Source organism: Streptomyces sp. NPDC002698 (assembly GCF_042888945.1).
GTDB lineage: Bacteria > Actinomycetota > Actinomycetes > Streptomycetales > Streptomycetaceae > Streptomyces.
Map to the genome: position 1 here is coordinate 56,594 of NZ_JBIAQM010000001.1, position 56,097 is coordinate 112,690.

54 protein-coding genes (1 of these 54 running past the window's edge) are annotated in these 56,097 nt (G+C 71.2%); 37 read left to right on the forward strand and 17 right to left on the reverse strand.

Features of this window, described 5'->3' with window-relative positions:
• From ACFYW9_RS00240 to ACFYW9_RS00270, 7 genes are all read left to right on the forward strand, one after another.
• On the forward strand, positions 1-133 hold the 3' portion of the coding sequence (locus ACFYW9_RS00240) for a phosphoenolpyruvate carboxykinase (GTP) (RefSeq protein WP_389142656.1). The gene continues 1,694 nt to the left of window position 1, outside the view; the window shows 133 of its 1,827 coding nt (coding positions 1,695-1,827); its start codon lies beyond the left edge, outside the window; the stop codon is at positions 131-133.
• A gap of 244 nt (positions 134-377) precedes the next feature.
• Positions 378-1,340 carry a serine/threonine-protein kinase gene (locus tag ACFYW9_RS00245; protein WP_389142659.1) on the forward strand — a complete coding sequence of 321 codons (963 nt, stop codon included), beginning with the start codon at positions 378-380 and terminating at the stop codon, positions 1,338-1,340.
• Positions 1,327-1,791 carry a hypothetical protein gene (locus ACFYW9_RS00250; RefSeq protein WP_355772095.1) on the forward strand — a complete coding sequence of 155 codons (465 nt, stop codon included), beginning with the start codon at positions 1,327-1,329 and terminating at the stop codon, positions 1,789-1,791. Before ACFYW9_RS00245 ends, ACFYW9_RS00250 begins: the two co-directional genes overlap by 14 nt.
• A gap of 118 nt (positions 1,792-1,909) precedes the next feature.
• Positions 1,910-3,148: a hypothetical protein gene (locus tag ACFYW9_RS00255; protein WP_389142662.1), complete on the forward strand. Its 1,239-nt coding sequence runs from the start codon at positions 1,910-1,912 to the stop codon at positions 3,146-3,148.
• A 17-nt stretch (positions 3,149-3,165) separates the two neighbouring features.
• A complete protein-coding gene (locus ACFYW9_RS00260) occupies positions 3,166-3,927 on the forward strand; it encodes a hypothetical protein (protein WP_351858883.1) in 762 nt (253 codons plus the stop codon).
• Positions 3,928-3,954: 27 nt separating this feature from the next.
• The gene (locus tag ACFYW9_RS00265) at positions 3,955-4,761 is read left to right on the forward strand and encodes a PP2C family serine/threonine-protein phosphatase (RefSeq protein ID WP_389142666.1); all 807 of its coding nucleotides are present in this window, start codon (positions 3,955-3,957) and stop codon (positions 4,759-4,761) included.
• On the forward strand, positions 4,758-5,924 hold the full coding sequence (locus ACFYW9_RS00270) for a hypothetical protein (protein ID WP_389142669.1): 1,167 nt from the start codon (positions 4,758-4,760) through the stop codon (positions 5,922-5,924). The genes ACFYW9_RS00265 and ACFYW9_RS00270 overlap by 4 nt, the downstream gene beginning before the upstream one ends.
• A gap of 83 nt (positions 5,925-6,007) precedes the next feature.
• On the opposite strand, the gene ACFYW9_RS00275 is transcribed toward ACFYW9_RS00270, so the two are convergent.
• From ACFYW9_RS00275 to ACFYW9_RS00300, 6 genes are all read right to left on the reverse strand, one after another.
• Positions 6,008-6,616 carry a hypothetical protein gene (locus tag ACFYW9_RS00275; protein ID WP_389142672.1) on the reverse strand — a complete coding sequence of 203 codons (609 nt, stop codon included), beginning with the start codon at positions 6,614-6,616 and terminating at the stop codon, positions 6,008-6,010.
• On the reverse strand, positions 6,603-8,147 hold the full coding sequence (locus tag ACFYW9_RS00280; protein ID WP_389142675.1) for a substrate-binding domain-containing protein: 1,545 nt from the start codon (positions 8,145-8,147) through the stop codon (positions 6,603-6,605). The genes ACFYW9_RS00275 and ACFYW9_RS00280 overlap by 14 nt, the downstream gene beginning before the upstream one ends.
• The gene (locus ACFYW9_RS00285) at positions 8,144-9,316 is read right to left on the reverse strand and encodes a toxic anion resistance protein (RefSeq protein ID WP_351858893.1); all 1,173 of its coding nucleotides are present in this window, start codon (positions 9,314-9,316) and stop codon (positions 8,144-8,146) included. Before ACFYW9_RS00285 ends, ACFYW9_RS00280 begins: the two co-directional genes overlap by 4 nt.
• 12 nt (positions 9,317-9,328) lie before the next feature.
• Positions 9,329-10,402, reverse strand: coding sequence for a hypothetical protein (locus ACFYW9_RS00290; RefSeq protein WP_389142678.1), 1,074 nt, complete (start codon positions 10,400-10,402; stop codon positions 9,329-9,331).
• A 222-nt stretch (positions 10,403-10,624) separates the two neighbouring features.
• Positions 10,625-11,044, reverse strand: a complete 420-nt coding sequence (locus ACFYW9_RS00295; RefSeq protein ID WP_389142681.1) for a hypothetical protein — start codon at positions 11,042-11,044, stop codon at positions 10,625-10,627.
• A 123-nt stretch (positions 11,045-11,167) separates the two neighbouring features.
• On the reverse strand, positions 11,168-12,379 hold the full coding sequence (locus ACFYW9_RS00300; RefSeq protein ID WP_328448764.1) for a pyridoxal phosphate-dependent aminotransferase: 1,212 nt from the start codon (positions 12,377-12,379) through the stop codon (positions 11,168-11,170).
• 126 nt (positions 12,380-12,505) lie between these two features.
• On the opposite strand from ACFYW9_RS00300, the gene ACFYW9_RS00305 reads away from it, so the two are divergent.
• Entirely contained in the window at positions 12,506-13,177 is a 672-nt protein-coding gene (locus ACFYW9_RS00305; protein WP_389142685.1) for a hypothetical protein, read from the forward strand.
• Between the two features lie 569 nt (positions 13,178-13,746).
• The gene (locus tag ACFYW9_RS00310) at positions 13,747-14,649 is read left to right on the forward strand and encodes a serine protease (RefSeq protein ID WP_351858905.1); all 903 of its coding nucleotides are present in this window, start codon (positions 13,747-13,749) and stop codon (positions 14,647-14,649) included.
• Between the two features lie 20 nt (positions 14,650-14,669).
• On the opposite strand, the gene ACFYW9_RS00315 is transcribed toward ACFYW9_RS00310, so the two are convergent.
• A complete protein-coding gene (locus tag ACFYW9_RS00315; protein ID WP_389142689.1) occupies positions 14,670-16,298 on the reverse strand; it encodes an amidohydrolase family protein in 1,629 nt (542 codons plus the stop codon).
• Between the two features lie 78 nt (positions 16,299-16,376).
• Positions 16,377-17,654, reverse strand: coding sequence for an alanine racemase (locus ACFYW9_RS00320; RefSeq protein ID WP_389142692.1), 1,278 nt, complete (start codon positions 17,652-17,654; stop codon positions 16,377-16,379).
• A gap of 266 nt (positions 17,655-17,920) precedes the next feature.
• Between ACFYW9_RS00320 and ACFYW9_RS00325 the strand changes: the two genes are divergently transcribed.
• The 5 genes from ACFYW9_RS00325 (at position 17,921) to ACFYW9_RS00345 (ending at position 22,812) form a co-directional block, all read left to right on the forward strand.
• Positions 17,921-19,006 carry a sugar kinase gene (locus tag ACFYW9_RS00325; RefSeq protein WP_389143540.1) on the forward strand — a complete coding sequence of 362 codons (1,086 nt, stop codon included), beginning with the start codon at positions 17,921-17,923 and terminating at the stop codon, positions 19,004-19,006.
• Positions 19,003-19,770, forward strand: coding sequence for an IclR family transcriptional regulator (locus ACFYW9_RS00330; protein WP_351858911.1), 768 nt, complete (start codon positions 19,003-19,005; stop codon positions 19,768-19,770). Before ACFYW9_RS00325 ends, ACFYW9_RS00330 begins: the two co-directional genes overlap by 4 nt.
• A gap of 7 nt (positions 19,771-19,777) precedes the next feature.
• Positions 19,778-20,188, forward strand: a complete 411-nt coding sequence (locus tag ACFYW9_RS00335; RefSeq protein WP_389142696.1) for a RidA family protein — start codon at positions 19,778-19,780, stop codon at positions 20,186-20,188.
• A gap of 224 nt (positions 20,189-20,412) precedes the next feature.
• Positions 20,413-21,936, forward strand: coding sequence for a GntP family permease (locus ACFYW9_RS00340; protein WP_389142699.1), 1,524 nt, complete (start codon positions 20,413-20,415; stop codon positions 21,934-21,936).
• A gap of 156 nt (positions 21,937-22,092) precedes the next feature.
• Positions 22,093-22,812 (forward strand): hypothetical protein, encoded by a 720-nt coding sequence (locus ACFYW9_RS00345; RefSeq protein ID WP_389142702.1) that lies wholly within the window; start codon positions 22,093-22,095, stop codon positions 22,810-22,812.
• A gap of 78 nt (positions 22,813-22,890) precedes the next feature.
• On the opposite strand, the gene ACFYW9_RS00350 is transcribed toward ACFYW9_RS00345, so the two are convergent.
• Together ACFYW9_RS00350 and ACFYW9_RS00355 are read right to left on the reverse strand one after the other, a co-directional pair.
• Entirely contained in the window at positions 22,891-24,255 is a 1,365-nt protein-coding gene (locus tag ACFYW9_RS00350; protein WP_389142705.1) for a M14 family metallopeptidase, read from the reverse strand.
• Positions 24,256-24,515: 260 nt separating this feature from the next.
• Positions 24,516-26,198: a chitinase gene (locus ACFYW9_RS00355; RefSeq protein ID WP_389143543.1), complete on the reverse strand. Its 1,683-nt coding sequence runs from the start codon at positions 26,196-26,198 to the stop codon at positions 24,516-24,518.
• Between the two features lie 383 nt (positions 26,199-26,581).
• Between ACFYW9_RS00355 and ACFYW9_RS00360 the strand changes: the two genes are divergently transcribed.
• The 15 genes from ACFYW9_RS00360 (at position 26,582) to ACFYW9_RS00430 (ending at position 40,042) form a co-directional block, all read left to right on the forward strand.
• Entirely contained in the window at positions 26,582-27,463 is an 882-nt protein-coding gene (locus ACFYW9_RS00360) for a hypothetical protein (RefSeq protein ID WP_351858921.1), read from the forward strand.
• 371 nt (positions 27,464-27,834) lie between these two features.
• Positions 27,835-28,548, forward strand: a complete 714-nt coding sequence (gene cpaB, locus ACFYW9_RS00365; protein WP_389142709.1) for a Flp pilus assembly protein CpaB — start codon at positions 27,835-27,837, stop codon at positions 28,546-28,548.
• A 192-nt stretch (positions 28,549-28,740) separates the two neighbouring features.
• Positions 28,741-30,360 carry a CpaE family protein gene (locus ACFYW9_RS00370; RefSeq protein ID WP_389142712.1) on the forward strand — a complete coding sequence of 540 codons (1,620 nt, stop codon included), beginning with the start codon at positions 28,741-28,743 and terminating at the stop codon, positions 30,358-30,360.
• Positions 30,357-30,767 (forward strand): TadE/TadG family type IV pilus assembly protein, encoded by a 411-nt coding sequence (locus ACFYW9_RS00375; RefSeq protein WP_389142715.1) that lies wholly within the window; start codon positions 30,357-30,359, stop codon positions 30,765-30,767. The genes ACFYW9_RS00370 and ACFYW9_RS00375 overlap by 4 nt, the downstream gene beginning before the upstream one ends.
• Before the next feature lie 18 nt (positions 30,768-30,785).
• On the forward strand, positions 30,786-32,129 hold the full coding sequence (locus ACFYW9_RS00380; protein ID WP_389142718.1) for a CpaF family protein: 1,344 nt from the start codon (positions 30,786-30,788) through the stop codon (positions 32,127-32,129).
• Between the two features lie 133 nt (positions 32,130-32,262).
• Positions 32,263-33,204 carry a type II secretion system F family protein gene (locus ACFYW9_RS00385; RefSeq protein WP_389142721.1) on the forward strand — a complete coding sequence of 314 codons (942 nt, stop codon included), beginning with the start codon at positions 32,263-32,265 and terminating at the stop codon, positions 33,202-33,204.
• A gap of 13 nt (positions 33,205-33,217) precedes the next feature.
• Entirely contained in the window at positions 33,218-34,108 is an 891-nt protein-coding gene (locus ACFYW9_RS00390; protein ID WP_389142724.1) for a DUF5936 domain-containing protein, read from the forward strand.
• Positions 34,108-35,520 (forward strand): sensor histidine kinase, encoded by a 1,413-nt coding sequence (locus ACFYW9_RS00395; protein WP_389142727.1) that lies wholly within the window; start codon positions 34,108-34,110, stop codon positions 35,518-35,520. Before ACFYW9_RS00390 ends, ACFYW9_RS00395 begins: the two co-directional genes overlap by 1 nt.
• Positions 35,513-36,244 (forward strand): response regulator, encoded by a 732-nt coding sequence (locus ACFYW9_RS00400; protein WP_389142730.1) that lies wholly within the window; start codon positions 35,513-35,515, stop codon positions 36,242-36,244. The genes ACFYW9_RS00395 and ACFYW9_RS00400 overlap by 8 nt, the downstream gene beginning before the upstream one ends.
• Positions 36,245-36,358: 114 nt before the next feature.
• Positions 36,359-36,562: a hypothetical protein gene (locus tag ACFYW9_RS00405; protein ID WP_389142733.1), complete on the forward strand. Its 204-nt coding sequence runs from the start codon at positions 36,359-36,361 to the stop codon at positions 36,560-36,562.
• On the forward strand, positions 36,559-37,167 hold the full coding sequence (locus tag ACFYW9_RS00410) for a pilus assembly protein TadG-related protein (RefSeq protein WP_389143546.1): 609 nt from the start codon (positions 36,559-36,561) through the stop codon (positions 37,165-37,167). Before ACFYW9_RS00405 ends, ACFYW9_RS00410 begins: the two co-directional genes overlap by 4 nt.
• A 33-nt stretch (positions 37,168-37,200) precedes the next feature.
• Positions 37,201-37,770: a hypothetical protein gene (locus ACFYW9_RS00415; protein ID WP_389142736.1), complete on the forward strand. Its 570-nt coding sequence runs from the start codon at positions 37,201-37,203 to the stop codon at positions 37,768-37,770.
• A 3-nt stretch (positions 37,771-37,773) separates the two neighbouring features.
• Entirely contained in the window at positions 37,774-38,421 is a 648-nt protein-coding gene (locus tag ACFYW9_RS00420) for an OmpA family protein (protein ID WP_351858943.1), read from the forward strand.
• Positions 38,422-38,506: 85 nt separating this feature from the next.
• Positions 38,507-39,118 (forward strand): dihydrofolate reductase family protein, encoded by a 612-nt coding sequence (locus tag ACFYW9_RS00425; protein WP_351858945.1) that lies wholly within the window; start codon positions 38,507-38,509, stop codon positions 39,116-39,118.
• Between the two features lie 48 nt (positions 39,119-39,166).
• A complete protein-coding gene (locus ACFYW9_RS00430; protein ID WP_389142740.1) occupies positions 39,167-40,042 on the forward strand; it encodes an LLM class flavin-dependent oxidoreductase in 876 nt (291 codons plus the stop codon).
• 302 nt (positions 40,043-40,344) lie between these two features.
• Here ACFYW9_RS00430 and ACFYW9_RS00435 read toward each other — a convergent pair whose 3' ends face one another.
• Both ACFYW9_RS00435 and mgrA read right to left on the reverse strand, forming a co-directional pair.
• On the reverse strand, positions 40,345-40,680 hold the full coding sequence (locus ACFYW9_RS00435) for a DUF192 domain-containing protein (protein WP_351858949.1): 336 nt from the start codon (positions 40,678-40,680) through the stop codon (positions 40,345-40,347).
• Between the two features lie 409 nt (positions 40,681-41,089).
• Positions 41,090-42,127, reverse strand: coding sequence for an L-glyceraldehyde 3-phosphate reductase (gene mgrA / locus ACFYW9_RS00440; protein WP_389142744.1), 1,038 nt, complete (start codon positions 42,125-42,127; stop codon positions 41,090-41,092).
• Positions 42,128-42,271: 144 nt separating this feature from the next.
• Between mgrA and ACFYW9_RS00445 the strand changes: the two genes are divergently transcribed.
• The 4 genes from ACFYW9_RS00445 to ACFYW9_RS00460 all read left to right on the forward strand — a co-directional run bounded on the left by ACFYW9_RS00445 (position 42,272) and on the right by ACFYW9_RS00460 (position 47,368).
• Positions 42,272-43,045, forward strand: a complete 774-nt coding sequence (locus tag ACFYW9_RS00445; RefSeq protein WP_326785763.1) for an isoprenyl transferase — start codon at positions 42,272-42,274, stop codon at positions 43,043-43,045.
• Positions 43,046-43,365: 320 nt separating this feature from the next.
• On the forward strand, positions 43,366-44,691 hold the full coding sequence (locus ACFYW9_RS00450; protein WP_328671181.1) for a PhoH family protein: 1,326 nt from the start codon (positions 43,366-43,368) through the stop codon (positions 44,689-44,691).
• A 427-nt stretch (positions 44,692-45,118) separates the two neighbouring features.
• Entirely contained in the window at positions 45,119-45,817 is a 699-nt protein-coding gene (locus ACFYW9_RS00455) for a lytic transglycosylase domain-containing protein (RefSeq protein ID WP_389142749.1), read from the forward strand.
• A gap of 135 nt (positions 45,818-45,952) precedes the next feature.
• Positions 45,953-47,368, forward strand: coding sequence for an AI-2E family transporter (locus ACFYW9_RS00460; RefSeq protein WP_389142752.1), 1,416 nt, complete (start codon positions 45,953-45,955; stop codon positions 47,366-47,368).
• A 208-nt stretch (positions 47,369-47,576) separates the two neighbouring features.
• On the opposite strand, the gene ACFYW9_RS00465 is transcribed toward ACFYW9_RS00460, so the two are convergent.
• A complete protein-coding gene (locus tag ACFYW9_RS00465; RefSeq protein ID WP_326785759.1) occupies positions 47,577-48,110 on the reverse strand; it encodes an alkyl hydroperoxide reductase in 534 nt (177 codons plus the stop codon).
• Between the two features lie 6 nt (positions 48,111-48,116).
• On the reverse strand, positions 48,117-48,671 hold the full coding sequence (locus ACFYW9_RS00470; RefSeq protein ID WP_328448706.1) for a peroxiredoxin: 555 nt from the start codon (positions 48,669-48,671) through the stop codon (positions 48,117-48,119).
• Between the two features lie 174 nt (positions 48,672-48,845).
• Here ACFYW9_RS00470 and ACFYW9_RS00475 point away from each other — a divergent pair, with 174 nt between their 5' ends.
• The 4 genes from ACFYW9_RS00475 to ACFYW9_RS00490 all read left to right on the forward strand — a co-directional run bounded on the left by ACFYW9_RS00475 (position 48,846) and on the right by ACFYW9_RS00490 (position 51,997).
• Positions 48,846-49,820, forward strand: a complete 975-nt coding sequence (locus tag ACFYW9_RS00475; RefSeq protein ID WP_389142757.1) for a LysR substrate-binding domain-containing protein — start codon at positions 48,846-48,848, stop codon at positions 49,818-49,820.
• A gap of 277 nt (positions 49,821-50,097) precedes the next feature.
• Positions 50,098-51,057, forward strand: coding sequence for a MarR family transcriptional regulator (locus tag ACFYW9_RS00480; protein WP_351858961.1), 960 nt, complete (start codon positions 50,098-50,100; stop codon positions 51,055-51,057).
• 54 nt (positions 51,058-51,111) lie between these two features.
• Positions 51,112-51,564 (forward strand): roadblock/LC7 domain-containing protein, encoded by a 453-nt coding sequence (locus tag ACFYW9_RS00485; protein WP_328448700.1) that lies wholly within the window; start codon positions 51,112-51,114, stop codon positions 51,562-51,564.
• Between the two features lie 4 nt (positions 51,565-51,568).
• Positions 51,569-51,997, forward strand: a complete 429-nt coding sequence (locus tag ACFYW9_RS00490; protein ID WP_326785754.1) for a hypothetical protein — start codon at positions 51,569-51,571, stop codon at positions 51,995-51,997.
• Positions 51,998-52,114: 117 nt separating this feature from the next.
• Here the strand turns inward: ACFYW9_RS00490 and ACFYW9_RS00495 are convergent, their stop codons facing one another.
• From ACFYW9_RS00495 to ACFYW9_RS00505, 3 genes are read right to left on the reverse strand one after another with little or no spacing between them, the layout of a single operon-like run.
• The gene (locus ACFYW9_RS00495) at positions 52,115-54,448 is read right to left on the reverse strand and encodes an ABC transporter permease (RefSeq protein WP_389142763.1); all 2,334 of its coding nucleotides are present in this window, start codon (positions 54,446-54,448) and stop codon (positions 52,115-52,117) included.
• Positions 54,445-55,143 (reverse strand): ABC transporter ATP-binding protein, encoded by a 699-nt coding sequence (locus ACFYW9_RS00500; protein WP_389142766.1) that lies wholly within the window; start codon positions 55,141-55,143, stop codon positions 54,445-54,447. Before ACFYW9_RS00500 ends, ACFYW9_RS00495 begins: the two co-directional genes overlap by 4 nt.
• Positions 55,140-55,667 (reverse strand): PadR family transcriptional regulator, encoded by a 528-nt coding sequence (locus ACFYW9_RS00505; RefSeq protein ID WP_328448692.1) that lies wholly within the window; start codon positions 55,665-55,667, stop codon positions 55,140-55,142. Before ACFYW9_RS00505 ends, ACFYW9_RS00500 begins: the two co-directional genes overlap by 4 nt.
• Positions 55,668-56,097 lie beyond the last annotated feature (430 nt).

Here is a 56,097-nt window from a genome sequence, read left to right on the forward strand (position 1 = left end):
CCTGCTCACGGTCGACAAGGAGGTCTGGCGCGAGGAGGCCGCCCTGGTCCCCGAGCACCTCAACACCTTCGGCGAGCACACGCCGACGGAGCTGTGGGACGAGTACCGCGCACTGGTGCAGCGCCTGGGCTGACGCCCCCAACCACTCCGCGGCCGACCCGAGTTGCCCTGACCTGCGACCGTTGCGGCGGTCGGCCGCGGTGACCGCACCCGCCGGGGTTCCGCGCGCATCCGCGCGGGACCCCGGCTTTTTCGTCCCCCGCGCCCCGCCCGTGCCGGAACGGCTGAAAAAGCGCGGATTTCGAGGGACACTCCTGACATCCTGCATTGAACCCCGAAATGAGGTGGGCGGGGTGCGTACGCCTGTCAGTGACCCCATGAAGATCGGTCCGTACCGCATCGTGGGCCGGCTCGGCTCCGGTGGCATGGGATGGGTGTATCTCGGCCGTTCGCCCGCCGGGCGCGAGGTCGCGGTCAAGGTGGTGCGGCCCGAACTGGCCGCGGAGCGCGAGTTCCGGGAGCGCTTCGCGCGCGAGGTGGCCGCGGCGCGCGTGGTCAGCGGCGCCTACACCGCGGCCGTGGTCGACGCCGACCCCGAGGCCGAACTGCCCTGGCTGGCCACGCTGTACGTGCCCGGTCCCTCGCTCGCCGAGGCGGTCCAGACCGACGGACCACTGCCCGAGCCGCAGGTACGACGGCTCGGCGCGGGCCTGGTCGAGGCGCTCCAGGCCATCCACGCCGCACGCGTGGTGCACCGGGACCTCAAACCGGCCAACGTGCTCCTCGCCTCGGACGGACCGCGCGTCATCGACTTCGGGATCTCCCGCGTGGACGGCGCCCCCGGCCTCACCCAGGTCGGCGTCGTCGTCGGCACCCCGCCCTACATGTCCCCCGAGCAGATCAGGGGCGCCAAGGTGGGCCCGGAGAGTGACGTCTTCTCCCTCGGCGGGGTCCTGGTGTACGCGCTCACCGGGCGGCCGCCGCACGGCAGCGGAGAGGCCGTGCGCCACCGCGTCGTCTTCGCCGAACCCGAACTCGACGGCGTCGTGGGGCCGCTGCGGGATCTGGTCGCGCGCTGTCTGGCCAAGAATCCCGGGGACCGGCCCCGACTGGACCTGCTCCTGGCCGGGTTGCTGGAGCGGGAGCCCCGGCAGGCGCAGTGGCCACCGCCCACGGTCGCCCTCAGCATCAAGGTGCGCACCCAGGACCTGATCAAGCGCCGCAAGGAGAGCGCCAGCGTGTCCGTACCCTCCTGTCTGCTGTCGCACGCCCAGGCGCTGCTCGACGCCGGACTGACCGACGCGATGGTCGCCGAGGCGGTGGTCCGTGGCGACGCCTGACTCCTTTTCCGGACGGAACCGGGAGATCCTCGAAATCGGAACGCACTGGCGACAGTTGGTGCAGACCTGGGTGGCGAGACGGAATTTCCACACGGTGACCGACACCGTTTCCGTCTCCATGCGATTCGACCTCGAGGAAACGGGCCGGATGGTCACCGTCCGATTCATGACGACGAAGAGACTGCTGGTCGCATTCGCCACCGACGGGCATTTCCTGCGCAAGGATCAACTGGCCCTCGCCGCCGCCGCGTCGAACGCGTGGAACACCGAACAACTCCATCCCATGCTGTCCGTGTGGGACGTTCGGGGGCCGCGCCCCTGTCTCGCAGGTGTGTGCGACCTTCCCCTGACCTGTCGAATGACGCAAACAGATTTCGATGCTTTGGCCAGTGATTGGGTGGAGCGGGCGAGACAGATGTTCACCCGATGCCATCAGGTGTTCGAGTTGTAGAAGTGATGCCCGCCGCGTTTCCCAAACCCTTCCGGACACCCTCCGGTTTCCGCCACTATGGGCGAGTGCCTTTCAGGGCCACGGGGGTGTTGTGTCAGGGCCACGGGGGGTCTTTTTCATGCGGCGTTCGCTTTCCCTCATCATGCTCTCCGGGCTTCTGACCGCGTTGGCTCCGGGGACGCCGGCCACCGCGGCCGAGCCGTGCGGCGGCACGTTCGAGCAGCGCCTCGACTGCTGGGCCCGCTCGGCCGACGAGGGCACGGTCCGCGTCACCGTCGACCGGAGCCTGCCGTTCGACGGCAGGGCCGCGAACCGCAAGGGCTTCGAGCAGGCGCTGGCGGACCGGAGCCGCAATCTCCTGGTCGAGGTGCCGTCGGGCGCCCACACCGGCGAGGGCGGATCGGCACTCCTCGTCCTGGCGGACCACGAGCGCAGGCTCGTCGCGGACGACGCCTTCGTCGACCCGCTGAAGCCCTCGACCGTGGAGGAACTGGCCGCCCGCGGTGCCTGCATCCCCGAGAAGAAGGGGGACCTGTGCGCCCGGCTCGGCAAGGGCCGACTGACCGGAGCGGACCTGGTCCGTTTCGGCCTGGCCACCGGACTCTCCCGCACGGACACCGTCAGCGGCTCCGGAGCCGGCTCGTCCGCGAACCCCGGCGGTGACGAGACCGCCACCGGGCAACAGGGACAGGGCCAGGAGCAGAGCCAGACGCAGGGGCAGGGGCAGGACACCGGGAAGGTCGGCAACACCGGCCGGGACCCCGGAACCCCCACCGACCAGGGCGACGACGCCGGCTGGGACACCGCCACCGCGGTGCTCACCGTCCTGTGCGCCGTGCTCGTCCTGCTGCTCGGCATCCTGCTCTTCCTGATCCGCCGCTCCGCCAGGTCCGTCGCCGTCGGCACCCTGTCCAGGCGCTCGCTCGCCGTGCCGGGCGTCGGTGCCGTACCGGCCGGGACGGCGCCCCGGCCCCGCACCCGTCCCCGCACGCCCGCGCCCGACGAGGCCACCACCCGTACCCGTGTGTCCGACGAGGCCGGTGCCCGTCCCCGTACACAGATGCCCGACGAGGCCACCACCCGCCTCCGGGCCACGCCGGCGCCCCGCGGCCACGGACGGCACGTCGGCAACGTACCGGGCCCCGCCCGGCCCGCCGTCGTCCGCACCGAACTGCACCCGCAGGGCTACGTCGAGGTGGAGCACGTGCTGTACCGGGCGGTGTGGGCCGAACCCGGCCGCCCGCCGCCCGCGCCCGGCGGACTCGTCGATGTCACCGAGGCGGGGGAGCGGGACTCCGACGTCCTCTACGCGTTCCCGCCCGCAGCCGGACGGCACGCCAAAGCCACCAGGCCCTGAGACCAGGAGAGATCCCCATGCACAGCGACTACCCGCCCACGCTGCCGGCGGAGTACGCCGACATCGAGTTCGAGAACAACGCGCAGCGGCTGCCGCTCGTCCTGTGCCTCGACATCTCCAGCTCCATGGCGGGCCAGCCCATCCAGACGCTCAACAACGCGCTCGCCGAGTGGACCCGGGAGCTGCACGACGACGTCAGCCTCAGCTACAGCGTCGAGGTCGCCGTGGTCACCTTCGGCGGCCCGGGTGTCACCGCCTGGCGCGGACCCCACCTGCTGCCCCCGCACGCGCCGGTGAGCCCCTTCGTGCCGGCGCACATGTTCCACCCGCCGCAGCTCGCCGCCGCCGGGGTCACCCTGATGACCGAGGCCCTCGAACTGTCGATGAACATCATCGCGGCCCGCAAGGCCGAGCTGCGGGCCTCCGGGCTCCAGTACTACCGGCCGCAGATCTGTCTCGTCACCGACGGACTGCCCACCGACGCCACGGGTCATCTCACCGACTCCTGGCACCGGTTGATCCCGGTCCTCGCCGACGAGCAGCAGGCTCGCCGCTTCCGGCTGTACGCGATCGGCGTCGGCGGCATCACGGACCGGGGCGAGCAGGTGCTCCGGTCCTTCGCGCCGAAGTTCAACGCCCGGCTCCAGGGATTCCCGTTCCGCGAGCTGCTCCAGATGATGTCCGCGAGCGCCAACGCCGAGCAGAAGGGCGCGGGTGACGAGGTGTTCGAGAAGATCTTCAGCCAGTTCAAGACGCAGCGCCCGGCCTGGGAATCCTGACCGATGACCCGATGGGAATCCTGACTGATGACCGCAGCCGACGAGAGGGACACGCCGTGGCGGATCCACGGAATGAGCGTCGAGGGATACCGGCACCGCCGTCAGGGGCAGCCCTGCCAGGACGCCTGCGCGCACACGGAGACGGCGTCCGTCGCGGTCCTCGCCGTCGCCGACGGCGCGGGCAGCCGGCCGCGTTCGGAGGAGGGCGCCCGGCTCGCGGTGGAGCTGGCCACCGAGCACTTCGCGCGCCGGGCCGCCAGCGCGGCGGACCGGCGTCCCGGCACGGCGGTGCGCGAGCTTCTGCGGGACGCCTTCCACGACGTCTCCAAGGTGTTCCTGGACCGCACGGGCGCCGACGCGGCGGACTTCGCGACCACGCTCACCGTGGTCGTGCTCGCGCGCGGCTGGCTCGGTCATCTGTCCGTGGGGGACGGCTTCGTCGTCCTGCGGGCCGGCACGGAGGACGGTGAGCGGCAGTTCCATCTGCTGCCGCAGCCGGCCGCGGCCAGCGAGTACAGCAACGAGACGGTCTTCCTCACCTCGCCGGACGCGGCCCGCTGGGTGCACACCGACTGCGTGTCCGACAACGGGATCGACGGGGTGCTGCTGTCCACCGACGGACTGGCGCAGGCCGCGCTCAACCGGTCCGCGGGCGGCGCGCTGTCCCCGAACACGTCCTTCGCCGAGGCCGTGTTCCGCTCGCTCGACGCCCCCGGTCCGGTGACCGCGAGCGCCCACGAGGGCCTCGGGACCCTGCTCCGCTCGGACCGGCTCACCGCCCTCAACGCCGACGACAAGACCCTGCTGCGGGCCGTGCTCAAGGCGCGGCCATGAGCGGCCGCACCGTGTTCCTGGACGGCAAGCCGGTCACCCTCACCGAGCTGCCCCTGAAGGGCGGCGGTCAGGCGGCCGTCTTCCCGGTCGTCGGCGACGACGGCATCGTCGTCAAGCTGTACCGCGAGACGCCAGGGCCCAAGGAGGAACAGCGGCTGAAGCGGATGCTGACCATGTCCCCGCTCGTGACCCGTCCCACCGACGCCTCCCAGCCGCCCGAACTGGCCTGGCCGACCGCCCTCGCCCGCGGCCCGCAGGGCGAGTTCCTCGGCTACGCCATGCGCCGCTTCGGCGAGCCCCAGCACGTCCAGCTCATCGGCCTGTTCACCCGCGCCCAGCGCCTCAAGCTGTTCGCCGACCGGGCCGACTGGCGCTTCCTGCTCGGCGTCGCCTGGAACCTCGCCTTCATGACCGCGCGCATGCACTACGACGATCTGGTCATCGGCGACTTCTCCAGCAGCAATGTCGTCGTCGACGCCAACGGCTTCGTCACCTTCCTCGACTGCGACTCCATCGCCTTCAGCGACCCGGTGACCGGGGAGCTGTTCCCGTGCCTGATGCACACCACCGACTACTCGTCCCCCGAGCGGCAGGCAGGCGGCCCCGCCACCCGCGCCACCGACGAATTCGCCCTCGCGGTCCTCGTCTACCAGCTCCTGACGGCAGGGAACCACCCCTTCGGCGGCGTCCCGCACGACAGCGCGTCCGAGTCGACCGTCAAGGACAACATCGCCGCCAGCATCTCCTACGTCGTGCGCCCCGAACGGGTCGTCATGCCGCGCGGCACCATCGACCCCTCCGTGCTCCCGCCCGAACTCCTCGCGCTGGCCCGCACCGCCTTCGGCCCGGGGGTGCACGACCCCGCCACGCGGCCCTCCGCGGAGGCGTGGCTGCGCGCCCTGGACAAGGAGCGCGCGCTGGTACGGGTCTGCCCGGCCCGCCCGCTGCACGCGTTCGGCTCGCATCTGACCTCGTGCCCCTGGTGCTCCCGGGCGGCGCTCACCGGGCACGACGTGTTCAACGTCCCGGTGGCGGTCCCGGGGCCCGGTGTGCCCCAGCCGCCGCCCGTGCCGACGCCGGGCGAGCCGTGGCCCACGGGGCTGAAGGTGGCACTGCTGATCCTGGCGATCGTGATCCTGGCGGTGATCGTGGCGAACGCCTGAGAGCCGCCTGAGCCGCCTGAGCCGCCGGAACCGTGTGGCCGCGGGTCGCCGCGGGCGGCCGAGATCACCGCGGGGAGCCGTGGTCACTGCGAGCGGCCGCGGTCCTCCAGATAGCGCGTGTGGGACTCCTGGCGTCGCGCCTCCGTCTCCCGCAGCGCCGCCGCGAGCCGGTCCGACTCCTCCTGGAGCACGGTGAGCTGACGCTCCAGATGGCGCTCCGGCGGCTCGGTGCCGGGGGCCAGCCGGGTCCACCACCGGGTGCGGACGAAGGTGTCGACGGCTTCCGGGATGTCCTGGCGCACGGCACGCGACAGGGCGTGTACGCCCTCGGGGTCCTGGGCGAGGATCTCGGCGACCCAGCCCGGATCGAGCAGGGCGGTGAGGACCTCGGTCAGCTCGGTGAGCCGGCCGGCCGCCGCCGGGGGCAGCTCGACGCCGTCCAGGTACTCCCGCAGCTTGCCGAAGTCGACGCGCAGTTCGGCCAGTTGGGCGGAGGGGTCCGGGAAGTCGGGCGGGGCTGGGCGCTCCGGCGGTGCGATCAGCGCGCCCGCGCCGTACAGACCGGCCACGACGACCGGCCAGTACGGGCCCGCCAGACCGGTGAAGGTCAGCGCGAGCCCGGCGATCCCGCACGCGCTGCCGGTCAGGTTCTTGCGCGATTCGAGGAAGCCGACGAACCTACTGGTAGCCACGGATCTCCTCGAAGGCGCCGTCGAGCGAGCCCTTCTGGGCGTCGAAGAGACGGCCGCCGGTCAGGTCGGCGATGTGCTGGAGCTCGCCGCGGTCGGAGTCGCCGAACAGGATGGGGAAGACGGGGATCTCCCGTTGTCCGCCCGGCAGCCGCCGGTAGAAGGCCTCGAAGTCGGACGGGCTCGCGCCCCTGGTGTTCTCGCCGTCCGTCATCAGCACGATCGACGTGAACGTGTCGTCGTCGGCGCCCAGATGCCCGTACGCCTTCTCCAGGGAGGTGTAGATCGCGGTGTCGCCGGAGGCTTTCAGGGCGAGGACGTCCTCGTGGATGGCGTCGAGCCCGGTCCTGGGGTTCTCGGGGCGGACGACGTGCGTGCGGACACTCTTGACCGCCGACCCGAACGGCATCAGCGTCACTTCCTCACGGTCGCGGAAGTCGCCGGTCAGATTGCCGAGCGCCTTCCTCAGCCGTTCGATGCGCTCGCCGCCCATCGAGCCCGAGGTGTCGAGGACGTACACGGTCCTGGACGGCCGGCGCAGCTTGTTCTCGTACGAGTCGAGCAGACGGTCGGCGACGGACCGGCTTCCGGGGAAGGGGAGTTCACGCCGGCGGCCGGTGTCGAGCCCGGCCGCCGGGGCGACGGAGGCGACGACCGGACGGCGGTGCGTCCGCTCGGTGATCAGCTTCTGGGTGGCCGGCGCGCGCAGTGCCTCGGCCAGGCGCCGGACGTCGTCACGGGTGTCCTTGGAGGTCGCGGCGAGGGAGGAGAGCGGATAGTCCGCCGTCACCACGCCGTCGCGCGGGCGGATGACGGTCAGGCCCTTCACGCCCATGAGGACGGACTCGTAGTTGAGCAGGGCGTCCACGGTGCCGCGGCGTTCGTAGGCGGTGGCCAGCCAGCCGGATGAACCCGACGTCAGCTTCTGTCCCTTGAAGAACTCGCGCAGCCGGGGTGTCGCCCTGGCCACGTCGGCGTCCGTGAGCGCCGACTGGGCGCCGGACAGGGCCGAGGCCACCGAGATCAGTGTGGAGAAACCGGAGTTGGAGCGTGCCGGATCGGTCATGCCGTACGTGAGCTTTCCGTCCGCCACGGCCTTCTCCACCTGCGACCAGGTGACGTCGTCCGGTTTCCAGCCGAGGGCCCGCACCGTGTCCGGCTTCACGCCGAGGGCCACCGGGCTCGACATGACCGGTGTCTCCGAGACGACCTTCTTCGCCGCTTCCGGACGCAGATGCAGGTAGTCGTCGGAGGAGAGCCACAGGGCGTCGAACCTGTCGTCCGAGGCGCCCCGCGCGATCAGGTCGACGGCGGCGAGGGTGCCCATGTAGGTGGGTCTGACCGTGATGCCGGTGTCCCGCTCGATCCGGTCGAGCACCGGCTTCATGTCGCCGAGTTCGCTGGAGGCGAGGATCCGGAGGGTGCCGGGCCGCGGCTTCTCGTCGTCCCCGGACCTCGCTTCCTCCTGGGCCGTGCAGGCCGTGACGGCGAGCAGGGCCAGGGCGGCGCCGGCCGCCCGTCGGAGCGCTCTCATCCCTGCCCGCCGTCCAGGGCGCCCCGCGTGCGGCTGCGCTCCAAGTAGGCTCCGGCGTTCTGGAGTTCGGAGGTCAGGGACTCCACGGTCGCGGCCATCGTCTCGGTCGCCCGGACCTTGTAGGTGTCGATCGCGTCGAGGGTGCGGTAGATCTCCTGGAAGGCGGTGCGCAGGGTCTCGGCGCCGACGGCGGGGTCGGCGGCGATGCGCTGGATCTCTCCGCTCTGGGTGGCGAGCATCTCGGCGTTGCCCCGGATGAGGTCCTCCGTCGTGCCGCGCAGGGCGTTGACCTGTTCGACGACCTTGCGCTGGTTGTCGAGCGCGGAGGCGAGCATGACCGAGATGCGCAGCGCGGAGACCGTGGTGGTGGCCGCGCGGTCGACGCCCTTGATGAGTTCGTCGTTGTTGCGCCGGACCACGTCCATCGCCAGATAGCCCTGGGCGCACACCGCGAGCTGGGTGAGCAGGTCCTGGTGCTTCTGCCGGACGGGGAAGAGCACGTCGGAGCGGAGCGTGTCGGCTCCCGCGGGGTCGGCGGCGTCGACGCCCGCGATGTGCTCCTCGACCGCCGTGTCCAGGGCCTGGGTGAGCACGACGTACTCCTGGAGCTTGCCCATCGTCTCCCAGAGGCGGACGCGTTCGGTCTGCAGTGCCGCGTTGTCCCGGCGCAGTTCGTCCTGGCCGCCGCGCAACGAGCCGACGATCTTGTTCAAGGTGCCTTGCGCGGAGGCGTACTTGGCGACGTGGTCGCGCAGCTTGTTGCCGCCCGGCAGCCTGGACAGGAACTTCCTGCCCTTGCTCGCGGACAGGTCGCGCGGGTCCAGGTCCTCGACCACACGCCGGAGTTCGACGAGCGAGCCGGCGACGTGCGACTGCGCGTCCTCGCCCTTGGAGGGCAGGCTGCGGATCGTCCGTTCCAGCATGCGGTTGGACTGGGCGGCGGCGCCGCGCATCTCGGTCGACCCCAGGCCCGCGATCTCCCCGACCTTGCCCGCGAATTCGGGGGAGCGCGCGTCCAGGACGGCGAGACCGTCGATGTACTCGGCGGCGCGTCGCGCCATCTCGTCCTGCACACCGGGGTCGACGGGGACGAGTCCGCCGGCCTTCTCACGGGGCACGGGGGCAACGGCCTCGGGCGGCGTGAGGGTGAACGTGTCTTCGGTGCTCATGTGCTCTTCCCCCTAGTTTCCGGCCCGGCGCGCCATCTCGTGCAGCACCTTGTAGGCGGGCACGGGCGCCTGCCGGACACCGGTCAGCTTCTGGTTGACATACGCGGCACGGCCGGTGGTGGCCGCCGTGAACTCGCCGGTGGCGCCCTGCGGACGGAACCCGTGCCGGACGGCGAGCTTGCGCAACGCCGGGTCGGTGCTGAGGAGTTCACCCAGCGCGCGGCCCTCGGGCGTGAGCGGTACGACCGTGTGGTCGCTGTTCGCCGTGGTGTCCGGGTAGAGGACCGTGAGGTCGCCGGTGTCCCGGCCCTCGGTGAGCAGCGCGGCGACCTGTGACTCGTAGACGAGGACGAGCGGGTTGCCCGCGCCGCTGACGAAGTCGCCGAACGCGGCGTCGGTGCTGGGCTGCTGGGCGCCCTGGACGCTGATGAGCCGGTGCATCAGGGACGCGGTGCGTCCGATGGCGGCGTCGTCGGCGGCGACGCGCCCGCCGTCGGCGACATAGGACGCGGCGGCGAGGTAGAGCGCGCCCGAGTTGGACGTCTCCGGGTCGGTGCTGGCGATGTAGAGCGTGCCGGTCAGTTCACCGTGCGCCTCGGCGCCCTTGAGCTGCTGCCAGGTCCGCTCGTGCCGGGCCGCGTCCAGATAGGCGGCCATCTTCAGCGTGCCGCTGTTCTTGTCGAGGGTGGCCAGCCCGTTGGCGGCGAGGACCTGGGCCGCGCTGCGGTGGGCCACCACGACGAGGGGCGAGTAGAAGGGCCGGGGCAGCGGCCGGCGGACGTGGTACTTGTCCGCGAGCTCGTCGGCCGGGGCCTGGCTGGAAGGGAAGGCGAAGTCGTACCCCTTGAGGTCCAGGCCGTCCATGGCCCAGGACCCGGAGGTCTCCGTCTTCACGGTGTAGCCCTTGGCGGCGAGGGCCTTCACCACCTTCGGATCGGAGAAGAACTCCGCCTTCTCCGAACCGATCATTCCGCGCACGGTCTTCGTTGCCGTGCCCTTGTCCTGATCATTGCGGCCTGCGACGACGGCTGCTGCCACTCCGCCGATCAACAGGACCGCCAGGACGATTCCCGCGATGCGTCTCACGCCTGGAGCGTGCACCTCGGAATCCAACGTTCCCCGCCTCGGGGAGTGAACACGAGGTGACCACCGGGTCCCGGTACGCAACCGGAGGAGGGGGCGCCGCTACGGAGGCGGCGCGGAGCCCCGCACACGGCTTGCGAAGGGATGTGGCACCCGGTCCGCGCGTCGCTTCGAAGGCGCGCGGACCGGGGCCGTACGGGGCCTCGGGCTCAGGGCCCGAGGGGTTCAGCGGGTGGCCAGCTCGCGGGGTTCGAGGGCCGGCGCGTGGGCGTCCATGCGCTCGGCGGAGAGGATCGCCGCGGCCGTGTCGGCGCGGGAGGCCGCGACGACCAGGGCGCGGCCCGCGAGGGTGTGGGCCCGCCGGTGGAGGGCCGTGAGGCGCGACGCGCCGGACGCCGTGGCGACCGCGGCGCGCAGGGGGGCCTCGCCCCGCAGCCGGGTCACCTGCTCGGCGAGCCGCTCGGCGCCGGCGTCCAGATCGGCGGACGGGGCGATCGCGCGGATCTCGTCCGTGACGGCGAGCAGTGCCGCGAGGTGACCGGCGAGCTGGATGTCCAGCTCCTCCTCGCGCGACCGGTGGGGGAAGTCGGAGGAGGGGGCGCCGGCCATCGTGTGGACCGACTTCGAGCGGATCGGTTCGTACATGGAATGGCCTCCTGTGCCTGACAGGAAGCCATCCTAGCTTGGATTTCGTCTAAAGTTGAGCTGGTTCGCATACTGGGACGCGGCGCACACACAGGGTGAGCGCCGGGTGCGTCCCGGCGGGCGTCACGGCTGGCCGTAGCCGTCCAGGAACGTGCCGATCCGCGTCACCGCGTCCGTCAGGTCCGCGACCGTCGGCAGGGTGACCACCCGGAAGTGGTCCGGCTCGGGCCAGTTGAAGCCCGTCCCCTGGACGACCATGATCTTCTCGGCCCGCAGCAGGTCGAGCACCATCTGCCGGTCGTCCTTGACCTTGAAGACCTTCGGGTCGAGGCGCGGGAACAGGTACAGCGCGCCCTTCGGCTTCACGCACGTCACACCCGGGATCTGCGTCAGCAGCTCGTGCGCGACGTCCCGCTGCTCCTTCAGGCGCCCGCCCGGCAGGACCAGGTCGTTGATCGTCTGCCGCCCGCTGAGCGCCGCCACCACTCCGTGCTGCCCCGGCATGTTCGCGCACAGCCGCATGTTCGCGAGGATCGTCAGGCCCTCGATGTAGGAGGAGGCGTGCGCGCGCGGCCCCGAGACCGACATCCATCCGACGCGGTAGCCCGCCACCCGGTACGCCTTCGACATGCCGTTGAAGGTGAGGGTGAGCAGATCGGGGGCGATCTTGGCGGTCGCGGTGTGCGTGACGCCGTCGTACAGGATCTTGTCGTAGATCTCGTCGGAGCAGACCAGCAGGTTGTGCCGCCGGGCGATGTCCGTCAGTCCCCGGAGCATCGCGTCGTCGTAGACCGCGCCCGTCGGGTTGTTCGGGTTGATGATGACGATCGCCTTGGTGCGGTCGGTGATCTTCCGCTCCACGTCCGCGAGGTCGGGCATCCAGTCGGACTGCTCGTCACAGCGGTAGTGCACGGCCGTGCCGCCGGACAGGGAGACCGCCGCGGTCCACAGCGGGTAGTCCGGGGCCGGTACGAGCACCTCGTCGCCGTCGTCCAGCAGCGCCTGCATCGCCATCACGATGAGCTCGGAGACGCCGTTGCCGATGAAGACGTGATCGACGTCCGTCTCGATGCCGAGGGTCTGGTTGTGCATCACGACCGCGCGGCGGGCCGCCAGCAGGCCCTTGGCGTCGCCGTAACCGTGCGCCGAGGAGACGTTGCGGAGGATGTCCTCGAGGATCTCCGGCGGGCACTCGAACCCGAAGGCGGCCGGGTTGCCCGTGTTGAGCTTGAGGATGCGGTGACCGGCCGCTTCCAGCCGCATCGCCTCCTCAAGAACCGGACCCCGGATCTCGTAGCAGACGTTGGCGAGCTTCGTGGACTGGATCACCTGCATATCCGTGAGCTTACGGCCGCGCGCCGCGCGCCGGGGCGTGTTTTCCACCACGCGAGACGTGTCGGTTCCGGCATCTTCGCCCTTCGGCTGCGCCGAACGCCCTGGTGGTCCCTACAATGCGCGATCATGTCCTGGCAGCCCGGAGATCCCGAAGCCCGGCCGACGGTGTACCTCCCGCAGAGCGACGGGGCGACGCCTTTGGCCTACGAGACGTACGCCGATCCCGCCGAGGCGCACGGCTGGCGGAAGGCCTACACGGACGGCGACGACACCAGCGTCCTGCCCGTCGTGCCCGGCGATCCGGCGGGGCGGCAGGAGCGGCGGTCGCACCGCAGGCAGACCCGCCGCAACAAGCTGGCCCGGCGCCTCGCCGTGGCCGGGGGCGCGGCGGGCGTCGTCGCGCTCGGCATCGCCGTCTCCGGGGCGTTCGACTCCGGGGTGCCCGGGGGAGCGGGTGGTGCGCCCCAGGGCACGAGCCGGCCGGTGCACCTCCCCACCGGACCCGCCCAGGCGGACGACGACTCCACCGCGGCCGCCTCCGCGCAGCCCCTTCAGGCCCCGCCGGCCACCACGTCGGCGGCCGCCGCCCCGTCCGGCGTGGCCACCGCTTCCCGGGGCGCGACCGCGAGCGCGGGCGCCTCCACGCCCGGGAACGCCTCCACGGCCCCCGCGCCCACCGCGTCCGGCGCCCCCACGGCCTCCGCCACCACCAGCCCTTCGGTCACCCCGACCCCGTCCGCGACGAGCACCCCCGGCAGGCACGGACACGGCCACGGGCACGGAGGCTGGTCCGACTAGGACCTGTCCGGACCGGTCCCGGCAGGTCGCCACGCAACGAGCGGCACCCTCCTGTTCCGCCGCGCCCATGAGGCGTACGAGTTGTCCGGCTCGGCACCGCCGTGGGCGACGGCCGGAAATCGGCTCCCGGGTGCCGCCGGTGCCGTCCGGAAACGGTTCCGGAATCGCGGGTGACGTCCGGAAGCGGCTCCCGGTACTGCCATCGGCGGCCTGAAGACGGCCCCGGCATCGCGGGCTGAGGCCGGAAACCGCTCCCGGTATCGCCGTCGACGTCCGGAAATCGGCTCGCGGTACCGCCACCGGCGGCCTGAAGACGGCCCCGGCACCGCGGGTGGCGGCCGGAAACCGCTCCCGGCACCGTCATCGACGTTCGGAAACCGCTCCCGCACCACCACCGGCGGCCGGAAACCGGCTCCCGATATCTCGGGCAACGGCCGGAAACGGCTCCTTGTTCACTTTTCTCTCTCCCCTCACAATGCGCATGACAACAGACGGCCGGAAGACCTCCGGCCGACGGAAGGCGGCCGGATGACCTTCGGCCGCCCCAAGTCGCAAGAGGGGACCCCCACATGAGAAAGCCTCTCGTCGCCGCACTGTTCGCCCTGGTGCTGTCCGGGGCGGGCGCGGCACCCGCGGTCGCGGCACCCGCTCCCCACGCCGTACCCGCGTCCCACTCGGCTCCCGCGCGCGTGTCGGCCCCCGCCGTCACGGCCGGCGCCGAGGCGGCGCCCACCCTCCAGGCGGTCAGCCTGGCCGGGACCGTCGCGCTCAGCAACTGCTCCGGCTCCGTCATCCGCTTCCCCAACTCGGCGGACAGCGCCCCGGCGCTCGTGCTCTCCAACGGCCACTGCCTGGAGACCGGTTTCCCGGACCCCGGTGAGGTGATCGTCGGCCAGTCGTCCAGCCGCACCTTCGGCCTGCTCAACTCGGCGGGCACCAGGGTCGCGACCCTGCGCGCGAGCAAGGTCGCGTACTCGACCATGACCGACACGGACATCACGATCTATCAGCTCACCAGCACGTACGCGACCATCAGGAACTCGTACGGCATCAGCGCGCTGACCGTGCAGGACACGCACCCGGTCGCCGGCACCGCCATCACCGTGGCCTCCGGCTACTGGAAGCGGCTCTACAACTGCAGCATCGACGGGTTCGTGTACCGCCTCAAGGAGGGTGGCTGGACCTGGAAGGACTCCGTCCGCTACACCTCCGCCTGCAACACCATCGGCGGCACCTCGGGCTCGCCGGTCGTCGACCAGTCCACCGGCAAGGTCGTCGCCGTCAACAACACCGGCAACGAGGACGGTGAGACCTGCACGGTGAACAACCCGTGCGAGGTCGACGCGAGCGGCAACGTCACCGTCCGTGAAGGCATCAACTACGCCGAGGAGACCTACCAGATCCCGGCCTGCTTCACGACCGGCAACCAGCTGAACCTGAGCGCGAGCGGATGCGTCCTGCCCAAGCCGTAGGACCGCGGGAGGGCGGGCGGTCACGCCGTTCGGCGGACCGCCCGTCCCGCCAGCACGTCGGTCCGGCGTCCGTCCTCGATGACGAAACGGCCGTCGATCAGGACGTGCGGGATGCCGGTGGGCAGTGTGCGCGGCGCCGCGAAGGTCGACCCCGCCGCGACCGTCGCCGGGTCGAAGAGGACCAGGTCGGCGCGGTACCCCTCGCGGACCAGACCGCGGTCGGGCAGCCGCAGCCGGGCGGCGGGCCTGCCGGTGAGACGAGCGACGCACTCCTCCAGCGTCAGGACGCCCAACTCCCGTACGTACCGGCCGAGATAGTGCGGGAAGGTGCCGTAGGCGCGCGGGTGCGGTTTGGCGCCGTGCAGGATGCCGTCCGAGCCGCCGGTGTGCACACGGTGCCGCATGATCGCCCGGACGTTCTCCTCGTGGCCGACGTGCTGGAGGATCGTGGGGCCGAGCCGGTCCTCGACCAGCAGCCGCCGGGCGGTGGTCCAGGGTGCCTCGCCGCGCAGGTCGGCGGACTCCCGGACGGTCCGGCCGACGTACGACCCGAGGGCGGGGTCGTTCACCCCCGAGATCTCGATCGTCTCCCACGCGATGGGCACGCCGTGGCAGCCGTCCGAGCCCACGGCCTCCATGTGGTGCCGGACCCGTTCGGCGGTGTCGTCGTCCCGCAGCCGGGCGAGCACCGCCTCCGGGCCGCCCACGCCCGCCCAGCTCGGCAGCATCGCCGCCAGGGTGGTGCACCCCGGGGTGTACGGATAGGTGTCGAGGGTGATGTCGGCGCCCTCCGCCAGCGCCTTGTCCAGCAGGGCGAGGAGCTCCGGCGCCCTCCCCTCGTTCACCCCGAAGTTCATGGTGGCGTGGGCGAGATGGAGCGGGCAGCCCGCCTCACGGGTGAGGGACACCATCTCCGCGTACGCCTCCAGGGCGCCCGCCCCGTACGAGCGGTGGTGCGGACAGTAGTAGCCGCCGTACTCGGCCACCACCCGGCACAGGGCGGTGAGTTCGGCGTCCCGCGCGTACATCCCCGGTGTGTACGTCAGTCCCGAGGACATGCCGACCGCGCCCTCCCGCAGCCCGTCGGCGACCAGCCGCCGCATCCGGTCCAGCTCCCGGGGGGTCGCCTCGCGGTCCTCCCAGCCGACGGCGAGCATGCGGACGGTGCCCTGGGGGACGAGGTAGGCGGCGTTGACCGCGATGCCCTCGCCGTCGAAGCCGTGGTCGAGCCGGTCCAGGTACCCGCCCACGGAACGCCAGGTGAAGTCGATGTCGTCGCCGTCGCCGTTCCAGCCGGTGATCGTCCGGCGGACCTCGGCGAGCGTACGGTCGTCGACCGGCGCGTACGACAGGCCGTCCTGGCCGATGACCTCGAGGGTCACGCCCTGGGCGGCCTTCGCGCTGTGGTCCGGGTCCCGCAGCAGCGCGAGATCGCTGTGCGCGTGCATGTCGATGAAGCCGGGGGCCAGGACGAGACCCTCGGCGTCCAGTTCCCGTGTGCCGCGCGGCCGTTGGCAGCCGGCCGCCGCGGCCTCCTTGACGATCGCGACGATCCGGCCGCCCTTGACGGCCACGTCCGCGCGATACGTCGGCGCGCCGCTGCCGTCGGCGACGTCCACGTCCTGGATGACCAGGTCGGCGTGGTCCATGGGGGCGTCTCCCGTCTCGGAACGATGTACGGATCTCCGGTCTCCGGCTGACCCCGGAGACGGCTGGAAGAGGGATCGCTAGAAGAACGTACGGATGTAGTCGACGACCGTGCCGTCCGGCTCGACCAGCGGGATGAGCTGCCACTTGTCGAAGGACGTGCACGGGTGGGACAGGCCCATGCCGACCCAGTCGCCGACCTCCAGGTCCGCCTCGGGGGCCGTGCGCAGCCAGGCGTGCTGGTCGGAGAGCCCGCTCACCTCGATGCCGGCCGCCGGACGCTCGGTGCCACCCCGGCGCACGACCTGGGCGAAGGGCAGATCGAGGTCGTGGGCCGCGTCGCGCTTGCCGGCGTTGGTGAAGGCCTGCTCGGGGGAGGGCCGCGAGACGACCTGCGACCAGAGGCGGAACGCCGGGTGCAGGGCGCCCTCCCGCGGGACACGGGTGAAGGGGGTGAGCCTGCGGTAGTGGCCGTCGTCGTGCGAGACGTACGCGCCCGAGCGCAGCAGCTTCAGGACGGGCAGCGAGAGTCCGGGGATCTCCGCGAACACGTCGGCGACCGCGTCGAACCAGGCGCTGCCGCCCGCGCTGACGACGATCGTGTCGACATCCTTGAACCGCCCGGCGGCGTCGAAGGCCGCCGCGAGCGCGGTCAGCCGCCGCAGCCAGGCGTGCACCCGCTCGGGGTTCGCGTCCGGTACCTCGCCCTCGTACCCCGCGACACCGGCCAGCCGGAGCGTCCCGGCCGCCGCCACCGCGTCGGCGACCGCCTCGCACTCCTCCTCCGTCCGCGCCCCGGTACGGGCGCCCGCGCCCGCGGCGAGTTCGACGACGACGTCCACCGGGCGGGCGCTCCCGCGCAGCGCGGCGTCCATCAGCTCCACCCCGCGCACCGAGTCGGCGTAACAGACGAACCGGAAGTCCGGGTCCTCGGCCAGCTCGGCGGCGATCCAGCGGAGGGCGGCCGGGTCGACGAGTTCGTTCGCGAGGAAGATCCGGTCGATGCCGAACTCCCGGGCCACCCGCACCTGGTGGGGGACGGCGAGGGTGATGCCCCAGGCGCCGTGCTCGATCTGCCGCCAGAAGAGCTGGGGCGCCATGGAGGTCTTGCCGTGCGGGGCGAAGGCGAGGCCGTGCCGGGTGGCGTACGTCTCCATGAGTTCGAGGTTATGGGTCAGGCGCTCGGCGGAGAGGGCGAGGACGGGGGTGGTGAAACCGTCCGTGAAGAGGTTGCGGCGCTGGGCGGCCAGCTCGCCGACGCTCAGCCCGCCGGCGTCCGGCGGCAGGCCCTTGAAACGGTGGTCGACGCGCTCCGCCGCGAGCGCGGCCAGCGGTGCGGCGGCGGTGTCGGCGCTCATGGGGCCTCCTCGGTCCGATCAGTTCGTTGCATCATGTGCAACGCTCATTGCGTATGTCGTTTCCTGCTGTCTAACATCCCAGCCGACGCACGGTCAACGGTGCCGTCCGCCACCGTCGACCGCCAGAGCGAGGAGCCCCGACCGCCGTGAGCAGCAACGGACCCGCGGACACCGCGACCCCCGGCACCGGCACCGAGACAGACGCCGACGCCGCCGCCACCGGCGTCGGCACGGGCGGCGTCGACGTGGTGGCGCTCGGCGAGTCCATGGTCACCTTCCTGCCCACCAGCCCCGGACGGCTCGCCGACGTGCCGTCGTTCGAGCGGGGCATCGGCGGCGCCGAGTCGAACGTGGCCTGCGTGCTCGCCCGCGCCGGTCACTCCGTCCGCTGGGTCGGCAGGGTCGGCGCCGACGGGTTCGGCGACCACCTGGTGGAGGCGATCACCGCGTACGGCGTCGACACCTCCGCCGTGCGCCGGGATCCCGCCCGGCCGACCGGCGTCTACTTCCGCACCGCGGGCGACCGGGCGACCGGCGCCCACGAAGTCGCCTACTACCGGGCCGGATCCGCCGCCTCGGCCATGACGGCGCGGAACACGGACCTGGCCGCCGCCCGCTCGGGCCGCGTGCTCCACCTGTCCGGCATCACCGCCGCGCTCTCCGACGGCTGTCTGGCCCTGATGCGCGAGCTGACCGCCCCCCGCCCAGGCCGCCCCCTCGTCTCCTTCGACGTCAACCACCGCCCGGGCCTGTGGCGCGGCCACCCCGAGGGACCGCGCGTCCTGCTCGACCTCGCGCGCCGTGCCGACCTCGTCTTCGTCGGCGACGACGAGGCCCGCGACGCCTGGGGACTGCGCGGGGCGCACGCGATCCGCGAGGCGCTGCCCGAACCGGACGTCCTGGTCGTCAAGGACGGCAAGGCCGGTGCCGTCGTCTTCGACAGGACCACGGCCGGGGGCACCGGCGGGACGGGGACGGCCGGGAACGCCGTCCGTGCCGAAGGGGCCACCACCGGGAGCGGCGGCGAGTGCGGCGAGGACGCGGCCGGTGCCGCCGTCTTCGTCCCCGCCCTGCGGGTCGACGTCGTCGCGGCCGTCGGCGCCGGTGACGCCTTCGCCGCCGGGTTCCTCTCCGCCACCCTGCGCGGCCTTCCCGCCCGCGACCGCCTGCGGCACGGCCATCTGACGGCCGCCGCCGCCCTCACCGTCCCGGGCGACCTCGCCGAACCGCCCGCCCGGGGGCTCGCCGACCGGCTGGCCGCTCTCGACGACGTCGCCTGGGAGACACTTCGTCTCGGCCCCGGCTGGACCGCAGCCGACCCACGGGCCGCCGAGGAGGTACGTACGCCATGAGCCAGACCGTCGACCGAGCGCTGAGCATCCTGCCGCTGCTCGCCGAGGGCCCCGCCGACCTCGGCCAGGTCGCCGACCGCCTCGGCGTCCACAAGTCCACGGCCCTGCGGCTGCTGCGCACCCTGCACGAACACGGCCTGGTCTACCGCCAGTCCGACCAGCGCTACCGGCTCGGCGCCCGCCTGTTCGCCCTCGCCCAGGAGGCCGTCGAGAACCTCGACGTCCGCGAGATCGCCCACCCCCACCTCGTCCGCCTCAACGAGAGCTGCGGACACACCGTCCACCTCGCCGTGTACGAGGAGGGCGAGGTGCTCTACATCGACAAGGTGGAGAGCCGCTACCCGGTGCGCATGTACTCGCGGATAGGGAAACCCGTCGCCATCACCGTCGCCGCGGTCGCCAAGCTCCTCCTCGCGGACCTGCCCGAGACCGAGCGCCGCGCCGTCGCCGACAAGCTCGACTACCCGATGTACACGGCCCGTTCGACGCCGAACGCCCCCGCCTTCCTCAAGGAACTGGCGATGGTGCGCGAACAGGGCTGGGCCACCGACCTCGGCGGCCACGAGGAATCCATCAACTGCGTCGCCGCCCCCGTCCGCGGCGCCGACGGACGCGTCGCCGCCGCCATGTCGGTCTCCGCGCCCAACGTCGTCGTCACCGCCGAGGAACTCCTCGCCCTGCTCCCGCTGGTACGCCGTACGGCCGACGCCATCAGCCACGACTACTCCGGCAAAGCCCCCACGAAGGACGAACCGAAGGAATGAGCACCGCATGACCGACAAGACCGCCCTCACCCCCTCGACCCACACCACCCCGCCCGCCAAGTTCTCGCACGGCGTGCGGAAGGGGAACATCCTCCAGGTCGCCGGCCAGGTCGGCTTCCTGCCCGCCGAGGAGGGCAAGTCCCCGACGCCCGCCGGTTCCACCCTGCGCGAGCAGACCCTCCAGACGCTCGCCAACGTCAAGGCCGTCCTCGAAGAGGGCGGCGCCGGCTGGGACGACGCGATGATGATCCGCGTCTACCTCACGGACACCGGCCACTTCGCCGAGATGAACGAGATCTACAACCAGTACTTCGAGGAGCAGGGCCTCACCGCGCCCCCCGCCGCCCGCACGACGGTCTACGTCGGTCTGCCGGCCGGACTCCTCGTCGAGATCGACGTGCTCGCCGTTCTCGGCTGACGTCCCCTCCGGGCCCACGCCCGCGTCCGGGCCCACGCCCGCGCCACTCCCGCGCGACCGCGTAACCCGCACAGCCGGCGTAACCCGCACAGCCGGCGCGGCCCGCGCGATCCCCGCACCACGTACGACGTCACGGTGCGGCACCCCACCGACCCCGGGGTGCCGCACCGCGATCCGCCCTGCCCGAAAGCCCCCACGGACTGACGAAAAAGAGGCCCTCCGACATGTCGTCGTACCCGCTCGCAGCGACAGCCCCGGCCCCGGAGACACCACCGCACACCGGTGGTCTCCTGCTCCTTCTCGACGGAACGGCCGGACTGCTCACGGTCGCCGCCCTCGGTATCGCGCTCCTCCTCTTCCTGATCATCAAGGTCAGGCTCCAGCCGTTCGTCGCCCTGCTCGCCGTCTCCATAGCCGTCGGCCTCGCGGCCGGACTCCCGGTCACCGAGCTGTTCGGCACGGTCCAGCGGTCGACCGCCGTGTCCGTCATCGAGACGGGCATGGGCGGCATCCTCGGCCATGTCGCGATCATCATCGGACTCGGCACGATGCTCGGGGCGATCCTCGAAGTCAGCGGCGGCGCCGAGGTGCTGGCCTCCCGGCTGCTCGGCCTCTTCGGAGAGAAGCGGGCTCCGCTCGCCATGGGCCTGACCGGCCTGATCTTCGGCATCCCGGTCTTCTTCGACGTCGGCATCTTCGTCCTCGCGCCGATCGTCTACGCCGCCGCCAAGCGGTCCGGCAAGTCGATCCTGCTCTACTGCCTGCCGCTGCTCGCCGGCCTGTCGATGACCCACGCCTTCCTGCCGCCGCACCCCGGCCCGGTCGCCGCCGCCGGACTGCTGCACGTCCAGCTCGGCTGGGTCATCCTCATGGGCATCGTCTGCGGCATCCCCGCGGTGCTGGCCGCCTGGGTCTACTCCGCCTGGATCGGCAAGCGCCTCTTCGTCCCCGTACCGCAGGACATGGTCGAGGCGGCGGCCGAGGCCAAGCGGGCCGTCGCGGCCGAACAGCGGGGCGCGGGTGTCTCCTCGCCGGGTGAGGCCGGGAGCCCGGGGGACGGAGCCGAGCCGCGGGAGAAGCCGGTGCCGCTCGGCACGGTCCTCGGCATCATCGGTACGCCCCTGGTGCTGATCCTCGCGGCGACCTTCTCCTCGATCGCGCTCGACCCCTCCACCCCGCGCTCGGTCATCGAGTTCTTCGGCAGCCCGTTCGTCGCCCTCACGATCGCCCTGCTCCTCGCTTACTACCTGCTCGGCATTCGGCGCGGCTGGTCCCGCAAGTCCCTGGAGACGGTGTCGACCTCGTCCCTCAAGCCGGTCGGCAACATCCTGCTCGTGGTCGGCGCGGGCGGCATCTTTGGCGCCGTACTGAAGGCCAGCGGGGTCGCCCAGGCCCTGTCGGACACCTTCAACGACGTCGGCCTCCCGGTGATCTTCCTGGCCTATCTGATCTCCCTGGTCCTGCGGGTCGCCCAGGGCTCGGCGACGGTCGCGATCGTCACCACGGCCGGCATCGTCGCGCCCCTGCTCACCGAGGGGCACCACTCCCAGGCCTTCGTCGCCCTGGTCATCATGGCGATCTCGGCGGGTTCGATCTTCGCCTCGCACGTCAACGACGGCGGTTTCTGGATGGTGGCCAAGTACTTCGGCATCAGCGAGCGCGACACCCTCAGGACCTGGACCGTCCTGGAATCGGTGCTGTCCGTCGCCGGGTTCGCCGTGGCCGCCGTGGTCAGCCTCTTCGTCTAGGGCTTGTCCCAGGATCTGTCCGGCCGGGGCCGGCGCCGCCGTACGGCGCCCGCCGGCCTGTCCCTACGGCCGAGATGACTCTCTTCGTGTAACAGAGGCATCGCCAATTCGGGGCTGACTGTGCCCCGCACAGGATCTTCGACCATACTTCCCGCTGTGGAGCAGCGCATAGGTTCGAAGAGTCAGCCCCTGGACGCAGCCGCGGTGAACCCGGCGTACATCCCCGGGCTTACGTCACCCGTGCCGGCGGAGCCGAAGGACGCGGTCGCGGAGACCGAGGAGGCCGTCGCCGAGGAGACGGTCGCCGAGGAGACGGTCTCCGACGGCGCGTCGTCCGACGAGGCGCCCGCCGCCGAGACCCCGAAGGAGTCCGCGTCCGAGGAGGAGGCCGCCTCCGAGGCCGACCCGGAATCCGGGGCCGTCCCCGACGGCCCCGTCTTCGAGGCCTCCGACCGGCGCGCCTCGATCAGGGCCGACCACAGCGGTGTCCGGCTGCGCCTGGACGACCAGGAGGCGGAGTTCCGCTGGGACGAGATCGGCGCCGTCGAGACGGAGTCACCGCGCTTCGGCAAGCGGTTCACCATCACGGTGCACACGCCGGAGCGCCGCTGGTATCCGATCGAGATAGAGGCCAACGCCCGGGCACGCTTCAAGGAGTGGGAGGAGCAGCTCGACGCCGTCCTGGACGCCTACTTCGAGGACGGCGAGGCCGAGCCCGAGGTCGAGCCCGAACCAGAGGTCGAGCCCGAGGCGGCGGCTGAGGTCGAGCCCGAGACCGAGACGGCGGCTGAGGCCGAGGTCGAGGTGACGGCTGAGGCCGACAGCCGGGGCGAGGACGACAAGGGCGAGGGCAAGGGCAAGAGCGAGAAGCCGTAAGGGGTACGGGGATCCGCGCGCCGGTCAGGAAGGGCGCGCGGATCCCCGTTCACCGGCCGCCTCGGCCGGAGCCGGGCCCTAGGAGCAGTACTGGGCCGCCTTGCCGATGGACCGGTACATGCAGTCGGCGTTCTCCAGGAGTTGGAGCACCGCGTCCCGGTTGCGGGACGTCTCCCGCTCGATGACCTCGTCGGGCGGGTAGAAGCCACCGCCGGAGCTGGACGACGGGTACATCTCGAAGGTGTAGTCGAAGATCTTCTGGCTGCCCCAGAGATAGTCGTCGATCGAGCCGTCCGTGATGTACAGATCACTGGCCTGCTCGGCCGTGTACCCGTTGCTGGCGGCCATCTTCTGGCCGACGGCCTTGAACGCGGCGGCGTCGTCCGCCGTCATTCCGGTGGCCGTGTCGGCGGTGGTGTACCCGAACGGCCACAGCACCAGCTCGCTGTAGGTGTGGAAGTCGATTCCGGCGGTGATCTGCTGCTTGCCGCCGACGACCCGGCCCCGTACGAAGTCGGCGACCACCTTCACCTCGGGCGCGGACTCGGCCGAGGCGCCGCGGTAGGTCTCGGAGGACTTGGAGGACGAAGAGCCGCCGCAGCAGCCCCACTTGTAGTTCCAGTTGCGGTTCAGGTCCGTGCCGACGTACGAGGAACCGGAGTTGGGCTGGCGGTTCTTGCGCCACGAGCGGTAGGAGCCGCTCGCGATGTCGTACTCGCCGCCGTCCGGGTTGAGGTCGGGGACGATCCAGATCTCGCGGTTGTTCACCATGCTGGTGACGCGGGAGTCGCTGCCGTAGCCGGCCCCGAGTTCGCGCAGCAGATACAGCGCCATCTCCACGGTCAGGTGCTCGCGGGCGTGCTGGTGGAAGGTGAGCAGGACCTCGGGCTCGCTCTCGTCGGTCGCCACGTTGTCGCTGACCTTGATGGCGACGATGTCCCGGCCCTGGTAGGACTTCCCGATCACCCGCTTGCTCATGATGCCCGGGTAGGCCGCGAGCCGCTGGTCGATCTCCGTGTTCATCTCGGCGTAGTTGTGGTACTTCGAGTCCGCCGTCGGGAAGTCGAAGAGCCGTACGTCACCGGCGGACCGGTCGGGCGCCGAGCCCAGCGGCGAGACGTCGTACCCCTGCCGGCGCAGTGTGGCGATCTGGTCGGCGCGGCCCGATACGACGACGGTCTCCTCGTCGGCCTCGTCCACGGTGACGCCCGACCGCTGGATCTGTGTCCGGGAGGCGGGGGTCGAGCTCTGGTGGATCTCGTACTGCCGGACGTCGTCGGACGAGGGCGCGAGGACCCTGGCCCCGCTCGCCGTGGCGTCGGTGGCGGCGGCGGTCAGGGGAGCCGCGAGGGCGAGGGCCGCGAGGACGGCGAGGGCGGCGCCGCGTCGGCGGCCTCTGCCCTGGCCGTCGGCGCTGCCATTGCCACGTGGGCGAAATCGCATGAAGTCTCCTTGTTTCTCCGGAAAATTCCGGGATCTCCGGAATTGTGGGGGAGCGGAGCCGGGGGGTGGCTCAAGGTGACGTGCATGGTGCGGGTGTGGCGCTCATGGTGAGGGTTATGGCATGAGCAGGTCAAGGGACGACAAAGGGCCGTCGGCGGGAACCGGCCGCGCGGAAACGGCACCGGCCCCGTTCGCCGCGGCTGCGGCGAACGGGGCCGGAAGGGGCACCGCCGGGGGAAGGGTGACGCGGCGGTCCGGAACTACAGTGCGTGCACGTGCGGGCCGACCGCGTTCGACCAGGCGTTGCCCGCCGAGGCGTCCCAGTTGGTCGACCAGGTCATCGCGCCGCGCAGGCCCGGGTAGGCCTTGGAGGGCTTGAACGAACCGCAGTTGGTGAGCTTGGTCAGGCAGTCGAGGGCGTTGTTCACGATGGTCGGGGAGACGTAGCCGCTGCCCGCGCCGCTGGTGGAGGCGGGGAGGCCGAGGCCGACCTGGGACGCGTCGAGACCGCCCTGGAGCTGGATGCAGGCGAGCGCCGTCAGGAAGTCGACCGAGCCCTGCGAGTAGACCTTGCCGTCACAGCCGAGCATCGAACCGCTGTTGTAGTACTGCATGTTGACGACGGTGAGGATGTCCTTGATGTTCAGCGCGGTCTGGAAGTACGAGTTCGACGTGGACTGCATGTCGATGGTCTGCGGGGCCATGGTGATGACCAGGGACGAGCCGGCCTTCGCGGACAGCGAGCGCAGCGCCTGGGACATGTAGGTCGCGTTGAGGCCGTTCTCCAGGTCGATGTCCACGCCGTCGAAGCCGTACGTCTGCATCAGGGAGTAGACGGAGTTGGCGAAGTTCGTGGCCGACGCGGAGTCGTTCACCGAGATGGTGCCGTTCTGGCCGCCGATGGAGATGATGACCTTCTTGCCCGCGGCCTGCTTGGCCTTGATGTCGGCCTTGAACTGGTCGACGGTGTAGCCGCCGAGGCCGGCCGAGTCGAGGGTGAAGCTCACGGCGCCCGGCGTGCTCGTGGCGTCGGCGAACGCGACGGCGATGATGTCGTACTGCGACTGCACGGCGGAGAGCTTCTGCACGGTCGCGCCGTTGTTGAAGTTCTGCCAGTAGCCCGTCACGGCGTGCGCGGGCACCGTACCGCCGCCCCCGCCTCCGGACGCGGCCGTCGTCCCGGTGACGGCCGACGACTTGGCCGACTCACCGGCCGGGTTGGTCGCGCTGACCTGGAACGAGTACGAGGTGGAGGCCGTGAGCCCCGAGACGGTCGCGGAGGTTCCGGTCACCGACTGGACCTTGGAGCCGCCCCGGTACACGTTGTAGCCGGTCGCCCCCGACACGGTGTTCCAGGCCAGGGAGACGGACGAGGAGGTCGTGCCGGACACGGCGAGGCCCGCGGGGGTCGCCGGGACCGTCGGGGCCGGGTCGCCGCCACCGCCGCCGTCGGGTCCGAACACCGAGAAGTCGTCGGCGAGGTAGGCGGGCTGTCCGTACCAGCCGTGCGACCAGACCGTCACCGAGGTCGTCGAGGCGCCGGTGGTGAAGGTGTTCGAGAGCTGTGTCCAGGTGGTGTTGGGCGTCCAGGTCGACACGTCCGTCGTCCCCGTGCCGCTCACCCCGAGGTAGGTGTACGACCCCTGGACCCAGGCGCTCAGCGTGTACGTCGAGTTGGGCTTCACGGCGACGGACTGGGAGCACTGGGCGTAGTCCTGTCCGGCGGGCGTGGCCTTCAGGGCGGCCGAGCCGCCGTGCACCGGTGAGGAGACGGTCGTGCCGCTGCCCGCCGAACAGGTCCAGTTGCTCAGGCCGGACTCGAAGCCGCCGTTCTTGACGTTGTTGATGTCGGCGGCCTGGGCCTGGCCGGCCAGGCCGGTGAGGGAGAGGAGGGACGCCGTGACGACGGCGGCGAGGGCTCCCGCCCATCTCCGTCCGGGCATACGGGTGACGCGGTCCACTGGGTCCTCCAGGGGAGAGGTGGGGGAGGGGAGGGGGAACGGAACGGTGGCCACCGCCGGTGGGTACAAGTTGGTCCAGACCAATCTGGTTGTCAAGTCCCACGACGTTCCCAACACCCTTATGGGAAGCCCCAGTTGTTTTGAGGCGGCTTACTCTCCGTTGATCACGCCCGCACCTTCGGTGAGATGATCTCGGAGATTCGGTGTTGAGCGGGCCATGCCGTGGATATGGTGCTGATGCAAGAGGGCGTCACCGTGGCGATCCGTGGCCGTCGAAGGAACGGACCGCGACGCTCTTTGGCGACAAAGGGGCGATCTGAGGCGGTGGTTGACCACCCCGCCGCAGCGAACGGGGTGTGTGCAGCGTGCCGACCGCGATAGCCGTCACCAGTCCCGATCTGGTGCTCCCGCCGCACGACCGGCAGACCCCGCCGGCGGCCGTCCAGCCGCTCGGCACCCTGGAGGAATCCCTCACCGGGATGCACACGCTCATCGAGCAGCACGGGTATGTCATCTCCCTCTACCCGGCCGGCGCCGAGACCGCCGTCACCCGACGGCTGCACACCGTCCGCTCCGTCCTGGAGAGCGACCGCATCGCGCTGCTCGGCATCGACCTGCCGCCGCTCGGAATCGCCCTGCTGGCCCAACAGTTGCGTCAGCTGTCGGTGTGCGACTTCAGCCCCGGCGTGCTCGCCTCCGCCGCCCGGCTGCTCGCGCACTACATCTACGCCGGCGCCCTGCTCGGCTCGGTCGCCAAGCTCGACCGGGTCCCGGTCTCCCTGAAGTCGCACGCCAAGTCATGGGTTCCGGGGGCCCAGTTCGCCGTCCTCGCCAATCCGCGTGCCGAGTTGATCAGAGTCGGCCAGGAGGAGCTGCCGGGACCGGAGTTCGGGACCCGGATGCTCTCGGCCGCCGGGCAGCCGCCCTCCGACTGGGTCACCTCCACCCTCGCGCCCGCCTGGCAGGTCCAGGGCGCCGCCACCGTCCCGCTGCCCGGGGAGTCGGTCCGCTGGTGGGGGACGAACCGGCTCGTCGAATTCGCCGCCGGACTGTACGACGTCTCGGTCCTCTACCAGCTCGTCTCCTCCGTCCGGCGGGACGAGTGCCGCTGGTGCGGGCTCGAACTCATCGGTGACCGCTGCGGGTTCTGCGCGGCCCCGCTGTCACCACCTTCCGCACAGGAGCTTCCGGCCACCACCGTCCGGGCAGCCTCTCCGGTACGCGCCCTGCCCCGAGGCGCCACATAGACCCCTCGTGCACAACGCGCGCACCGGGCGCGACCGCACAGCGCACCGAGCGTCACCGCACAGCACACGCGGACCCGACCGCACAGCACGTCAGGCACCACCGCACAGCACACGCAGAGCCGACCGAACAGCGCATCAGGCACCACCGCACAGCACGTCAGTCACGACCGCACAGCGCACCAGGCACCACCGCACAGCACGTCAGTCACGACCGCACAGCGCACCAGGCACCACCGCCCGACCCCGCCGTCCCCGCAGATCGAGGTTGTCCTGAACATGCTGCATTGTCCCGGAGGTCAGCCCCCGGATCCCCGGCAGGAACGACGACAGCCCGGTCCCCTTTCCGGTACCGCCCCACGAGGTGAGATTCAGTGAACTCGCGCCAGCGCCGCGGCGTCATCCTGCTGGTCCTCTCGGTCCTGTGCGCCCTCGGCGCCTTCGCCGGAGTCCTCTCGGTGATCCGCGACGTGAACTCCAAGGTCGGCCCGGAGGTCACGGCGTACCGCCTGAAGAGCGACATCGCGCCCTACAAGGAGCTGTCGGCCGACCAGTTCGAGAAGATCTCGATGCCCGAGCGGTGGCTGTCGTCCACCGCCGTCACCGACCTCTCCCGGGTCCGCGGCAAGATCGCCGTCACCCAGCTGGAGAAGGGCTCCCTGCTGCAGGCCGACATGATCGTGGACAAGCCGCGACTGGCCGCCGGGCAGCAGGAGATCGCCATCATGATCGACGCCTCGACCGGTGTCGCGGGCAAGATCGACCCCGGCTCCCGGGTCAACATCTACGCCACCTTCAAGGCCGAGAACGACAAGGCCAGGGACCAGTCCAAGGTGATCGTCGAGAACGCCCGCGTCATCGACGTCGGCAGGCTCACCGCCCTCGAACCCGACCAGTCCGGCTCCGACCGGCGCAACAGCGCCGCCCAGGCCGTCCCGATCACCTTCGCCCTCGGCACCGCCGACGCCCAACGCGTCGCGTACGCCGAGTCGTTCGCCCAGCACGTGCGGCTCGCCCTGGTCGCCGGCGGCTCCGACACGATCGTGGCGCCCGGCGACCGTACGTACACCCTCGACGAGGACAAGTAGGAGGCCGCGCATGAGGTCCATGCCCACGGGGCGGCGCCCAGGGCGGCGTACGAGGCCGACCCCCGCGACGCGGACACGGCCGGCGCCGGGCCCCTGGTCCGGGACGCGGCGACGGGTCCGTGGGGTGCCGTCGCCCGCCGCGGCACCGGGCACCGGGGCCGGCGCACGGCACGCGAGCGAGGAGCTTCGCCGATGACCATCCGTATCCTTCCCGCCGTCGGCGACATCGACTCGGCCCGCGCGCTCACCACCCTGCTGAGCCAGCTCGCCGACACCGAACCCGCCCCGCCCGTACCCGACTCGACAGCCCTCCTCGACACCCTCGCGCGCCTCGCCGCCGAGTCCCTCGACGAGCTCCCCGAAGTCGTCCTCGTCCACGAACGCATCGGCCCGGTACCGGCGTTGGACCTGATCCGCGACCTCGTGATGCGCTTCCCGGCCGTCGGTGTCGTCCTCATCACCGCCGACACCAGCACCGGCGTCCTCACCGCCGCCATGGACTCGGGCGCCCGCGGCATCATCGGCCTGCCGCTCGGCTACGACGCCCTCGCCGAACGCGTCCAGGCCGCCGCCGCCTGGTCCGCCGGAATGCGCCGCCACCTGCACAGCGGCGCGCCCGAGCTGTACGCGGGCCCCGGCGGCACCGTCGTCACCGTGACCGGCGCGAAGGGCGGGGTCGGCGCGACCGTCACCGCGGTCCAGCTCGCCCTCGCCGCGAAGGCCTCCGGCCACAACGTCGCGCTGCTCGACCTGGACCTCCAGTCCGGGGACGTGGCCTCGTACCTCGACGTGCAGTTCCGCCGGTCGGTGGCCGACCTTGCGGCCATCACCGACATCAATCCGCGCGTCCTCCAGGACGCCGTCTACACCCACGACAGCGGCATCGCCCTCCTGCTCGCGCCCGCCGAGGGCGAACGGGGCGAGGAGGTCACCGACCGGGTGGCCCGCCAGGTCATCGGCGCGCTCCGCTCGCGTCACGACGTCGTGGTCGTCGACTGCGGCTCCCAGATGAACTCGGCCACCGCCGCGGCCGTCGAGATGGCCGACCGGGCCCTGCTCCTCGTCACCCCCGACGTCATCGCCGTACGCGCCGCCAAACGCATGGTCCGTATGTGGGACCGTCTCCAGATCCGCAAGGCGGAGGAGACCACGACGGTCGTGAACCGCTTCGCCCGCGGTACGGAGATCCAGCCGTCCCTCGTCGAACGCGTCACCGGAACCAAGGTCGCCCGCTCCACGGTCCCCGCCGTCTTCAAGGAACTCCAGTCGGTCGTCGACGCGGGCCGGCTCCAGGACCTGGACGCCCGCTCGACCGTCAAACAGGCGCTGTGGGCACTCGCCGCCGAGCTCGGTCTCGTCGTCCCCTCGGAGGGCGGGACCGGCGGCAGGCGCCGCAAGGCGTCCGCCTCGGACCGGGGCGCGCTCTCGCTCCGCGGCCGGGGCGGCGACCGGGGGGCCGTCACCCTCGAGTTCGCGGGGATGTTCCCGCTGCTCCTGGTCGTCATGACGATCCTGTGGCAGTGCGTGCTGTTCGGGTACTCGTACTCGCTGGCCGGGAACGCGGCGGACGAGGCGGCGCGCGCCGCCACCGCGGCGTACGCGGTGCACGGTGACGTCCAGGGCGCCTGCGACGCGGCCGGGAGCAAGCATCTGCCGGGCTCCTGGAAGGACGCGGAGATCTCCTGCGCCGCTTCGGGCCCCGTCATGCGGGCCACCGTCGACGTCGACGTCCCCCTCTTCTTCCCGGGCTTCGACGCGGGCTTCCACGTACAGGGCAGCGCGGGCGCGGCACTGGAGGGGGACGACGGATGAAGACGTACGTCCGTGCCAGGGCCGGGCGCCGTCCGGCAGGCGGGTTCCTTGCCGCACGCCGGCTCCGGGGCGACCGGGGTGTCTCCATCCTGGAGTTCACCGGGTTCCTGCCCGTCCTGCTGCTCGTCGGGATGGCGGCCATCCAGCTCGGGCTCATCGGGTACGGCGTCAACCAGGCCGGCTCCGGAGCGCGGGCCGCCGCGCGGGCCGCCTCGCAACAGGGCGGCCCCCCGGCGGGTGAGGCCGCGGGCCACGCCGCCGTGAGCGGATGGCTGGACCCGGACGTCTTTACCGAACAGGGATCCGAACTCACCACGGCCACGGTCACGGTCACGGTCCCCGGCGTCATCCCCCTCTTCGGCCCCTACGAGGTCACCCGCCGCGCGACCATGCCCACCGACGACTGACCGGGAGGAGCCGACACCATGAGCCTGCGTTCCCGTATCGCCGCCCCCGACGAGGGGGGTCCCGCCCGTGAGGACGGACACCTCGTCGCCGTCTACCGGGCCAAACTCCTCGAAGAGATCGACCTCGCCGAGATGTCCGGCCTGGCGGCGGCCGAACGCCGGGCCCGGCTCGAACGCGTCCTCGGCCACATCATCAGCCGCGAGGGCCCGGTCCTCTCCACCGCCGAACGCTCCCAGCTGATCCGCCGGGTCGTCGACGAGGCACTCGGACTCGGCGTCCTCGAACCGCTCCTCGCCGATGCGTCCATCACCGAGATCATGGTCAACGGCCCTGACTCGATCTTCGTCGAGCGGGCCGGCCGTGTCGAACAGCTGCCGCTGCGCTTCGCCTCCAACGAGCAGCTCATGCAGACCATCGAACGCATCGTCTCGACGGTCAACCGCCGCGTCGACGAGTCCAACCCGATGGTCGACGCCCGCCTGCCCACCGGCGAGCGCGTCAACGTCATCATCCCGCCGCTCGCCCTGACCGGCCCCACCCTCACCATCCGCCGCTTCCCCCGCGCGTACACGCTCCCCGAGCTCATCGGCCTCGGCTCCCTCGACGAACAGACGCTCATGCTGCTCGCCGCCTTCGTCCGGGCCCGCTTCAACGTCATCGTCAGCGGCGGCACCGGCAGCGGCAAGACCACCCTGCTCAACGCGCTCTCCGGCCTGATCCCCTCCCACGAGCGCATCATCACCATCGAGGACTCCGCCGAACTCCAGCTCCAGCAGGAGCACGTCATCCGCCTCGAATCACGCCCCCCGAACGTGGAGGGCAAGGGCCAGATCACCATCCGCGACCTGGTCCGCAACTCGCTGCGCATGCGCCCCGACCGCATCATCGTCGGCGAGGTCCGCGGCGGCGAGACCCTCGACATGCTCCAGGCCATGTCGACCGGCCACGACGGCTCCCTCGCCACCGTCCACGCGAACTCCGCCGAGGACGCCCTCATGCGCCTGCAGACCCTCGGCTCGATGTCCGAGGTCCAGATCCCCTTCGAGGCGCTCAAGGACCAGATCAACTCCGCCGTCGACGTCGTCGTCCAGCTCTCCCGGCACGCCGACGGCTCCCGCAAGGTCACGGAGGTCGCGCTGCTCGTCTCGCACGGCCGCGAACAGTTCCGCGTCACCCCGGTCACCCGCTTCGTGCCCCTCCCGGTCGGCCCCGACCGCGTCGTGCGGGGCCACTTCGAGCACCTGCCGCTCCCGCGGCCGGTCGCGGAGAAGCTGTACGTCGCCAACGAGCCGCCGCCGCCGGCCTTCGGCGTCGCCGAGGCCCTCGACGTACTCGACAACACGAGGCAGGCCATCGGTTGACGCACCCCACCACAGGATCCGCCACCACGGGATCCGCCACCACAGGACCCTCCGCATCCGAGCCCCTCACCTCCGAGCCCCCCACCTCCGAGCCCCCCACCTCCGAGCCCCTCACCTCCGAAGGGAGGCAGCAGTGAACGACCCCGCACTCCTCGCCCTCGGCGGGACGATCCTCGGCGGCACGCTCGCCGTCGCGGGCGTGCACACCTACGCCTCCGGCCGCGCCCAGCGCCGCGACCTCCTCGACCGGCTCACCGGCGGAGGCGCTCCGCACACGGCGGGCGGCAGGGCACGCCACTTCGCGGGCGTCGACCGACGGCTGCGCCGCACCCGCCTCGGCCGCACCATCCACCTGCGCCTGACGGCCACCGGACTCGATCTCACGGCGGGGGAGTTCTTCACCTACGTCACCGCCGTGGTCGTCGCCCTGTGGCTGATCGCCGCGGCGACCCTGGCCCCCTTCTTCGGCCCGATCGCCGCCCTGCTCGGCGTGTGGAGCGCGGGCGTCTTCCTCAACTGGCAGCGCCAGAAGCGCATCGAGGCGTTCATCAACCAACTCCCCGACGTGGCACGCCTGCTGGCGAACGCGACGGCGGCCGGCCTCGCCCTGCGCACGGCGCTCGCCATGGCCGCGGAGGAGCTGGAAGCCCCGGCGGGCGAGGAACTCGCCCATGTGGCCGACCAGTTGATGCTGGGCCGCACGATCGACGACGCTCTCGGAGAACTCTCGCAGCGACTGCCCTCCCGTGAGCTGATCGTCCTCGTCACCACCCTCGTCCTGGCCAACAAGGCGGGCGGCTCCGTCGTCAGCTCTCTGCGCAACCTCACCCAGACCCTGGAGGACCGCAAGGAGACCCGCCGCGAGGTCCGCACGATGCTCTCCGAGGTCAACGCGACCGCCTTCACGGTCCCCTTCCTCGGCATCGGCTCCCTGGTGCTGATCAACTCCTCGAACGAGGGAGCCCTCGCCCGCGTCACCGGCTCCCCGCTCGGCCAGGGCCTCGTCCTGCTCGCCCTCGGCCTCTACACCGTGGGCTTCTTCGTCATCCGCCGGCTCGGCAAGATCGAAGTGTGAGGGAGGGATCACCATGCTGCCGCTGCTGCTCGCCGTCCTGATGGGCGCGGCCGTCGCGGGCGTCCTCCTGGGCGTCCGGATGATCCGCGCCGAGGTCAAACTCCCCAGCGACCTCCAGCTCGCCCTGGAGGTCGGCGGAACCCGGGTCTCGGCCGCGGACTCGGCCGTCGACCGCCTCGGCATGCGCTTCGCGCCGACGGTCCTGCGCCTGATGGGCCCCCGGCGTGTGGACGCCAAACGCCGTCGCATCGACATGGCGGGCAACCCCGGCGGCCTGACCCTGAACCGCTACGCGGCCCGCCGGGCGGTGTACGGGGTCTTCGGCGTCGTCCTCGGCCTGGTCTTCCTCTCCAACGGCCAGCTCCTCTTCGCCGTGCTCACGCTGGCCTTCGGGCTGGTCGCCGCGGACGCCCTCATCTGGCAGGCCGTCCGGGAGCGCAAGGAGGTCATCGACCGCACCCTGCCCGACTTCCTCGACGTCCTCGCGGTCGTCGTCTCCGCGGGCCTCGGCTTCCGCCAGGCCCTGGACCGCGTCGCGGAGAAGTACGAGGGACCCTGGGCGGACGAACTGCGCATCACCCTGCGCCAGATGGACATGGGCGTCAGCCGTCGCCAGGCCTTCGACGAACTCCGCAGGCGCAACTCCTCCGAGCAGGTGGCCCAGTTCGTCTCGGCGCTCCAGCAGGGCGAGGAACTCGGCTCCCCGATCGCCGAGACCCTCATCCAGCTCGCCACCGACATGCGCCGCACGGACGCCCAGAACGCCCGCCGCCGCGCCGCCAAGACCATTCCCAAGGCCACCATGGTCACCCTGGTGTTCATGCTCCCGGCGACGATGATCCTCATCGCGACGGGCATGTTCCTGGGCTCGGGCACCGACTTCGGCTCGATCCTGGGGCGCTGATGAAGAGCCTCCCCGGCGACCGGGGTCACACCCTCCGCGCCCGCCTGCACCAGTTCCTTCGGCTCGCCCGAAGCCGTGCGCACCGGCCCCTTCGGCTCGTGCGGACCCGCGAACAACGGGGCACCGGCTACCTCGCGGACGACGTCCCCGCACCCGGCGGCATCCGCCTCCAGCTCAACGCCCTCCAGGCCCTGTGCCGTCAGGCCTTCGCGGTCCGCCTCGCGGCCATCGCGGTCGGCGCGCCCTTCGCGATGACGAACGCCACGGGCGGCCTCCTGCGCTACGCGGTCCTCGCCGCCGCCGTCCTCGGCGTCATGGGCTCCTACGCGATGCTCCGCGACTGGGACCGCTTCGGCCCCCGTCTCCTCGCCCACCCGACCCTGATGGGCCTGGACCTCACCTTCGGCGCGGTCCTGCTCCTCACCGCGTCCCCGGCCTCCCCCCTCGCCTACGCCACGGTCTGCACCCCGCTGCTGTCGGGCCTGCTGTACGGCTGGCGCGGCGCGGGCGTCTTCACCGGGTTCCAGCTCATCGTGCTGCTCACGGTGTTCAGGGCCTGGGAGCACCGGCCGGGAGCGGGCTCCAACACCCTGCTCATCGCGGGCTTCTGCGTCGGTGCCGGCATCATCGGAGTCACCCTGCGCAATCTGTTGTTCCGCTTCGGCACGGCCGGCCAGGCCCTGGCCGAGGCGACCAGCCGGCTCGCCGTCGCGGAGGCCGTGGAGTCCGAACGGGCCCGCATGGCACGCGAGATGCACGACTCCGTGGCCAAGACGCTGTACGGGCTCGCGCTGGCCGCGGAGGCGCTGGCCGCCTCCGCGGAGGGCGGGGACCCGCAGGCGCTCAAACTCCAGGCGACCGCCGTCGCGGACGCGGCACGCCTCGCCGCCGCCGAGTCCCGCACCCTCCTGACGGACCTGCGGCGGCACAGCGACCTGACCGACCCGGACATCGACCTCCTTCCCGAACTCCACCGCATGGCGGCCGACTTCGATGACCGCCCCGGCCTCGCCCCGGCCGTGCGGCACCGGGGCGCGCCCGCGGTCCTGCCCAGCAGTGCCGCCCACCACGTCCTCGCGATCGTGTCCGAGGCGCTGGAGAACGCCCACCGCCACTCGGGCGCGGACGCGGTGACGGTCGAACTCGACGTGTCGGAACACGAGTTCGGGCTGCTCGTCCGGGACGACGGCGTGGGCCTCCCGGCACCGGTGACCCCCGCCGCGCTCGCCGCCTGGACGAGATCCGGCCATTTCGGCCTGCTCGGCATGACGGAACGAGCCGCGTGCGTCGGCGGCCACATCCGGCTGGACCGGCCCCTCGGCGGGGGCACCGAGGTCCGGCTGACCCTCCCGCTCTCGACGGCCGCCCTTCCCGCTCCCCCCACTTCCCAAGAGGAGGCCGCACATGCCTGACCAGGCACTTTCCGGTCCGTCCCTGCGTGTCCTCGTGGCCGACGACAACCCGGTCGTACGGGCCGGTCTGACCGCGCTGCTGGACGGGCACCCCGACATCGCGGTCGTCGCGACGGCGCGGGACGGCGCGGAGGCACTGGACCGCGCCGTTCTTCTCGTCCCGGACGTGGTCCTTCTCGACGTGCGGATGCCCGGCACGGACGGCCTCACCGCCCTGCCCGAACTGTGCGCGATCGCCCCGGTGATGATGCTGACGTACAGCCGCGAACCCGAGGTCGTGGCGGAAGCCCTGCGCAAAGGCGCGTCCGGCTATCTCGTCCATGGCGAGTTCACGGCGGCCGAACTGATCGCCGCCGTACGGGAGGTACGCCACGGACGCCCCACTGTCCCGGATTCACTCGGAGTTTCGTACCAACCGCACTCATTCTCTTCGCACCTGCAATCTGCTGTGGCACAGTCGTCGGAGGCTCGGCCCTTGCCGGCGGCGGGACTTCACCGCCATGCCGTCCACCAGTCCGAGTTCGGCCTGAGTTCGAGGGAGGTGGAGGTGATGGACCTCATCGCGGCCGGCATGAGCAACCGCCAGATCGCCGCCACCTGCTTCATCGCGGAGAAGACCGTCAAGAATCACATCAATCGCATCTTCGCGAAGCTGCACAGTTCCTCGCGGAGCGAAGCGATCGCCCACTGGCTGGGTACGGCACACGAGGGGTGGAACCGATGATTCCGCCCCGCGCTCCCCACCAGCGAAGTTGGGCCCCTGGGCCCACTCGCGGTAGGCGACTTCTCACGTACGGTGCTCGGGTCGTTAGTGGCGTCGGCAGGGAGGGCAGTCCTGATGAACAGGTTCACCACATGGACCCGAACGGTGATCTCCCGGACGCGGGGCGCCCACCGGGACGCGGGCGCGGGTTTCGTGGAGTACGCGGGGTTGATGATCATCATCGCGGGGATCTTCACGTTGATCGACCAGTTGGGGCTCGACGGCACGATCTCCGGTGCGATCGGCGACGCGGTCGACCGGGTGGTCGGCGGCGGCTGACCCCATCGTTCCTCTGCGGTGACCGAGGGCAGACTCTCCCGATATACATCTGGCTGACGGGGATTCTGCTCTTCGCCGCGTTCGCGTTCTTCGCTTTCGCCCAAGCAGCGTCCGCCCGCAATGGAGCTCAATCCGCGGCGGACGCTGCGGCGTTGGCGGCGGCGCAGGATTCCCGCGACGAACTCGTGGACGGGCTGATGGGAGCCATCGGCACGGACGACCACTGGCTGGACTGGCTGAACGGCGACAAGTTCCACGGTACGGGGGCATCCGCCGCCGCCGACCGACTGGCCGCCGAGAACGACTCGACGGTGCTGGGCGGGGCCCAGCCCACCGTCGTGAACGGATTCCCCGGCTATCACGTGGAGATCGAGACCCGTTACACGGTCGGCGACTCGATCATCCCGGGTACGGAGAACCGCCACGCGAAGGCTCATGCGACGGCAGTCATAGAGCCGCGCTGCACCTTCGCCACCGACGCGGATCCCACGAAGCCCGTGCAGTTGGACTGCGACGGGGATCCCGTGGACATCGATCCCGAAGATTTCGATTCGGACGACCTTCCCGACGCGTCCGTGCTGTTCTCTGTGCATCTGGCCGAGTGAGAGGAAGCCGTACCGATGGATCTCCGGCACATCATGAAGGGCCGCAGGGCCATGGCCGCGGTGGCGATCACGAGTGGGCTGCTTCTCATGGTGGCCGGTTGTGGTGGGAGCGAGGACGACGCCAAGCCGAAGGGCAGTTCCTCGGCTCCTGCTTCCAGTCCGGGCACGGACGACGGCGGGAGCAAGCAGTCGCCGACCGCTTCCGCGGACAGAGTGCTCGCAACGGCGAAGGACGGCGACATCAGCGTCACCATCACGTCCGCCGAGCGTGATCAAGGCGGCTTCGTGACGGTGTCAGGCCAAGTGACGAACGGTGGCAGCGGTTCGTGGCTGGGGGCCGACTGGCAGAGCAACGAGACCGAGCTGGCGAGCAACGGCGGTTCTCTGTCGGGCGCAAGCCTCGTCGACGAGAAGGGGAAGAAGAAGTACCTCGTTCTCCGGGACACGTCGGGCCGCTGTCTCTGCACGAAGTTCTCGCGGCTCAGGTCAGGGGACTCGGCATCCTGGTTCGCTCAGTTTCCGGCCCCGCCGGAGGGCACGGACTCGGTCAACTTCCAAGTTGGCTCTCTGCCCCCCACCGCCGTCACTCTCTCCGAGGGCTGACCCATGGCCCTCCCACCCCGCCCCGCCGCGACCGCGTTCACGGCCCTCGCCGTGCTGATCACCCTCGGCCTGCCGGGTCCCGCGTACGCGGACGACGGTGACCCCAGTGCCCCGCCCGGCAGCGTCACCACCTCCCCGCCCCCCGACGTCGACGCCAACAGCCCGGGGCTCAAGCTCGCCGACGGCGCGACCCTGGCGCCCGCCAAGGTGCTGGACATCAAGTCGGTCGTGGAGGACCTGGGCGGCGAGGAGCGCCGGGAGGACACCAACTCGGACGTGACGTTCGCGCTCCAGGCGGAGGTCCTCTTCCCCAAGGACAGCTCCAAGCTCAACCCGGACTCCCGGTCCCGTATCCAGGCGATCGCCGACGAGATCAAGGCCCAGCACGCGACGACGGTCCGCGTCTTCGGATTCACCGACAACCTCGGCTCGTACGCGCACGGCCTGACCCTCTCCAAGAAGCGCGCGGAAGAGGTGCACGACCGGCTGGCCGAGGTGCTCGGCTCCGCGGAGTCGGACATCACCTTCGAGGTGCGCGGCTACAGCGAGGACTACCCGATCGCCGACAACACCTCGGAGCAGGGCCGCCGCAAGAACCGCCGGGTGGAGGTGACCTTCCCGAGGGGCGCCGCGGACGGGAACAGCGCCTGACGCGCGCGTCACCTTCTCCCGCGCCCGGCGTCCTGGCAGCATGCCCCCGACGAACGGGTCGCGCACGAGGTCGATGGAGTCCGCCATGAGGAAGATCGTGTTGATGATGTCGGTGTCCCTCGACGGATACATCGAGGGCCCGAACCGCGAGATCGACTGGCACCGGGTCGACGCCGAACTGCACCAGCACTTCAACGACCTGATCAGAGGGTTCGGAGTCCTGATGTCCGGACGGGTGACCTACGAGCTGATGGCCTCCTACTGGCCGACGGCCGACAAGAACCCGGACGCCGGCCCGGAGGAGGTCGAGTTCGCCGGGATCTGGCGGAACACGCCCAAGCTGGTGTTCTCGCGCACGCTGGAGCGCGGCACGGGGCACACCACGGTCGTACGGGAGGTCGTGCCCGAGGAGATCCTGGCCCTGAAGGCGCAGGAGGGCGGCGACCTCGCGCTCGGTGGCGCCGATCTCGCCGCCGAGTTCCTGCGGCTGGGCCTCGTGGACGAGATCAGGCTGTACGTGCACCCCGTCCTCATCGGGGCCGGCAAGCCGCTGTTCCCGGAGTCCGAGGCCCCGACCGACCTCCGCCTCATCGAGACGCGGACCTTCGGCAACGGCGTCGCCCTCCTGCGCTACGAGCGCGACACCGCCACCGGCACGGGTGACGCCCCGGGGACGGCCGGCACCGAAGGCGTGTGAACGGTCGAGCGTGGTGGGTCACCCGGGTCTCCTGGGTAGGAAGTCGGAATGACCTCCCTCGGTGTTGTCTTCCGGCCCCAACTGCCCCCCGAGCGGCTGCGCGCCCTGGCGCGCGAGGCGGAGGAGGCGGGACTCGAGGAACTGTGGCTGTGGGAGGACTGCTTCCTCGAAGGGGGCATCTCCACCGCCGCGGCGGCGCTCGCCTGGACCGAGCGCCTGCGGGTGGGAGTGGGACTGCTGCCCGTCCCGCTGCGGAACGTCGCCGTCACGGCGATGGAGGCCGCCACCCTGCACCGGCTGTTCCCCGGGCGGGCCGCCGTCGCGGTCGGCCACGGCGTCCAGGACTGGATGGGTCAGGTCGGGGCGCGGGCCGAGTCGCCCCTGACGCTGCTGCGCGAGCATCTCGACGCGCTGCGCGCCCTGCTGCGCGGTGAGCGCGTGACCACCCAGGGGCGGTACGTGCGACTCGACGGAGTCGCCCTCGACTGGCCGCCCGCCGACGCGCCCGACGTCCTCACCGGCGCCACCGGGCCCCGTACGCTCCGCCTCGCCGGTGAGGCCGCCGACGGCACGGTCCTCACCGCCTCCACCACCGCCGACGGGGTACGGCGGGCCCGTCGGCTCATCGACGAGGGGCGGCAGGGGGCCGGCCGGACGGAGGGACACCACCGGGTCGTGGTCTATCTGCGCACCGCCACCGGGGCGGACGCCGCCGCCCGGCTGCGCGCCGAGACCGAGGCCGAGGGCGAGAGCGCCGTCCCGGAGCTCGGGGTCGCGGGCGACGCGGACGCCGTCGCCGAGGCCGTCCGGCGTCTCGTGGACGCCGGCGCCGACACGGTGGTCCTCCAGCCCACCGCCGACGAGCCGGACCCCGAGGGCTTCGTCCGCTTCGCGGCCGGACAGGTGCGCCCGCTGGTCCCCTGATCCCCCCATCCGCAGGCCCGCAGGGCATGATCCACGGCCGCGCGAGCAGATTGACCGAAAAGCTCCCGATGGGGGTCGCTCGGTGTGAGATGTCCGTCCGGATGACGGGCGGCGGGGCGGGGTGCGGCACGCCGCGCGCGGGAGATCCGCACGGGGTTTCCACATCGTTACCGATCGGCTGTCGCCAGGAATGTTCGACTGACGTAAGTTCAGACCAAGGTAATTCGCGTGAGCAAAGCTGCGCGTGTGGCACCGCGCAGAGGAGGGGGCTGCGCGGTGCTGCCTTGCCCGGTGACGTGGCGTCAGGCGTGCCGGACCGTGATCCGCACGCCGCGCCGCACGCCCCACCGCTCCATCGACCCGGCCTCCGCCTCCAGGACCTGCCGGGCCCGGGGCCGCGGCAGTCCCAGCCGGCCCGGACGCATCGTGCGTACCGCCAGGACCCGCGACGACCGGTCCAGATAGGCGACGTCGATCGCGAACCGCATTCCCAGGGTGTGCACCGAGTTCGCCGGTGTGAGCAGCAGCGCGCCCTCGATCCCCCGGCGTCCGAGCAGCCCCCGTCGCCGGGCGCGCGCGGTGGCGGCGAGTTCCAGGGGTACCGGCTCGGTCGTCCCGTCCGTCGTGAACGTGGCCATGGGTGCGAAGTTAGCGGGGGAGTCAAGCGGGAGGCCGCCGGGCGGATCACCCGCCCGGAGTACGGACCGACGCGGCGGCGCCACGCCCCGGGAGTGCTCATGAACCCCTTGGATCTCTGCCGATCCTTCACGATTCCCTTTGAATCAGCCATGAATCAGCCATGATCACACCCGGAATCGATGGTTCCACGCTCGTCGAGGCGTTGCCGGGCGACTCCGGAGAGTAGTTGTGGCACGCGGATGCACGCAGCATCACTTACGAAGGGTTATGGTGGAAACCCCCCCTCGGGCCGGTCCGTCTCCCCCCCACGGACCGGCCCGTTTTTTTGTGCCCGCGGCGGCCCGCCCGGCAGGCGCCCCCGTGCGCCCCCGGGAGGGGCCGCCCCGCGCGGCCCGGGATCGCGGTGACTCAGTGCCGCTGGGCCCAGATGTTGGCGCCCTGTGTCGACACCGCGAACGTGTCGATCTCCTTCAGCTCCTCGTCCGTGAGTTCCGGGGCCGCCAGCGCCGCCAGGTTCTCCTCCAGCTGCCGCACGCTGGACGCGCCGATGAGGGCGGAGGTCATCCGCTGGTCGCGCAGCACCCAGGCGAGCGCGAGCTGGGCGAGCGACTGGCCCCGCCGGGCCGCGATGCCGTTCAGCCCGTTCAGCCGGCGCACGACCTCGTCGTTCAGCAGGCCCGGGTCCAGCGACTTGCCCTGGGTGGCGCGCGAGCCCTCCGGGATGCCCTGGAGGTACTTGCCCGTCAGCAGACCCTGCGCGAGCGGCGCGAAGGAGATGCAGCCCATGCCGGCCGCCTCCAGCGTGTCGAGCAGGCCGTCGTCCTCGGTCCAGCGGTTGAGCATCGAGTACGAGGGCTGGTGGATGAGCGGACGGACGCCCATGCCGGTCAGGATCCCGGCCGCCTCCGCCGTCTGCTCGCTGCTGTACGAGGAGACACCGACGTACAGCGCCTTGCCCTGCTGGACGGCGGACGCGAGCGCGCCCATCGTCTCCTCCAGCGGGGTGTCCGGGTCGAAGCGGTGCGAGTAGAAGATGTCGACGTGGTCGAGGCCCATCCGCTTCAGCGACTGGTCCAGCGAGGACAGCAGGTACTTGCGGCTGCCCCACTCCCCGTACGGGCCGGGCCACATGTCGTAGCCCGCCTTGGTCGAGATGACCAGCTCGTCCCGGTAAGGGGCGAAGTCCTCCTTCAGCAGCTTGCCGAAGTTCAGCTCCGCCGAGCCGGGCGGCGGCCCGTAGTTGTTGGCGAGGTCGAAGTGGGTGACGCCGAGGTCGAAGGCGCGGCGCAGGATCGCGCGCTGGGAGTCCAGCGCGCGGTCGTCGCCGAAGTTGTGCCACAGGCCGAGCGAGACCGCGGGCAGTTTGAGGCCGCTACGGCCCGTACGCCGGTATTCCATCGAGTCGTACCGCTCCGTTGCGGCCCGGTACAGAGTGGGGTCGTTCATGGGGACGAACCTATGCCAGGGTGCACGGGCCCCTCGGGAGCCCTCGCGTTTCGCGGGGGTAGGCTTCGCCCCGGGGGACCGCCATATGGACAGGGACTGTGCTCGGGCGCGTCCGTCCGATCCGCACAAAGGGGCTGACAACACGTGACCTTGCGCGACAACCTGCGCCGCCTGCTGGTCAGGTTCTATGCACGCAGGGTGGAAGGCCACCTCGATCACGACCAGGTGCCCAAGCACATCGGCGTCATCATGGACGGCAACCGCCGCTGGGCGAAGGCGGCGGGTTCCACCACCGCCCAGGGCCACCGGGCCGGAGCCGACAAGATCGAGGAGTTCCTCGGCTGGTGCTCCGAGACCGATGTCGAGGTCGTCACCCTGTGGCTGCTGTCCACCGACAACTTCGACCGCCCGCAGGAGGAGCTCGGTCCGCTCCTCGGCATCATCGAGGGCGTCGTCCGCACGCTGGCGGCCGACGGCCGCTGGCGGGTGCACCACGTCGGGACGCGGGACATCCTGCCCTCCCCGATGCAGTCGGCCCTCAAGGAGGCCGAGGAGGCCACCGCCCATGTCGAGGGGATAGTCGTCAACGTCGCCATCGGCTACGGCGGCCGCCAGGAGATCGCCGACGCGGTGCGCTCGATGATCCTCGACGCGGCCGACAAGGGGACCTCGATGGAGGACCTCGCGGACCGCGTCGACGTCGACCTGATCGGCAAGCACCTCTACACCGGCGCCCAGCCCGATCCGGACCTGGTGATCCGCACCAGTGGTGAGCAGCGGCTGTCCGGATTCATGCTCTGGCAGACCGCCCACTCCGAGTACTACTTCTGCGAAGTCTTCTGGCCGGCCTTCCGCAAAGTCGACTTCCTGCGCGCCCTGCGCGACTACGCGGCGCGACACCGCCGTTACGGAGGCTGAATTCCGGGGTGCCCCGTGCCGCGCGGGGCACCCTGCGGGGACGTACGTCATCGGGAGTTAACGAACGCGCCGTCATATGCCGTGGCATGGCTTCGCTGGTTCGAGGGCATAAGCCTTGCAGGTCGATGCCCGAACCACGGGTGTCGTATCTCAGCGGACGGCTCGGGGCCGTCCGCCCGGGAGGCCCTTTGCACCAGCCCGACCGTGCGGTCAGTACGGACGAAGCGGAGGGCCGGTTTTCGGCCCGTGCATCGGTGCCGGTAACCGGTCCAGATCTCCTTCGTCGCTCCCCGACCTCATCCGAGGGGGTACGTCCTTCCGTGGTGACCAGCACAAAGCGCCGCAAGCCAGACCGGCGCACCTATGTTCTCGACACCAGCGTCCTGCTGGCCGACCCGAATGCCCTGAGCCGCTTCGACGAGCACGAGGTAGTGCTTCCGATCGTCGTGGTCACGGAGCTGGAGGCCAAGCGGCACCATCCCGAACTCGGCTACTTCGCCCGGCAGGCCCTGCGCCTGCTCGACGAGTTCCGGGTCCGGCACGGCCGCCTCGACTCCCCGATTCCCGTCGGGGAACTCGGCGGGACGGTTCGGGTCGAGCTCAACCACTCGGACCCCAGCGTCCTGCCCAGCGGGTACCGCCTGGGGGACAACGACTCCCGCATCCTCGCGGTCGCCCGCAACCTGCAGGCCGAGGGATACGACGTCACCGTCGTCTCGAAGGACCTGCCGCTCAGGATCAAGGCGTCCTCCGTGGGCCTCCTCGCCGAGGAGTACCGCGCGGAGCTCGCCATCACGGGCTCCTCCGGCTGGACCGGAATGTCCGAACTGAGCCTGGCCGGCGAACAGGTGGACATCCTCTTCGAGGAGGGACACGTCCATGTCCCCGAAGCGGCCGGTCTGCCGGTGCACACGGGTCTGACGATCCAGTCGGAGCGCGGCAAGGCCCTCGGCCGTGTCACCGCCGACGGCGACGTCCGGCTCGTGCGCGGCGATCGTGAGGCGTTCGGCATCAAGGGCCGCAGTGCCGAGCAGCGCATCGCGCTCGATCTGCTGCTCGACCCGGACATCGGGATCGTGTCGATGGGCGGCCGGGCCGGCACCGGCAAGTCCGCGCTCGCGCTGTGCGCGGGCCTGGAGGCCGTCCTCGAACGCCGCCAGCACCAGAAGGTGATGGTCTTCCGGCCGCTGTACGCGGTGGGCGGGCAGGAGCTCGGCTATCTGCCCGGCTCCGAGTCCGAGAAGATGAGCCCCTGGGCCCAGGCGGTCTTCGACACGCTCTCCGCGGTCACCAGCCGCGAGGTCATCGAGGAGGTCACCGCGCGCGGCATGCTGGAGGTCCTGCCGCTCACGCACATCCGCGGCCGCTCGCTCCACGACGCGTTCGTGATCGTGGACGAGGCCCAGTCCCTGGAACGGAACGTCCTGTTGACCGTTCTGTCCCGGATCGGGGCCAATTCACGGGTCGTTCTGACCCATGACGTGGCACAAAGGGACAATCTGCGCGTCGGGCGCTATGACGGAGTGGTCGCCGTCGTGGAGAAGTTGAAGGGCCATCCGCTCTTCGCGCACGTCACGCTGAATCGTTCCGAGAGGTCCCAGATCGCGGCACTCGTGACCGAAATGCTGGAGGACGGGCAGATCTGATCCCGGCTGTCCCACCTGGTCAAAGGGTGGTGGATACACGCTGGTTGGCGCCGTCCGGCAAAGGCGAAGAGCCTAGCCGGGCGGCGTCCTGCTGCGCTGGCGTTTCCAGGAAACAGCTGAGGCAAACGGGGTGTGAGCTTTCACACGCGACACGGAATTGCCGTGCGGAGCCGGGTTACGGCTAAAGTCTCACTCCTGTCAGGCCCCGCATACGACACAGCTGTACCCCCAGCGGTACGGCAACACCGGAACCTCAGAACTCCATAGAGCCGTCGTATGCCGCCCGCGCACCACGCGGCGCTCCCCCAGCGGGAGTTGCCCACCGGGCCCGTGTCTCCCCGTGACCCCGCAGTTGGGAGGCCAGCGCCGAGGGGCACGATTGCGTCCGCGAGGGTCACCTAAACGGGCGATGCTGGAAGGAAACCGTGTGAGCCGGATTTCGGTCCGGGGATTCGCAGTGGCTTCGGCCACCGCGGTCACCGCCGTCGGAAGCGTGGTCGGAGTTGCCTCGGGCAGCGTCGCCCAGCCCTCGAACGATGCCGAGGCGACGGCGAGCGACTCGACTCTCCTCGCTGACATACCTGCGGGCCAGCAGGCCCAGGTGCAGACCGCGTCCCTGACGCAGCAGGCCGACGCCCAGGCCATCGCCGCCGACGCGAGCGCCAAGAAGGACGCCGAGGCGGCCGCCCGCAAGCAGGCGGCCGACGACGCCGTCGCGAAGCAGAAGGCCGCGGCCAAGGCCGAGCAGGAAGCCAAGGAGCGCGAGGAAGCCGAGAAGGCTGCCAGCCGTTCCGCGACGCGTGACGCCTCCAGCTTCTCGGTCCAGTCCTCGTACACCGTCGCCCAGATCCAGGCGATGGCGGCCCAGATGGTGCCGAGCGGTCAGTTCCAGTGCTTCAGCAACATCGTGAACCACGAGTCGAGCTGGAACTACCACGCCGTCAACGCCTCTTCGGGTGCCTACGGCCTCTTCCAGGCCCTGCCCGCGGGCAAGTACGCGTCCGCCGGGTCCGACTGGCAGACCAATCCGGCCACCCAGATCAAGTGGGGCCTGAGCTACATGAACGGCCGGTACGGCAGCCCCTGTGAGGCATGGTCGTTCTGGCAGGCCAACCACTGGTACTAGTTCCACGCCGTACGCCGGCGGCTCAACCTTGCGAAGCCCCTCCCCGTCCTAGGGGGAGGGGCTTCGGCCATGTACGGTCGGACCCGACGACTCCAGGGGGGAGTGGTGGGGAGCAGCGGGGGAAGAGGACGCATCATGTCGCGTGTACCAGGATGGCTCGGCCGCATCGGCGCCGGACTCACCGAGCTCGGCGAGAGGCTGGACGAGCGCCGCGCCGAGGTCGAGTTGGAGACGCAGGGCCCCCTCGACGGCGAGGACGGCCCCGACGCGCCCGCCCCCCTCGACGCACCCGGCACCCTCCCGCGGGCTTCCGGGACCCCCGACGACCCGGCGGCGGACGCCGACGCCTCCGCGCTCCCGGTCCAGCGGCCCTCCGAGGAGACGGCCGCGGCGCCCGTCCACGCGGCGCCGCCCCACCACCGCCCCGACCCCGCCCTCGCCGTGCCGTGGGGAGTGCGGGTCGCCGCCGAGGCCGGCTGGCGGCTGCTCATCCTCGCGGGCACCGTCTGGGTGCTGATGCGGGTCATCAGCGCCGTGCAGCTCGTCGTGCTCGCCTTCGTGGCCGCGCTGCTCATCACCGCGCTGCTCCAGCCCACGGTGGGCCGGCTGACACGTCACGGGGTGCCGCGCGGGCTCGCCACCGCGCTCACCGCGATCCTCGGCTTCGTCATCATGGGGCTGGTCGGCTGGTTCGTGGTCTGGCAGGTCCAGGAGAACATCGACAACCTCTCCAACCAGATCCAGGACGGCATCGACGAGCTGCGCAAGTGGCTCCTCAAGGGCCCGTTCCATGTGACGGACAAGCAGATCAACGAGATCGCGAAGAACCTCCGCGAGGCGATCGGCGCGAACACGGACCAGATCACGTCGGCGGGCCTCCAGGGCGTGACGGTGATCGTCGAGGCGCTGACGGGCATCCTGCTCACGATGTTCTCGACCCTCTTCCTGCTCTACGACGGCAAGCGGATCTGGGAGTGGTCGCTCAAGCTCGTCCCGGCCGCCGCCCGGACCGGGGTCGCGGGCGCGGGCCCGCGCGCGTGGCGCACGCTCACCGCCTACGTCCGCGGCACGGTGATCGTCGCCCTGATCGACGCGACCTTCATCGGCCTGGGCATCTATTTCCTCAAGGTCCCGATGGCCGTGCCGCTCGCCGTCTTCATCTTCCTCGGCGCGTTCATCCCGCTGGTGGGCGCGGTGATCTCCGGGGCGCTGGCCGTGGTGGTCGCGCTGGTGACCCAGGGCGTCTTCGCCGCCGTCATGACACTCGTCGTGGTCCTCGCCGTCCAGCAGATCGAGGGCCACGTCCTCCAGCCCTTCATCCTGGGCCGCGCGGTCCGCGTCCATCCCCTCGCGGTGGTCCTGTCGGTCGCCGCCGGAGGCATGGTCGCGGGCATCGGCGGAGCGGTCGTCGCCGTCCCGCTGGTCGCGGTGACCAACACGGTGGTCGTCTACCTGCGGTCGTACGCGGCCGAAGCGGATCTGCGCCACGCCCCCGAGCCCCGCGGAGCCACCGCCGTGGACGCGTCCCCGGCCCACCGGCTGACGCCGTAGCGGCCGCACTCGCGCAGCGGAACGCGCAGGGCCCCGCCCGGAGTCGGAGTGAACGCACAGGACCCCGTCCGGAGTGAACGCACCGGGCCCAACCCGTCGTGAACGCACAGGGCCCCGCCCACCATGAAGGTGGGCGGGGCCCTGAGAGTTTCGAGCGGGTCGCACGTCGCGCGAGCCGCTCGGGCGTGCGGGAGTCCGCGCGCGAGGACTACTCGGCGAGGACCGCCTCGGCGTCCAGCGTGGCGCCGACGGCCTGGAGCACAGACGCGATCTTGAACGCCTCCTGGATCGTCTCCCGGTCGACGCCCGCCTTGCGGAGCACCTGCTCGTGGGAGTCGAGGCACTGCCCGCAGCCGTTGATCGCGGAGACGGCGAGCGACCACAGCTCGAAGTCGACCTTCTCCACGCCCGGGTTGCCGATGACGTTCATCCGCAGACCGGCCCGCATCGTCCCGTACTCCGGGTCCGACAGCAGGTGCCGCGTCCGGTAGAAGACGTTGTTCATCGCCATGATCGCGGCGGCCGACTTGGCGGCCGTGTACGCCTCGGGCGACAGCCGGTCCTTGGCCTCGGGCTCCAGTTCACGCAGGACGCGCGGGGAGCGCGAGGCGATGGCGCAGGCCAGCACCGTGCCCCAGAGCTGCTGCTGCGGCAGGTCGCTGTTGCCGATCACCGAACCGAGGTTCAGGCGCAGGTCCTTGGCGTAGTCCGGTATGGCGGACTTCAGTTCGTCGAGAGCCATGGAAGGTCACTCACCGGCCAGCAGGGCGACCGGGTCGAGAGTGGTCTCGCCCTTGGTCCAGTTGCACGGGCAGAGCTCGTCCGTCTGGAGAGCGTCCAGGACCCGCAGGACCTCCTTGGGGTTACGGCCGACGGAGCCGGCGGTCACCATGGAGAACTGGATCTCGTTGTTCTGGTCGACGATGAAGACGGCACGCTTGGCGAAGCCGTCCTCGCCCTCGATGCCGAGGTCGCGCATGAGCTCGTGCTTCGAGTCGGCCATCATCGGGAAGGGCAGGTCACGCAGGTCGTCGTGGTCCTTGCGCCAGGCGTGGTGCACGAACTCGGAGTCGCCGGAGAAGCCCAGCACCTGCGCGTCACGGTCGGCGAACTCGTCGTTCAGCTTGCCGAAGGCCGCGATCTCGGTGGGGCACACGAAGGTGAAGTCCTTGGGCCACGCGAAGACGATCTTCCACTTGCCCTCGTAGGTCTTGTGGTCGATCTGCTCGAACTCCTGGCCCTTCTCCAGCGAGACGCAGGCGGTCAGGTCGAACGTGGGGAACTGGTCACCGACAGTGAGCACAAACTCTCCTAGCAGCAAGGGGCAGCCCTTTTTGGGGGCATTTCCCTAGGGGGTGGACGACCTCGATCGTGGCACAGGCAGTATTGATTCGGGAAATAGCTACACTTGGTCGTGTTGATCGAGTACGGCTATCAGTGACGTCCGGTGAACCCACCCGGAGCGAGAGGCGAGGCCATGGCGAGCCCCACCGGCAGGGCGGGCGGCAAGGGCGGCGGGCGCCGCAGCCCCAGCCTCGCGCAGCTGCGCGCCTTCACCGCCGTCGCCGAGCATCTGCACTTCCGGGACGCGGCCGCCGCGATCGGCATGAGCCAGCCCGCCCTGTCCGGCGCCGTCTCCGCCCTGGAGGAGATCCTCGGGGTGACCCTGCTGGAGCGTACGACCCGCAAAGTGCTCCTGTCGCCCGCCGGCGAGCGTCTGGCCGTACGCGCCAGGGCCGTGCTGGCCGAGGTCGGCGCGCTGATGGAGGAGGCGGAAGCCGTGCGCGCGCCGTTCACCGGAGCGCTGCGCCTCGGGGTCATCCCCACCGTCGCCCCGTACCTGCTGCCGACCGTCCTGCGTCTCGTCCACGACCGCTATCCCGACCTCGACCTCCAGGTGCACGAGGAGCAGACGGCCAGCCTGCTGGAGGGCCTGACGGCCGGCCGGCTCGACCTGCTGCTGCTCGCGGTCCCCCTCGGTGTGCCCGGTGTCCTCGAACTCCCCTTGTTCGACGAGGACTTCGTGCTGGTGACCCCGCTCGGCCACGGGCTCGGCGGGCGGGAGGGCATTTCGCGCGAGGCGCTGCGGGAACTGCGTCTGCTGCTGCTCGACGAGGGCCACTGCCTGCGCGACCAGGCCCTCGACATCTGCCGTGAGGCCGGGCGCGCGGACGCCCCCGTGACCACCACCGCCGCGGGCCTGTCGACCCTCGTCCAGCTGGTCGCGGGCGGTCTCGGGGTGACCCTGCTGCCGCGTACCGCCGTCAAGGTGGAGACCACCCGCAGCGATCAGCTCCTCACCGGGTACTTCGCGGACCCGGCGCCCACCCGGCGGATCGCGCTCGCGATGCGGTCGGGCGCCGCGCGGAGCACGGAGTACCAGGAACTGGCGGAGGCCCTGCGGGGAGCCCTGCGTCCGCTGCCCGTCAGGGTGTTGGACGCCAAGGCCTGAACTGCCGTGCACAGTCGGTCATTTGGGCGACCGATGATGTCCTTCGGGAGCCGGGATATTTCAACTTCCGTCAGGTAGTGCGACTCTCGCTGGGGTATCCGCCCCGGCTGATACACATACCTCCTCAGGGTGACTCGTCAGGCGTCTGTGCGAAGTGCCGGAAGTTCCAAGGGGAGTGATGTCGGGCATTCGGGATTCCCTTGGCAGGGTCGGATACGACCTGCTGTCGCGCGCGCTGGGCGAATGCCAGAGCACGCGGGTGACGGGAAAGCTACGGGTGTCCGGAAAGCCCGGAGGAGTCTTCCATCTCCGTGACGGCTGCGTCGTCGCCGTCGAGAGTCCGGGTGCCCCGGGCGCCGAGGCGCGGCTGCTGCGCTCCGGCCGCGTCAGCGGTGAACAGTGGGCCGGACTGCTCCGCGAGGCCGACGGCGGCCGGTGGCCCGAGGCCGGGCTGATCGCGCACGGCTACGCGGGGGCCGCACAGCTCCGGGTCGTCTGCATGATGGCGATGCAGGACGCGGCCTTCGCCGTCGTGGCCGGTGACGTGGAGGCGTGCGACCCGCTCGACGCCGCCTTCGAGCCGTACGCGCCGGTCGCCCTCGGAGAGGCTCCGGGGCGGCTGCTCCAGGACGCGGCGAGGAAGCTCGCGGCCGTCGCCGCCCTGCCGTGGCCCGTGCGGCCGGACCGGGAACGCCCCGTGCCGGCCGCGGTGCCGGACGAGATACGCGAGCAGCTCCCGCCACCGCAGCAGGAGCTGCTGGCCCACGCCGACGGCCGCCGGACCGCCCGTGACATCGCCTTCGCGACCGGCCTCGGCGCCTACACCGTCACGGTGGGGATGGCCCGCATGCTCGGCGAGGGACTGCTGGAACTGCCGTCGGAGCCCGACTCCGCCACCCGCGTCACCGTGCGGGACCTGCCGACCGGAGCGCTCCGGCAGCGGCCCGCCGGCGCCCCGCCCGCCCTGGATCCCGAGGTGTTCTCCGCCCTGTCCTCCGCGGTGGCCGCCGGAGAGTCCGCGGCACCCGGGCCCCGGCCGGACCCCGGCCCGCCACCGGAGGCGATCGCTCCGTCCCTGCCCCGCAGGGACCCCGGCGCGCATGCCCCGTCGCTGCCCCGCCGTGATCCCGGCGCGAGCGGAATAACCGAAACCCTCGCCCCCGAAAGGGCCGGGGCGAGCTGGAAAGGATTCTTCCGGCTGCGGCACCGGATCTGGACCCCGGACTCCGGAACGTGAAACCGAAATGCCTGTCACCGATCACATGCGCATCATCATCAGGGAGTTCGACAAATGAATCACGAGGCATTGGCCAGGGAAATGAGGGAACTCCGGGAACAGGTTCCCGGAATCACCGACACGGCGGTGGCGGCCGCCGACGGAATGCTCATCGCGGCCGACACCGCCGACACCATCGAACCGGAGAGCCTCGCCGCGATCGCCGCCGCGGGCCTCGGCATCGCGCGCCGCGCGACCGCGGTCACCGGCCGGGGCGCGTTCCGCCAGACCGTGACCTACGGCAGCCAGGGGCTCGCGGCCTTCTACGCGGTCGGCGACACCGCGCTGATGATCGTCCTCGGCGACGAGGGCATCGACCTCGAACGGCTCCACGAGCACACCCGGCCGGCTCTCGGCCGCATCGGATCGATCCTCACCGGGGCCGGCCCCGGTCCGCTCCCCGCACCTCCCGCAGTACCCGACGCTTTCGTCGGAGCCGTGACCGAGACCGCGACCGAAGGGGTATGACGACATGGCCAGCAAGCGAATGACACCGGGGTTCTCCGACCAGATCATGGGCCTGGTCAAATCACTGCGCACCGACGCTCCGGACTGCGTCGCCTCCGGAGCGGTCGACATGTCGACCGGAATGCTGCTGAGTTACGAGACCGTCGACAACCATCCGCCGGAGGTCCTGGACCTGCTCGCGGGCGCGACCCTCGACCTGTTCCAGGGGCGTACGGTCCAGATGATCGAGGACGTCTTCAAGGAGCGGCGCGGCATCGAGTCCGACGCGCACTTCTTCCAGGAGATCCTGGTCAACAGCGACAACCTCACCCATCTGTTCGTGCGGATGAACGACAGCCAGGACGTGGTCGCCGTGGTCGTCTGCCGCAAGGCGGTCAACGTGGGCATGCTCTTCGCGCAGGTCCGGCGCGTGGTGAAGGAGTACAGCCTCTGAACGCGAACCGGTGGCCCTCCCCGGGCGGGGAGGGCCACCGGCGGCGGCACGGCGGACCGTGTCACGGGCGCGGCAGGGCAGGCAGGTGACCGCGTCCCGCCGCGCCCGTCCGGCGCCCTATTCCGTGCGCAGCCCGTCCGGCCGCATCAGCCGGATCAGCGGCGGCAGGCTGAGCAGGGTCACCAGGAGCACGACACCCGCGCCGATGCCGGTCATCGACAGCACGCTCGCCCAGTCCACGCTCACCGCGGTGTCCGTCATCTTGAGCAGGACCGTGCCGAGGGTGAGGCCCACGGCCATCGCGAGGGCGAGCCCCAGGGCGATCGGGATCGCGGTCTGCCACAGCACCGACATGCTCAGCGTGCGGCGCCGGGTGCCGAAGGCGACCAGCGCCGACAGCAGCTTCCTGCGCTCCCGGAGCTGCTCCAGCTGGGAGACCAGCAGGCTCGCGCCGATCAGCACGAGGACGCAGGCCGCCCCGACGAACAGCCCGGTACGGATCGACGTGAACTTCCCGGCCTCGGTCGTCACCGTCCAGGTGTTGGCGTCGGCCAGCGGGTCGATCCGCGCCGCGCTGTTGCGGACGAGTTCACGGACGTCCGGCACCGATTCGTCGAGCTGGAGATAGACCGTCCCGTGCACGGCGGACGCGGCCCGCTCGGGCAGCGCCCCGGGCGTGAACAGGAAGCCGCCGCGCTCGTCGCCCGAAGGGTCCTTGCGCGAGCCCGCCCGCCTGATGTCCTTCGGCACCGTCCAGGGGATCTCCTCGCCCTTGAAGTAGGAGCCGCTGGACGGGTCGAGGTAGAGCCGGGTACCGGCCTTGCCGAGCGCCGCGGTGTTCTCGTCCCACTCCGCGTTCTCCACCGCGAAGATGTCGCCGTCCTCGCAGGAGGGCAGCCTGGCCGCCTCCCGCAGGGCCGCGCAGTCGCCGACCGTCACGCTCGACTGGCGCTCGGGTTCGTCGCGCCGGTCGCCCAGATCGGTCCGTCCGAGGGCCGTCGCCCGCGTGACCCCCCTGGTTCCCGACAGCTCCCGGACCGCCTTGTCCATCGGTACCTTTTCCGGCACGTTGACGGACATCTGGGCCCGGGTCAGATCGTTCTTGTTGACCTTCGTGTAGTCGCTGTCGACCCCGGCGAACAGCATCTGCAGGGCTATCGCGCCGGCCACCGCCACCGCGATGCCGTTGACCAGGCGGGCCGCCGAGCCGCTGCTCAACTGGAGCCTGCGGACGGCCAGTTGCCAGGCGACGCCACCGGAGTTCAGCCGGGCCACGACCGCCTCGACCACCCAGGGCAGCAGCGCGGTGATGCCGACCAGGATCAGCATGACGCCGCCGACGACGAGGTATTCGTTGAAGTCGCCGCCCGTCCGCCCCTGCCCGATCATCGGGTAGAGCATCGCGAGGCCCGCCAGCGGCAGCAGCAGCCGCCACCACAGCCGGCGCCGCGAGGGCCGTGCCGTACGCACCACGCCGAGCGGTTCGATCACGACGCCGCGCAGCGCGAAGAGCGTCACCGCGACCGCGGCGGCCGGGACCGCGAGGGCCACCAGCGCCACCAGGGCGGGCGCCGGATTGAGGTCGCCCGGGAAGACGCTGATCCTGAAGAGCATGATCAGGCCCGCGAGCTGACGCCCGATCAGGAAGAACCCGGCGCCGAGGAGCAGTCCGACCAGGGCCCCGGCCAGCGCCTCGCCCGCCGCGATGCGCCGGGTCATCCGCCCGTCCGCGCCGACCAGCCGCAGCGCCGCCAGCCGCCGGTCGCGCCGCTCACCGCCGAACCGTACGGCCGCGGCGATGAAGACGCCGACCGGCATCAGCAGCACCACGAAGACGATCAGTACGAGCAGCAGCAGGACGGGGTCCATCGCCTCGGACCGCTCCTCGGAGCCGAACGAGTCGATGCGCTCGACCCGGCCGGTGCTCAGCGCGCCGGCGGTCAGGCCCTCGGCGCCCGCGTAGTAGGCGAGTTCGTGCGGATCGGTGAGCCCGCCGCCGGCGATCGTGCCGCTGACACGGCGGTCGAGCCGCTCACGCAGGAGCTTGCCCCCGGGTGACTTCAGCAGCCGGTCGAGAGCGGGGGAGACGATCATGTCACCGACCGCCGGGAACGTGGACACGCCCGGCGGCAGCGGCGCGCGGGCCCCCTCGGGTTCGAGCAGCCGGCCGCGTACGTCCTCGTCGCGGAAGGTGGTGCCCGCGTTGGCGACGAGCAGCGTACGGTCGGACTTCTTCTTGACCGTCGAGCTGTACGTGATGTCGGTGCGGGCGGCCTCCCGGCGGTGCCGTGCGTCCAGCGCGTTCGGGATCGCCGTGGTGAGCAGCAGCAGCGCCACGCCGAGACCGACCCCGACGGCCGTCAGCAGGACCCGTACCCAGGCCTCACGGCCTCCGGTCACCGCGAACCTGGCACCCATGGCGAGGTCGCGGGACCACTGGCGGGCACTCATACGATCCGCTCCATGTCCCTGGACCTGCCGTCACGTACGACGACCTCGCGGTCCGAGTACGCGGCCACGCGCGCCTCGTGCGTGACGAGCACGACGGCGGCGTTCGTCGAGCGGGCCGCCTCGGTCAGCAGCTCCATCACGCGCTCGCCGTTGAGGGAGTCGAGCGCGCCGGTCGGCTCGTCGGCGAACAGCACCCGGGGGCTGGTGACCAGCGAACGGGCGACGGCCACCCGCTGCCCCTGGCCTCCGGAGACCTCGCCGGGCCGCTTGTCCCTGAGGTCGTCGACCTCCAGCCGCTCCATCCAGGACAGCGCGGTGCGCTCGGCCTCCCTGCGGCCCGTGCCGTTCAGCCGCAGCGGCAGCGCGACGTTCTCGACACAGCTCAGCTCCGGTACGAGCTGGCCGAACTGGAAGACGAACCCGAACGCGGAGCGGCGCAGCGCGCTGCGCCGGGCGTCGTTCATCGTCGCCATCTCGCGGCCGTCGTACGTGATCGAGCCGGAGTCGGGTGTGACGATGCCGGCGAGGCAGTGGAGCAGGGTGGACTTGCCGGAGCCGGAGGGGCCCATCACGGCGACGACCTCGCCGGGGTGGATGGAGAAGGCGGCGCCGTCCAGCGCGGTGGTCGGGCCGTACGTCTTGCGCAGCTCCGAGGCGGTGAGCAGGGAGCCCGGGGGAGGGGCGGACGTGGTCATCGGGCCGTCACCGCCTCGGCGAGCCGGTCGAGGCGCGCGGCCGTCAGTTCCAGCCATCGCAGATCGGCCTCCAGGTGGAAGAGGGCGTGGTCGCAGATCAGCTGATCGGCCAGGTCGCCCTTGCGCTTGCGCTCGGTCAGCATGCGCATCATCCGCAGGTGCTCCGAACGCTGGGTGTCGAGGAGCTCGCTCGCGTCCCGGTGGGTCAGCAGGGCGAGGACGACCTTCGTGTACAGGGTCGACTGGAGGTACGGCTCGGGTGTCTCCGGCGTCGCGAGCCAGCGTCGCACGTCGGTGACGCCGGCCTCGGTGATCGCGTACCGCTTGCGCTCGGGCCCGTCGCCCGCCTCGATCCCGTCGAGCTCGACGAGCCCGTTCTTCAGCAGCCGCGACATCGTCGAGTAGACCTGGCCGTAGTGCAGCGGCCGGTCGTGACCGAATTTCTCGTCGAAGGCCCGCTTCAGGTCGTAACCGTGGCGCGGCCCGGACTCCAGGAGCCCTAGAAGGGTGTGACCGATGGACATGCCCAGCACTCTACACACGGCGTATACACCGCGTGTATACGCCGTGCGTACAGGTCGCGGGAGAGATGGTCCGAGTGAAGGGAACCGGCTGGTCACGGCCGATTGTCACGGTTCTGGAACCGTCCGGCCGCCCTCCCGCGCGGGGCGCCCGCCCTCCCGCACCCGGGGCGCTCACCCTCCCGCACCCGGGCCCCCGCCCGAACCGGGGCGCCGCCCGCACGGACCCGGGGAGTGCGCGGCACGGCGGGAACCCGGTCCGCGCGCCCGCCGCGCGCTGTTCGTCGTCTCACTTTGTCCCGTCACGGCAACCTTCCGGCCTCTCCGCACGTCGGACTCAGTGGGGCGGTGCCAATGGCGTGCTGATTGTCACGTCCGGAAAAGGCCGGATCGGCGCCCCTTTGTCATAGCGCGCGGTGTTAGCTTGCTGAGC

What these genes read in the sequence shown, in the direction of transcription:
- ACFYW9_RS00425 (WP_351858945.1), top strand. Translation starts at nt 38,507, where the DNA reads ATGAGGAAGATCGTGTTGATGATGTCGGTGTCCCTCGACGGATACATC.
- ACFYW9_RS00375 (WP_389142715.1), top strand. Translation starts at nt 30,357, where the DNA reads ATGAAGACGTACGTCCGTGCCAGGGCCGGGCGCCGTCCGGCAGGCGGG.
- ACFYW9_RS00415 (WP_389142736.1), top strand. Translation starts at nt 37,201, where the DNA reads ATGAAGGGCCGCAGGGCCATGGCCGCGGTGGCGATCACGAGTGGGCTG.
- ACFYW9_RS00495 (WP_389142763.1), bottom strand. Translation starts at nt 54,448, where the DNA reads ATGAGTGCCCGCCAGTGGTCCCGCGACCTCGCCATGGGTGCCAGGTTC.
- ACFYW9_RS00300 (WP_328448764.1), bottom strand. Translation starts at nt 12,379, where the DNA reads ATGCAGGTGATCCAGTCCACGAAGCTCGCCAACGTCTGCTACGAGATC.
- ACFYW9_RS00265 (WP_389142666.1), top strand. Translation starts at nt 3,955, where the DNA reads ATGACCGCAGCCGACGAGAGGGACACGCCGTGGCGGATCCACGGAATG.
- ACFYW9_RS00500 (WP_389142766.1), bottom strand. Translation starts at nt 55,143, where the DNA reads ATGACCACGTCCGCCCCTCCCCCGGGCTCCCTGCTCACCGCCTCGGAG.
- ACFYW9_RS00260 (WP_351858883.1), top strand. Translation starts at nt 3,166, where the DNA reads ATGCACAGCGACTACCCGCCCACGCTGCCGGCGGAGTACGCCGACATC.
- ACFYW9_RS00405 (WP_389142733.1), top strand. Translation starts at nt 36,359, where the DNA reads ATGAACAGGTTCACCACATGGACCCGAACGGTGATCTCCCGGACGCGG.
- ACFYW9_RS00350 (WP_389142705.1), bottom strand. Translation starts at nt 24,255, where the DNA reads ATGCGATTTCGCCCACGTGGCAATGGCAGCGCCGACGGCCAGGGCAGA.
- ACFYW9_RS00390 (WP_389142724.1), top strand. Translation starts at nt 33,218, where the DNA reads ATGCTGCCGCTGCTGCTCGCCGTCCTGATGGGCGCGGCCGTCGCGGGC.
- ACFYW9_RS00505 (WP_328448692.1), bottom strand. Translation starts at nt 55,667, where the DNA reads ATGTCCATCGGTCACACCCTTCTAGGGCTCCTGGAGTCCGGGCCGCGC.
- ACFYW9_RS00435 (WP_351858949.1), bottom strand. Translation starts at nt 40,680, where the DNA reads ATGGCCACGTTCACGACGGACGGGACGACCGAGCCGGTACCCCTGGAA.
- ACFYW9_RS00325 (WP_389143540.1), top strand. Translation starts at nt 17,921, where the DNA reads ATGGTCACCTTCCTGCCCACCAGCCCCGGACGGCTCGCCGACGTGCCG.
- ACFYW9_RS00320 (WP_389142692.1), bottom strand. Translation starts at nt 17,654, where the DNA reads ATGAGCGCCGACACCGCCGCCGCACCGCTGGCCGCGCTCGCGGCGGAG.
- ACFYW9_RS00420 (WP_351858943.1), top strand. Translation starts at nt 37,774, where the DNA reads ATGGCCCTCCCACCCCGCCCCGCCGCGACCGCGTTCACGGCCCTCGCC.
- ACFYW9_RS00330 (WP_351858911.1), top strand. Translation starts at nt 19,003, where the DNA reads ATGAGCCAGACCGTCGACCGAGCGCTGAGCATCCTGCCGCTGCTCGCC.
- ACFYW9_RS00285 (WP_351858893.1), bottom strand. Translation starts at nt 9,316, where the DNA reads ATGAGCACCGAAGACACGTTCACCCTCACGCCGCCCGAGGCCGTTGCC.
- ACFYW9_RS00370 (WP_389142712.1), top strand. Translation starts at nt 28,741, where the DNA reads ATGACCATCCGTATCCTTCCCGCCGTCGGCGACATCGACTCGGCCCGC.
- ACFYW9_RS00255 (WP_389142662.1), top strand. Translation starts at nt 1,910, where the DNA reads ATGCGGCGTTCGCTTTCCCTCATCATGCTCTCCGGGCTTCTGACCGCG.
- ACFYW9_RS00340 (WP_389142699.1), top strand. Translation starts at nt 20,413, where the DNA reads ATGTCGTCGTACCCGCTCGCAGCGACAGCCCCGGCCCCGGAGACACCA.
- ACFYW9_RS00490 (WP_326785754.1), top strand. Translation starts at nt 51,569, where the DNA reads ATGGCCAGCAAGCGAATGACACCGGGGTTCTCCGACCAGATCATGGGC.
- ACFYW9_RS00395 (WP_389142727.1), top strand. Translation starts at nt 34,108, where the DNA reads ATGAAGAGCCTCCCCGGCGACCGGGGTCACACCCTCCGCGCCCGCCTG.
- ACFYW9_RS00280 (WP_389142675.1), bottom strand. Translation starts at nt 8,147, where the DNA reads ATGAGAGCGCTCCGACGGGCGGCCGGCGCCGCCCTGGCCCTGCTCGCC.
- ACFYW9_RS00335 (WP_389142696.1), top strand. Translation starts at nt 19,778, where the DNA reads ATGACCGACAAGACCGCCCTCACCCCCTCGACCCACACCACCCCGCCC.
- ACFYW9_RS00460 (WP_389142752.1), top strand. Translation starts at nt 45,953, where the DNA reads ATGTCGCGTGTACCAGGATGGCTCGGCCGCATCGGCGCCGGACTCACC.
- mgrA (WP_389142744.1), bottom strand. Translation starts at nt 42,127, where the DNA reads ATGAACGACCCCACTCTGTACCGGGCCGCAACGGAGCGGTACGACTCG.
- ACFYW9_RS00475 (WP_389142757.1), top strand. Translation starts at nt 48,846, where the DNA reads ATGGCGAGCCCCACCGGCAGGGCGGGCGGCAAGGGCGGCGGGCGCCGC.
- ACFYW9_RS00315 (WP_389142689.1), bottom strand. Translation starts at nt 16,298, where the DNA reads ATGGACCACGCCGACCTGGTCATCCAGGACGTGGACGTCGCCGACGGC.
- ACFYW9_RS00245 (WP_389142659.1), top strand. Translation starts at nt 378, where the DNA reads ATGAAGATCGGTCCGTACCGCATCGTGGGCCGGCTCGGCTCCGGTGGC.
- ACFYW9_RS00465 (WP_326785759.1), bottom strand. Translation starts at nt 48,110, where the DNA reads ATGGCTCTCGACGAACTGAAGTCCGCCATACCGGACTACGCCAAGGAC.
- ACFYW9_RS00295 (WP_389142681.1), bottom strand. Translation starts at nt 11,044, where the DNA reads ATGTACGAACCGATCCGCTCGAAGTCGGTCCACACGATGGCCGGCGCC.
- ACFYW9_RS00430 (WP_389142740.1), top strand. Translation starts at nt 39,167, where the DNA reads ATGACCTCCCTCGGTGTTGTCTTCCGGCCCCAACTGCCCCCCGAGCGG.
- ACFYW9_RS00380 (WP_389142718.1), top strand. Translation starts at nt 30,786, where the DNA reads ATGAGCCTGCGTTCCCGTATCGCCGCCCCCGACGAGGGGGGTCCCGCC.
- ACFYW9_RS00400 (WP_389142730.1), top strand. Translation starts at nt 35,513, where the DNA reads ATGCCTGACCAGGCACTTTCCGGTCCGTCCCTGCGTGTCCTCGTGGCC.
- ACFYW9_RS00270 (WP_389142669.1), top strand. Translation starts at nt 4,758, where the DNA reads ATGAGCGGCCGCACCGTGTTCCTGGACGGCAAGCCGGTCACCCTCACC.
- ACFYW9_RS00485 (WP_328448700.1), top strand. Translation starts at nt 51,112, where the DNA reads ATGAATCACGAGGCATTGGCCAGGGAAATGAGGGAACTCCGGGAACAG.
- ACFYW9_RS00355 (WP_389143543.1), bottom strand. Translation starts at nt 26,198, where the DNA reads ATGCCCGGACGGAGATGGGCGGGAGCCCTCGCCGCCGTCGTCACGGCG.
- ACFYW9_RS00310 (WP_351858905.1), top strand. Translation starts at nt 13,747, where the DNA reads ATGAGAAAGCCTCTCGTCGCCGCACTGTTCGCCCTGGTGCTGTCCGGG.
- ACFYW9_RS00305 (WP_389142685.1), top strand. Translation starts at nt 12,506, where the DNA reads ATGTCCTGGCAGCCCGGAGATCCCGAAGCCCGGCCGACGGTGTACCTC.